Source organism: Micromonospora sp. M71_S20, assembly GCF_003664255.1.
Classification (GTDB): domain Bacteria; phylum Actinomycetota; class Actinomycetes; order Mycobacteriales; family Micromonosporaceae; genus Micromonospora.
The window spans coordinates 396,739-452,320 of the sequence record NZ_RCCV01000001.1; the positions used below are offsets into that span (position 1 = coordinate 396,739).

At 73.6% G+C, this 55,582-nt stretch carries 56 protein-coding genes (2 of these 56 running past the window's edge); 24 read left to right on the plus strand and 32 right to left on the minus strand.

The features are described 5' to 3' along the window. Nucleotides 1-451 carry the 3' portion of an alpha/beta fold hydrolase gene (locus DER29_RS01750; RefSeq protein WP_121395700.1) on the plus strand. Its footprint begins 413 nt before the window's first position, so only the last 451 of its 864 coding nucleotides appear in the window; its start codon lies off the left edge, out of view; the stop codon is at nucleotides 449-451. 127 nt (nucleotides 452-578) lie between these two features. On the opposite strand, the gene DER29_RS34400 is transcribed toward DER29_RS01750, so the two are convergent. Then, entirely contained in the window at nucleotides 579-749 is a 171-nt protein-coding gene (locus DER29_RS34400) for a hypothetical protein (protein ID WP_172896549.1), read from the minus strand. Between the two features lie 202 nt (nucleotides 750-951). On the opposite strand from DER29_RS34400, the gene DER29_RS01755 reads away from it, so the two are divergent. Continuing rightward, complete coding sequence (locus DER29_RS01755; RefSeq protein WP_121395702.1) at nucleotides 952-1,587, plus strand: hypothetical protein; 636 nt, start codon at nucleotides 952-954, stop codon at nucleotides 1,585-1,587. Nucleotides 1,588-1,750: 163 nt separating this feature from the next. Further along, nucleotides 1,751-2,116, plus strand: coding sequence for a hypothetical protein (locus DER29_RS01760; protein ID WP_121398921.1), 366 nt, complete (start codon nucleotides 1,751-1,753; stop codon nucleotides 2,114-2,116). 58 nt (nucleotides 2,117-2,174) lie between these two features. On the opposite strand, the gene DER29_RS01765 is transcribed toward DER29_RS01760, so the two are convergent. The 3 genes from DER29_RS01765 to DER29_RS01775 form a co-directional block, all read right to left on the minus strand. Continuing rightward, nucleotides 2,175-2,702 (minus strand): DinB family protein, encoded by a 528-nt coding sequence (locus tag DER29_RS01765; RefSeq protein ID WP_121395704.1) that lies wholly within the window; start codon nucleotides 2,700-2,702, stop codon nucleotides 2,175-2,177. A gap of 59 nt (nucleotides 2,703-2,761) precedes the next feature. After that, a complete protein-coding gene (locus DER29_RS01770; protein ID WP_233599612.1) occupies nucleotides 2,762-2,953 on the minus strand; it encodes a hypothetical protein in 192 nt (63 codons plus the stop codon). Nucleotides 2,954-3,045: 92 nt separating this feature from the next. Beyond that, nucleotides 3,046-3,957, minus strand: coding sequence for a DUF72 domain-containing protein (locus DER29_RS01775; RefSeq protein WP_121395706.1), 912 nt, complete (start codon nucleotides 3,955-3,957; stop codon nucleotides 3,046-3,048). 234 nt (nucleotides 3,958-4,191) lie between these two features. Here DER29_RS01775 and DER29_RS01780 point away from each other — a divergent pair, with 234 nt between their 5' ends. The 5 genes from DER29_RS01780 to DER29_RS01800 all read left to right on the plus strand — a co-directional run bounded on the left by DER29_RS01780 (nucleotide 4,192) and on the right by DER29_RS01800 (nucleotide 8,609). Then, nucleotides 4,192-5,097, plus strand: a complete 906-nt coding sequence (locus DER29_RS01780) for a hypothetical protein (protein WP_158618950.1) — start codon at nucleotides 4,192-4,194, stop codon at nucleotides 5,095-5,097. 112 nt (nucleotides 5,098-5,209) lie between these two features. Further along, complete coding sequence (locus DER29_RS01785; protein WP_199729078.1) at nucleotides 5,210-5,923, plus strand: Pr6Pr family membrane protein; 714 nt, start codon at nucleotides 5,210-5,212, stop codon at nucleotides 5,921-5,923. 119 nt (nucleotides 5,924-6,042) lie between these two features. Continuing rightward, the gene (locus tag DER29_RS01790) at nucleotides 6,043-7,089 is read left to right on the plus strand and encodes an NAD(P)-dependent alcohol dehydrogenase (protein WP_121395710.1); all 1,047 of its coding nucleotides are present in this window, start codon (nucleotides 6,043-6,045) and stop codon (nucleotides 7,087-7,089) included. Between the two features lie 24 nt (nucleotides 7,090-7,113). Then, entirely contained in the window at nucleotides 7,114-7,629 is a 516-nt protein-coding gene (locus DER29_RS01795) for a 2'-5' RNA ligase family protein (protein ID WP_121395712.1), read from the plus strand. Nucleotides 7,630-7,739: 110 nt separating this feature from the next. Next, nucleotides 7,740-8,609 (plus strand): S1 family peptidase, encoded by an 870-nt coding sequence (locus DER29_RS01800; RefSeq protein WP_121395714.1) that lies wholly within the window; start codon nucleotides 7,740-7,742, stop codon nucleotides 8,607-8,609. 123 nt (nucleotides 8,610-8,732) lie between these two features. On the opposite strand, the gene DER29_RS01805 is transcribed toward DER29_RS01800, so the two are convergent. Next, entirely contained in the window at nucleotides 8,733-9,815 is a 1,083-nt protein-coding gene (locus DER29_RS01805) for a PIN domain-containing protein (RefSeq protein WP_121395716.1), read from the minus strand. 287 nt (nucleotides 9,816-10,102) lie between these two features. On the opposite strand from DER29_RS01805, the gene DER29_RS01810 reads away from it, so the two are divergent. Beyond that, nucleotides 10,103-11,251: an endonuclease gene (locus DER29_RS01810; protein ID WP_233599613.1), complete on the plus strand. Its 1,149-nt coding sequence runs from the start codon at nucleotides 10,103-10,105 to the stop codon at nucleotides 11,249-11,251. Between the two features lie 73 nt (nucleotides 11,252-11,324). Here DER29_RS01810 and DER29_RS01815 read toward each other — a convergent pair whose 3' ends face one another. The 5 genes from DER29_RS01815 to DER29_RS01830 form a co-directional block, all read right to left on the minus strand. Further along, nucleotides 11,325-12,512 (minus strand): LLM class flavin-dependent oxidoreductase, encoded by a 1,188-nt coding sequence (locus DER29_RS01815; protein ID WP_121395719.1) that lies wholly within the window; start codon nucleotides 12,510-12,512, stop codon nucleotides 11,325-11,327. Nucleotides 12,513-12,620: 108 nt separating this feature from the next. After that, nucleotides 12,621-13,886 carry a YeiH family protein gene (locus DER29_RS01820; RefSeq protein WP_199729080.1) on the minus strand — a complete coding sequence of 422 codons (1,266 nt, stop codon included), beginning with the start codon at nucleotides 13,884-13,886 and terminating at the stop codon, nucleotides 12,621-12,623. Further along, nucleotides 13,886-14,032: a hypothetical protein gene (locus tag DER29_RS34405; RefSeq protein ID WP_199729082.1), complete on the minus strand. Its 147-nt coding sequence runs from the start codon at nucleotides 14,030-14,032 to the stop codon at nucleotides 13,886-13,888. The genes DER29_RS01820 and DER29_RS34405 overlap by 1 nt, the downstream gene beginning before the upstream one ends. 518 nt (nucleotides 14,033-14,550) lie before the next feature. Beyond that, nucleotides 14,551-15,186, minus strand: coding sequence for a hypothetical protein (locus DER29_RS01825; RefSeq protein WP_121395721.1), 636 nt, complete (start codon nucleotides 15,184-15,186; stop codon nucleotides 14,551-14,553). Nucleotides 15,187-15,268: 82 nt separating this feature from the next. After that, the gene (locus tag DER29_RS01830; protein ID WP_121395723.1) at nucleotides 15,269-16,300 is read right to left on the minus strand and encodes an MBL fold metallo-hydrolase; all 1,032 of its coding nucleotides are present in this window, start codon (nucleotides 16,298-16,300) and stop codon (nucleotides 15,269-15,271) included. 212 nt (nucleotides 16,301-16,512) lie between these two features. Here DER29_RS01830 and DER29_RS01835 point away from each other — a divergent pair, with 212 nt between their 5' ends. Continuing rightward, nucleotides 16,513-17,313: a crotonase/enoyl-CoA hydratase family protein gene (locus DER29_RS01835; RefSeq protein WP_121395725.1), complete on the plus strand. Its 801-nt coding sequence runs from the start codon at nucleotides 16,513-16,515 to the stop codon at nucleotides 17,311-17,313. Nucleotides 17,314-17,463: 150 nt separating this feature from the next. Here the strand turns inward: DER29_RS01835 and DER29_RS01840 are convergent, their stop codons facing one another. Further along, nucleotides 17,464-18,558: a sugar kinase gene (locus tag DER29_RS01840; protein ID WP_121395726.1), complete on the minus strand. Its 1,095-nt coding sequence runs from the start codon at nucleotides 18,556-18,558 to the stop codon at nucleotides 17,464-17,466. Nucleotides 18,559-18,561: 3 nt separating this feature from the next. After that, nucleotides 18,562-19,227 carry a bifunctional 4-hydroxy-2-oxoglutarate aldolase/2-dehydro-3-deoxy-phosphogluconate aldolase gene (gene eda, locus DER29_RS01845; RefSeq protein ID WP_121395729.1) on the minus strand — a complete coding sequence of 222 codons (666 nt, stop codon included), beginning with the start codon at nucleotides 19,225-19,227 and terminating at the stop codon, nucleotides 18,562-18,564. 54 nt (nucleotides 19,228-19,281) lie between these two features. On the opposite strand from eda, the gene DER29_RS01850 reads away from it, so the two are divergent. From DER29_RS01850 to DER29_RS01860, 3 genes are all read left to right on the plus strand, one after another. Further along, the gene (locus tag DER29_RS01850) at nucleotides 19,282-20,058 is read left to right on the plus strand and encodes an IclR family transcriptional regulator (protein ID WP_233599614.1); all 777 of its coding nucleotides are present in this window, start codon (nucleotides 19,282-19,284) and stop codon (nucleotides 20,056-20,058) included. A 247-nt stretch (nucleotides 20,059-20,305) separates the two neighbouring features. Continuing rightward, entirely contained in the window at nucleotides 20,306-21,859 is a 1,554-nt protein-coding gene (locus tag DER29_RS01855; RefSeq protein ID WP_370040009.1) for a ricin-type beta-trefoil lectin domain protein, read from the plus strand. Nucleotides 21,860-21,948: 89 nt separating this feature from the next. Next, nucleotides 21,949-23,211 carry a glycoside hydrolase family 16 protein gene (locus DER29_RS01860; protein ID WP_199729084.1) on the plus strand — a complete coding sequence of 421 codons (1,263 nt, stop codon included), beginning with the start codon at nucleotides 21,949-21,951 and terminating at the stop codon, nucleotides 23,209-23,211. Here the strand turns inward: DER29_RS01860 and DER29_RS01865 are convergent. The 6 genes from DER29_RS01865 to DER29_RS01890 are packed head-to-tail and all read right to left on the minus strand — an operon-like array spanning nucleotide 23,102 to nucleotide 28,383. Then, a complete protein-coding gene (locus tag DER29_RS01865) occupies nucleotides 23,102-23,935 on the minus strand; it encodes a thioredoxin family protein (protein WP_199729086.1) in 834 nt (277 codons plus the stop codon). The genes DER29_RS01860 and DER29_RS01865 overlap by 110 nt on opposite strands. Before the next feature lie 18 nt (nucleotides 23,936-23,953). Beyond that, entirely contained in the window at nucleotides 23,954-24,298 is a 345-nt protein-coding gene (locus tag DER29_RS01870; RefSeq protein WP_121395734.1) for a ferredoxin family protein, read from the minus strand. Further along, complete coding sequence (locus tag DER29_RS01875) at nucleotides 24,295-25,860, minus strand: FAD-binding protein (protein ID WP_121395735.1); 1,566 nt, start codon at nucleotides 25,858-25,860, stop codon at nucleotides 24,295-24,297. Before DER29_RS01875 ends, DER29_RS01870 begins: the two co-directional genes overlap by 4 nt. Next, on the minus strand, nucleotides 25,857-26,573 hold the full coding sequence (locus tag DER29_RS01880; protein WP_121395736.1) for an ABC transporter ATP-binding protein: 717 nt from the start codon (nucleotides 26,571-26,573) through the stop codon (nucleotides 25,857-25,859). The genes DER29_RS01875 and DER29_RS01880 overlap by 4 nt, the downstream gene beginning before the upstream one ends. Next, entirely contained in the window at nucleotides 26,570-27,424 is an 855-nt protein-coding gene (locus tag DER29_RS01885) for an ABC transporter permease (protein ID WP_121395737.1), read from the minus strand. The genes DER29_RS01880 and DER29_RS01885 overlap by 4 nt, the downstream gene beginning before the upstream one ends. Further along, complete coding sequence (locus DER29_RS01890) at nucleotides 27,421-28,383, minus strand: ABC transporter substrate-binding protein (RefSeq protein ID WP_121395738.1); 963 nt, start codon at nucleotides 28,381-28,383, stop codon at nucleotides 27,421-27,423. The genes DER29_RS01885 and DER29_RS01890 overlap by 4 nt, the downstream gene beginning before the upstream one ends. A gap of 434 nt (nucleotides 28,384-28,817) precedes the next feature. On the opposite strand from DER29_RS01890, the gene DER29_RS01895 reads away from it, so the two are divergent. Further along, nucleotides 28,818-29,717 carry a bile acid:sodium symporter family protein gene (locus DER29_RS01895; protein ID WP_121398927.1) on the plus strand — a complete coding sequence of 300 codons (900 nt, stop codon included), beginning with the start codon at nucleotides 28,818-28,820 and terminating at the stop codon, nucleotides 29,715-29,717. 83 nt (nucleotides 29,718-29,800) lie between these two features. Further along, entirely contained in the window at nucleotides 29,801-31,756 is a 1,956-nt protein-coding gene (locus tag DER29_RS01900; RefSeq protein ID WP_233599615.1) for an ABC transporter ATP-binding protein, read from the plus strand. Between the two features lie 118 nt (nucleotides 31,757-31,874). Here the strand turns inward: DER29_RS01900 and DER29_RS01905 are convergent, their stop codons facing one another. The 4 genes from DER29_RS01905 to DER29_RS01920 form a co-directional block, all read right to left on the minus strand. Next, the gene (locus tag DER29_RS01905) at nucleotides 31,875-33,458 is read right to left on the minus strand and encodes a DHA2 family efflux MFS transporter permease subunit (RefSeq protein ID WP_121395739.1); all 1,584 of its coding nucleotides are present in this window, start codon (nucleotides 33,456-33,458) and stop codon (nucleotides 31,875-31,877) included. A gap of 218 nt (nucleotides 33,459-33,676) precedes the next feature. Further along, nucleotides 33,677-35,305 carry an isovaleryl-CoA dehydrogenase gene (locus DER29_RS01910; protein ID WP_121395740.1) on the minus strand — a complete coding sequence of 543 codons (1,629 nt, stop codon included), beginning with the start codon at nucleotides 35,303-35,305 and terminating at the stop codon, nucleotides 33,677-33,679. Then, complete coding sequence (locus DER29_RS01915; protein WP_121395741.1) at nucleotides 35,302-35,901, minus strand: TetR/AcrR family transcriptional regulator; 600 nt, start codon at nucleotides 35,899-35,901, stop codon at nucleotides 35,302-35,304. The genes DER29_RS01910 and DER29_RS01915 overlap by 4 nt, the downstream gene beginning before the upstream one ends. Before the next feature lie 221 nt (nucleotides 35,902-36,122). After that, nucleotides 36,123-36,563 (minus strand): hypothetical protein, encoded by a 441-nt coding sequence (locus DER29_RS01920; RefSeq protein WP_121398929.1) that lies wholly within the window; start codon nucleotides 36,561-36,563, stop codon nucleotides 36,123-36,125. A 368-nt stretch (nucleotides 36,564-36,931) separates the two neighbouring features. Here DER29_RS01920 and DER29_RS01925 point away from each other — a divergent pair, with 368 nt between their 5' ends. Continuing rightward, entirely contained in the window at nucleotides 36,932-37,894 is a 963-nt protein-coding gene (locus DER29_RS01925; protein WP_158618951.1) for a hypothetical protein, read from the plus strand. Between the two features lie 249 nt (nucleotides 37,895-38,143). Here the strand turns inward: DER29_RS01925 and DER29_RS01930 are convergent, their stop codons facing one another. The 3 genes from DER29_RS01930 to DER29_RS01940 all read right to left on the minus strand — a co-directional run bounded on the left by DER29_RS01930 (nucleotide 38,144) and on the right by DER29_RS01940 (nucleotide 41,468). Continuing rightward, nucleotides 38,144-38,995 (minus strand): phosphotransferase, encoded by an 852-nt coding sequence (locus DER29_RS01930; protein ID WP_158618952.1) that lies wholly within the window; start codon nucleotides 38,993-38,995, stop codon nucleotides 38,144-38,146. Between the two features lie 276 nt (nucleotides 38,996-39,271). Continuing rightward, nucleotides 39,272-39,757 (minus strand): GNAT family N-acetyltransferase, encoded by a 486-nt coding sequence (locus DER29_RS01935; protein WP_121395744.1) that lies wholly within the window; start codon nucleotides 39,755-39,757, stop codon nucleotides 39,272-39,274. 178 nt (nucleotides 39,758-39,935) lie between these two features. Beyond that, on the minus strand, nucleotides 39,936-41,468 hold the full coding sequence (locus DER29_RS01940) for an MFS transporter (protein ID WP_233599616.1): 1,533 nt from the start codon (nucleotides 41,466-41,468) through the stop codon (nucleotides 39,936-39,938). Between the two features lie 117 nt (nucleotides 41,469-41,585). Here DER29_RS01940 and DER29_RS01945 point away from each other — a divergent pair, with 117 nt between their 5' ends. Continuing rightward, nucleotides 41,586-42,167: a TetR/AcrR family transcriptional regulator gene (locus DER29_RS01945; protein WP_121395746.1), complete on the plus strand. Its 582-nt coding sequence runs from the start codon at nucleotides 41,586-41,588 to the stop codon at nucleotides 42,165-42,167. Between the two features lie 29 nt (nucleotides 42,168-42,196). Here the strand turns inward: DER29_RS01945 and DER29_RS01950 are convergent, their stop codons facing one another. Beyond that, the gene (locus DER29_RS01950; RefSeq protein ID WP_121395747.1) at nucleotides 42,197-42,910 is read right to left on the minus strand and encodes a GAF and ANTAR domain-containing protein; all 714 of its coding nucleotides are present in this window, start codon (nucleotides 42,908-42,910) and stop codon (nucleotides 42,197-42,199) included. A 589-nt stretch (nucleotides 42,911-43,499) separates the two neighbouring features. On the opposite strand from DER29_RS01950, the gene DER29_RS01955 reads away from it, so the two are divergent. Continuing rightward, a complete protein-coding gene (locus DER29_RS01955) occupies nucleotides 43,500-43,733 on the plus strand; it encodes a hypothetical protein (protein WP_121395748.1) in 234 nt (77 codons plus the stop codon). A 21-nt stretch (nucleotides 43,734-43,754) separates the two neighbouring features. Here DER29_RS01955 and DER29_RS01960 read toward each other — a convergent pair whose 3' ends face one another. The 3 genes from DER29_RS01960 to DER29_RS01970 form a co-directional block, all read right to left on the minus strand. Then, on the minus strand, nucleotides 43,755-44,465 hold the full coding sequence (locus tag DER29_RS01960; RefSeq protein ID WP_158618953.1) for a GAF and ANTAR domain-containing protein: 711 nt from the start codon (nucleotides 44,463-44,465) through the stop codon (nucleotides 43,755-43,757). A gap of 328 nt (nucleotides 44,466-44,793) precedes the next feature. Continuing rightward, entirely contained in the window at nucleotides 44,794-45,732 is a 939-nt protein-coding gene (locus DER29_RS01965) for a hypothetical protein (RefSeq protein WP_121395750.1), read from the minus strand. Between the two features lies 1 nt (nucleotide 45,733). Further along, the gene (locus tag DER29_RS01970) at nucleotides 45,734-46,078 is read right to left on the minus strand and encodes a hypothetical protein (protein ID WP_121395751.1); all 345 of its coding nucleotides are present in this window, start codon (nucleotides 46,076-46,078) and stop codon (nucleotides 45,734-45,736) included. Nucleotides 46,079-46,153: 75 nt separating this feature from the next. Between DER29_RS01970 and DER29_RS01975 the strand changes: the two genes are divergently transcribed. Next, entirely contained in the window at nucleotides 46,154-49,459 is a 3,306-nt protein-coding gene (locus DER29_RS01975) for a CHAT domain-containing protein (protein ID WP_121395752.1), read from the plus strand. 36 nt (nucleotides 49,460-49,495) lie between these two features. After that, the gene (locus DER29_RS01980; protein ID WP_121395753.1) at nucleotides 49,496-49,678 is read left to right on the plus strand and encodes a hypothetical protein; all 183 of its coding nucleotides are present in this window, start codon (nucleotides 49,496-49,498) and stop codon (nucleotides 49,676-49,678) included. A 129-nt stretch (nucleotides 49,679-49,807) separates the two neighbouring features. Here DER29_RS01980 and DER29_RS01985 read toward each other — a convergent pair whose 3' ends face one another. Further along, nucleotides 49,808-50,470, minus strand: coding sequence for a DUF6882 domain-containing protein (locus DER29_RS01985; RefSeq protein WP_121395754.1), 663 nt, complete (start codon nucleotides 50,468-50,470; stop codon nucleotides 49,808-49,810). Between the two features lie 226 nt (nucleotides 50,471-50,696). Continuing rightward, nucleotides 50,697-51,302 (minus strand): YdeI family protein, encoded by a 606-nt coding sequence (locus DER29_RS01990; protein ID WP_121395755.1) that lies wholly within the window; start codon nucleotides 51,300-51,302, stop codon nucleotides 50,697-50,699. A 135-nt stretch (nucleotides 51,303-51,437) separates the two neighbouring features. Between DER29_RS01990 and DER29_RS01995 the strand changes: the two genes are divergently transcribed. Both DER29_RS01995 and DER29_RS02000 read left to right on the plus strand, forming a co-directional pair. Next, nucleotides 51,438-52,478: a DUF4034 domain-containing protein gene (locus DER29_RS01995; protein ID WP_121395756.1), complete on the plus strand. Its 1,041-nt coding sequence runs from the start codon at nucleotides 51,438-51,440 to the stop codon at nucleotides 52,476-52,478. A gap of 112 nt (nucleotides 52,479-52,590) precedes the next feature. Beyond that, the gene (locus DER29_RS02000; protein ID WP_121395757.1) at nucleotides 52,591-53,706 is read left to right on the plus strand and encodes a MerR family transcriptional regulator; all 1,116 of its coding nucleotides are present in this window, start codon (nucleotides 52,591-52,593) and stop codon (nucleotides 53,704-53,706) included. Between the two features lie 225 nt (nucleotides 53,707-53,931). Here the strand turns inward: DER29_RS02000 and DER29_RS02005 are convergent, their stop codons facing one another. Beyond that, nucleotides 53,932-54,675 carry an SDR family NAD(P)-dependent oxidoreductase gene (locus DER29_RS02005; protein WP_121395758.1) on the minus strand — a complete coding sequence of 248 codons (744 nt, stop codon included), beginning with the start codon at nucleotides 54,673-54,675 and terminating at the stop codon, nucleotides 53,932-53,934. A 160-nt stretch (nucleotides 54,676-54,835) separates the two neighbouring features. On the opposite strand from DER29_RS02005, the gene DER29_RS02010 reads away from it, so the two are divergent. Together DER29_RS02010 and DER29_RS02015 are read left to right on the plus strand one after the other, a co-directional pair. Next, nucleotides 54,836-55,252 carry a metalloregulator ArsR/SmtB family transcription factor gene (locus DER29_RS02010; RefSeq protein WP_121395759.1) on the plus strand — a complete coding sequence of 139 codons (417 nt, stop codon included), beginning with the start codon at nucleotides 54,836-54,838 and terminating at the stop codon, nucleotides 55,250-55,252. Continuing rightward, on the plus strand, nucleotides 55,249-55,582 hold the 5' portion of the coding sequence (locus DER29_RS02015) for an SRPBCC family protein (protein WP_121395760.1). Its footprint extends 146 nt past the window's final position; 334 of the gene's 480 nt are visible here — the first part of the coding sequence; its start codon is at nucleotides 55,249-55,251; the stop codon falls past the right edge of the window. Before DER29_RS02010 ends, DER29_RS02015 begins: the two co-directional genes overlap by 4 nt.

The window sequence follows — 55,582 nt, forward strand, 5'->3', positions numbered from 1 at the left end:
GGTCGCCGTCGGCGTGCCGTGGTGGCGCAGCTACCCGGGCCTGCGCGGGTACGGCGTCCTGCCGTACACCCAGGGGATCGCGGCGACCGCCCGGCTGCTCGGCGTCTGGCCGGGCTGGGGCTTCGGCGGCCGGCAGGCGCGCGGGGTCATCCGCGACTGGGCGCACACCGCGCGGACCGGGCGCTTCCCGCAGCTGGACGGGGTGGACGCCGAGGCGGCCGTGCGGGCGCTGCGGACCCCCGTCCTCGCGGTCAGCGTCGACGACGACCAGTACACCCCGCACGAGACCGTCGACCACCTGTGCGCGAAGCTGGCCGCCGCGCCCGTCGCGCGCGAGCGCTACACCCCGGCGCAGGCCGGCACCCGGATGGACCACTTCACCTGGGTACGCGCGAGCGCCCCGCTGGCGGCCCGGGTGGCCCGCTTCGCCGCCGACCTGCCGGCCCGCTGACCCTCGGCGGGCCGCGACACGAGCGGGGCGACTCGTCGGGCCGGCCCGGCCGCCCGACGCCGGCGACGGTCGGCACGGCCGCGGCGACGCGTCCCGGGCGGCGCCCCACCGCCCGGGACGGAGACGCTCACTCGTCGGTGTCGACGGGCACCATCTCGCCGTCGCGCTCCACGCGGGTCTCGCCGCGCTCGGCGGGCGGCGGCACCTGGGCCGTGGTCTTGCGCGGGTCGTTGTCCGGGTGCATCAGCACCGCGTCGGTCGACGCGGTCTTCTCCCGGCTCTCCTCGGGCTGCGACATCCGCTTCCCCTCTCGCTCGGGTCGTCCGGTCAACTACCCGCAGCGGCCCCGCCGACTCCTCCCGGCCCGTCCCCGTCGTCTCCCCGCGCCGACGCCCCGGTCCGGTATCTGCGCCGTCGCGGCGTATCAGCAGGTGACGGGCGGGATTAGCCGGCCGGGCGGCGGGTATGCCGCACCGCCCGACACGGTGGAAGGGGATCAGATGTCCGAACGGCACACCGCACTGCGCTCGATGCACGACCTGGGCCTGGCGGCCTGGTTCGGGGGCTCCCTGATGGGAGCGTTCGGCGTCAACGGCGCGGCGGCACAGATGAACGACTCGACCCAGCGGTTGCCGATGGCCTCGGCCGGCTGGGCCCGGTGGACCCCGGTGAACGCCGCGGCGATCGGCGCCCACCTGGCGGGGGCCGTCGGGGAACTGGTGACGGAGAGCCCCCGGGTGGCCGCCCAGTCGGGGGTGGCCCGGGCCAGCACGCTGAAGACGGCGCTGACCGTCGGCGCGCTGGCGGTGACCGGCTACAGCCGGCTGCTCGGCATGAAGCTGGAGAAGGCCGGCGGCCCGGCGGTCGAGGGGGTCACCGAGCCGAACTCGCACACGCCGTCGAACGTGGCGTCGTGCCAGCGGCAGATGCGGATGCTCCAGTGGGCGATCCCGGCGATGACCGGGGCGCTCATCGTGATGACCGCCTACATGGGCGAGCAGCAGAAGCCCGGCGAGGTGTTCCGGGGAATGCTCGGGCGCGTCGGCGGCAAGCGGAACGCCCCGAAGGGGATGGGCGCGCTCATGGCGATGGGCGGGGCCCGGCAGAAGCGGATGGCGAAGTCCGGCCGCTGCTGACCGACGTGCCGCCGGACGGCGTCCCGCCGACTCCTCGGCGGCGGGGCGCCGCTGCGCGCGTCCCCACCCGCCGGGACCGCGGCCCCCCGGCGCCGGCGAGGCATGACCGCCCCGGTGACGGGCATTCGGGGCCGGTACCGGCGGACCGAGCAGCGAGGTGGCCATGACGGCAGGAGAGGGACGCGGCGGGGACCGACGCGCACCGGAGGCGACCACGCCCTGGGTGACCAGGGACGGCATGGACGTGGAGCCGCCGTGGGGCGTCGGTGAGCACGACCCCATGGACGAGGGCAGCGAGGAGACCGCCGTACCGGAGGGGCGGCGCGGGGAGCGGCGGGCCGACGAGCCGGCGGGACCGTCCGGCCCCGCCGGGCGGCACGGCTTCGGCTCGGTCGAACCGACACCCACGCGACCGGCGGGCCCCGGCGCGCCGCCCGACCCGGCGCCGGCCCGACGGTCCTTTCCCGACGCCGCCGACATCGAGGAGCGGACGGAGGACGCCCTGCGGACCCGGGGTCGGCGCTCCTGACCGGTACGCCCCGGGGTGGGGGTGCGGACGGGACGGCCCCGCGCCGAACGCCCGACGGTCAGGCGCGCCCCGCCGCCCGCAGCAGCCGGAGCTGACCGATCTCGGCCGCGTTCTTCATCAACTCGGCGTTGACCCAGGCGAGCATGTGCGCCACCGTGTGCCCCGCGTCGTCCTGCCACGGGAACGACGCGGTGGCGTCGAGGTCGGCGTCGGTGAGCCGGTCGAGGTGCCCGAGCCACTCGGCGCGCAGGCCCCGCAGCCAGGCGATGGTCGGCTCGCCCGCGCCCGGCCATCCGACGTCGGTGCGCTGCCGTGGCGGCCCTCCGCCGAGATGGTCCATGGCCACCGTCCACCACCAGCCGATGTGCCAGGACAGCCAGCCGATCGTCGGGACCGGCACGGGGTCGGGTTCGGTGTCGGCCCAGTCGGGTGTCCACCCGCCGGCGGGGTCGCGTCGCACCGTCCAGCAGATCGCGGCCGGCTCCCAGAGGAAGTCCGCCGCGTCGAGGCGCTCGAGGTGGTACTCGAACAGCGACCACGTCAGGTCGAACTGCCAGCGCAGGAGTGCACGGGAGGTTGTCGCCATCCGGCGATCATGCCCGAGGGCACCGACCCGGTCCACGCAATTGGGCCCCCGCCACGAGGTCAGCCGCCGGCGGTGTCCTCGTCGGCGACCTCGGCGGGGTCCGCCGCCACCGGGTGACCGGTGTCGTCCACCAGACCGGGCGCCATGCTGCCGCCGTGTGCCTCCTGCGCCTCCCGGGTCTCGCGCGCCGCCGCGTCCCCCGGTACGCCCGGCGTCGCCTCCCCGGGGCGCTCCTGCCGCTGCTCACCCATCACCGCGTCCCCTTCCGTCGCTCACGCCCCCGCCGGTACCCGGGCGGCCGACGGGAAAACCTCGCCGCCGTGCCGACGATCCCGGCGCGTGCTCAGGACGGCGAACCGGCTCCCGCCCGGTCGCGTCCCGCCGGCCGGACCCCGAGCAGCTCCGCGAGTCGGGCGGCGTCACGCTGGGCCTGGTCGCCGCAGCAGTTGTTGAACAGCGCGTGCAGCTCCCCCGCCTGCCCGGCCAGCTCGGCCAGGAGTTCCGACCAGCGGCGGAGTTCCTCGTCGCCGTACGCGTAGCGGAACTTCTCCTGCTTGTCCCCGGTCTCCCAGGCGGTGCTGTGCCCGTGGAACCGGACGACCGCCAGTTCCGCCGTGGCGAACAGAACGGGCGGCACCGACGAGGGATGCCCCTGCGGCATGTCGACGCAGACGAACGACAGCCCGCGCTCCCTCAGGAAGGCGAGCGTGTCCAGCGCCGCCGTGCCGTCGAACCACGACCCGTGGCGCAGCTCGACGGCGACCCGCCACGGCTGGCACCGCTCCGCCAGCTCGGCGATGCGCCGCTCGGCGGCGGCCCCACGGGCCAGCCACGGCGGGAACTGGAGCAGGACCGCACCGAGCCGGTCGGCCGCCGCGATCGGGTCCAGCGCCGCCCGGAACCGGTCCCACAGCTCGTCGTACGCGGCCGCGGGGAGATCCCGGCGGCGGATCCGGCTCGGGCCACCGGCCGGGCGCAGGTCGCGGGGCAGCGCCGCCACCGGTGTCGGGTGACCGGTGAAGAGGCTGAACGCCTTGACGTCGAAGGTGAAGCCCTCGGGCGTGGCGTCGACCCAGCCCCGCGTCGTCTCGGGCACGGGCACCGCGTAGTAGGAGGTGTCCACCTCGACCAGCGGGAAGCGCCCGGCGTAGAAGTCGAGCCGGCCGGCCGGGGTGTTGGCCGCGCGGGGATACCAGCCCGAGCGCAGCAGCATCTGGTCCGCCCAGGACGACGTGCCCACCTTGATCACACCCATGTGATTCAGTGCACCGCGGACCGGACGAATCGGCAACCGCTGGCGGAAAACCGGCACCCGGGCTGCCCGCCGACATCCGGCTCGGCGACGAACCGGAGCGGCAGCCGCGAGGCGGTCGACGGCGCCAGGGCCGTGGCCGCCCCGGAAACCCGGTCCTCCAGAGCCGGCGTTTGTCGGACGTCACACCCCGGCCCGTGTGACGACCGGGGGGCCCGTGGCGCTGAGGGACACGAGATGAAAGCACACCGGATGGACCAGGAGACCGTCGAGCGGCTGCTCGACGGTCCTGTCCTCGACCCGCAGGACGGCCCGCAGCCCGTCACGTCGCTGTTGACGGCGGTCCGCGCCCCGGGCCGGGCCGGCGAACTGGCCGGCGAGGAGGCGGCCGTACGGGCCTACCGGCTGGCCCGGGCCGGCAGCCCGCTCGGTCCGCCGCAGCCGCGCCGCCGGCCCGCCCTCGCGGGGTTCGGCGTCCGCGCCGCGCTGGCCGGTGCCGCCCTCGCCCTCACGGGCGGGGTCGCCCTCGCCGCCACCGGGGGCGTGCTGCCCCACCCGCTGCGGGGTCCGGCGCCCACCACCGCCGCTCCCGTTCCCGCCCCCACCACGGACTCCTCCACGACGACCCGCCACCCGCCGTCCGCCCCGACGGGCGGGGCGGACGGTCGGCCGGAGCCGGACGCGAGGGTGCGGGAGCTGTGCCGGGCGTACCGGGCGGACGCCGGCGACCGGCCGGGCGGTTCCCCGGACGGCGCCGCCTTCGGTGACCTGATCGACGCCGCCGGTGGCCCCGGAGAGGTGGCCGGCTACTGCGAGCGGGTGCTGGCCGACGAGCCGAAGGGCCCCGGCCCGCACGGCAGCCCGTCCGGCGGGCCGGCGGTCACGCCGACCGGCCGACCCGGAGCGGACCCGACGGGCCGTCCCGGGGTCGATCCGACCGGACGTCCGGCGGTCGCGCCGACCGGCCGGCCCGGGGTCGACCCGACCGGCCGTCCCGGGGCGGAGCCGACCGGCCGGCGGACCGGGCCGCCCACGGCGTCGCCGTCGGCCACGGCCGCACGCCCGGCCCGGCCCGGCCCCGTCCACGTCTCGCCGGCGCAGGGGCGCCACACCGCCGCGCCGAGCGGCGGCGACGCGGGCTGACCGGGCGGCCGGCGGGCGGGCGGGCGCGTCCCTGCCGGCGCGCCGCCACGGCGGCGTGGCCCACGTGTCGTCGGCCGGTGACCTCGGCGGAGGCTGCTGGTAGCTTGCCCCGATGAGTCTGCGGCGTCGACGCGTGGCGGTGGCCGTCCGCCTGGCGATCGTGATCAGCGTGCTGGCCGGGATCGTGCTCACCGCGCTCGGTTCCGCCACGGTCACCGGCCTGCTGCCGTACTTCACGATCCAGAGCAACCTCGCCGTCGGGCTCTTCGCCGGGTACGCCGCCTGGGTGGCCCGGCAGGACCGGCCCGAGCCGCCCTCCGCGCTCAAGGGCGCGGTCACGCTCTACATCACCATCACCGGCGTGGTCTACCACCTGGTGTTGGCCAACCCGGTCAGCCCGTTCGCGATGCCGCAGGCCGACCGCACGCTCGGCGAGGCGCTGGGCAACCAGTTCCTGCACACCGTCGTGCCCCTGCTGGCCGTGGCGGACTGGGCGCTGTTCGACCGCCGGGGCCGGCTCCGCCTGCGCTACGCGGCCTGGTGGCTGGCGTTCCCCCTCGGATACCTCGGCTTCGCGCTGCTCCGCGGGCTGGTGGTGGACCGGTATCCGTACCCGTTCATCGACGCGGGCGAGTTGGGCTACGCCGGGGTGGCCGTCAGCGCGGTCTTCTTCGCCGCCGCGTTCTGGCTGCTGGGCCTGCTCTTCGTCGCCGTCGACCGGGGCCTGGGCCGCCGCGCCGCGGCGCCGGACGCCACCTCGACCAGCCCGGACGCCCCCTCGGCCGCCCCGCAGGTCGCCCGGCCCGACGCGACGGCCCTGCCCTGACGGCCACGCTCCCGGCGACTGACCCGCACGGGTGAACCGGGGCGCCGCGGTGGGCCGTTTGGGCTGCCGCTGAACGGGCAGCCGGCAGGCGGACCGGAAGCGGGAGAACGGGAGGCGTCATGCGCGCGCTGCGATTGCCCAACTGGAAGTCGGAGCCCGAACTGGTCGAGGTCGACGAGCCGACCCCGGGCCCGGGTCAGGTGGTCGTGAAGATCGGCGGTGCCGGTGCCTGCCACTCCGACCTGCACCTGATGCACGACTTCGAGGCCGGCGCGGTGCCCTGGAACCCGCCGTTCACCCTCGGCCACGAGAACGCCGGCTGGGTGCACGCGCTCGGCGACGGGGTGGGCGGGCTGACGGTGGGCCAGCCGGTGGCCGTGTACGGGCCGTGGGGCTGCGGCACCTGCGCCCGCTGCCGGGTGGGCGTCGACCCGTACTGCGAGAACACCGCCGAGGCGCCGGTGCCCGGCGGGGGCGGCGGCCTCGGCCTGGACGGCGGCATGGCCGAGTACATGCTGGTGCCGCAGGCCCGGCAGGTCCTACCGCTGCCCGACGGGCTCGACCCGGTGCTGGCGGCACCGCTGACCGACGCGGGGCTCACCCCCTACCACGCGATCCGCCGTTCCTGGGCGAAACTCGGCCCGACCAGCACCGCCGTGGTGATCGGCGTGGGCGGGCTCGGGCACGTCGGCGTGCAGATCCTCAAGGCCACCACCGCGGCCCGGGTGATCGCGGTGGACACCCGCGATGAGGCGCTGAAGCTCGGTGCGGAGTGCGGCGCCGACCTGACGATGCTCTCCGGCGAGGACACCGCCCAGGAGATCCGCCGGGCCACCGGGGGCCGGGGTGCCGACGTGGTCCTGGACTTCGTCGGCGCCGACCCGACCCTCGCGCTCGGCGCCGCCGCCGCCCGCACCGTCGGCGACCTCACCATCGTCGGCATCGGCGGCGGCACGCTGCCGGTGGGCTTCTTCTCCGTGCCGTACGAGGTGAGCATCCAGACCACGTACTGGGGCAGCCGGCCGGAGCTCGTCGAGGTGCTCGAACTGGGCGCCCGGGGCCTGGTCAAGCCGAAGGCCAGCACCTTCTCGCTGGACGAGGCGGTCGTCGCGTACCGGAAGATGCGCGACGGCACGCTGGAGGGCCGGGCCGTCGTCGTGCCGTGACCGCCGCGACCCTAGAGTGATCATGTGGTCGCGGCGCTGGAGCTCTACCTGGACACCGACGCCACCCGACGGATCCGGGTGCTCTGGGACGCGCTGGAGTCCGAGGGCGTGCAGAGCATGCGGTCGCTGCTGGAGCAGCGCCACCGGCCGCACGTCTCGCTCGCCGTCGCGCCCCGCTTCGATCCGGAGCGGGTCGCGGCGGCGCTGCGCGGCACGGTGGTCGCCGCGCCGCTGCGGCTGAGCTTCGAGCACGCCGGGCAGTTCGTCGGCCGGGTGCTGTGGCTGGGCCCGACCCCCACCGCCGAACTGCTCGCGCACCACGCGCGGGTGCACGGCCGGCTGGCCGAGGCGGGGATCGGGCTGGTCGAGCACTACCAGCCGGGGCGTTGGGTGCCGCACTGCACGCTGTCCATGCGGGTGCCGAACGCCCTGATGGCCGCCGCCGTACGCCGCTGCCTGGAGGTGCTGCCGCTGGAGGCGACCGTGGTCGGCGCGGCCCTCACCGACCATGCCCGGGGCATCTCCCATCCGTTGCCGTAGCCGGACCGCACCGCCGTCGTGACCGAGGCGGTGCGGTCCGGCGCTTGTCCGCGTCGCATCCGGGGGTGGATCCTGTAGGGAATCGACAGAAACGAATCTATGGAGGTTCGATGCGTCGTCTCCCGCCTGCCCTGCTCCTGCTCGCCGCGCTGCTGCTCGGCCTGCCGGCGCCCGCCCACGCCGCCCCCGATAACGGCGGGGCCGCCCCCGACCACGACACCGGCCGCGCCGCGGCCGCGCTCGCGCAGGTCCGCACCGCCGGCACCGCCTGGGGGCTCGACCCCGCCACCGGCCGGATGACCCTGACCGTCGACGACACCGTCTCCGCCCGGGACGTGGCCGCGCTGCGGGCGACCGCCGCCCGGGCCGGTGCGGTGCTCCGCCGCGAGCCGGGTCAGCTGCGCACCCTCATCGCCGGCGGGCAGGCCATCTACGGCGGCGGCGGGCGGTGCTCCCTCGGCGCCAACGTCCGCAGCGGCAGCACCTACTACTTCGTCACCGCCGGCCACTGCACCACCGCCGGCGCGACCTGGTACGCCAACAGCGCGCAGACCACCGTCCTCGGCAGCCGGACGGGCAGCAGCTTCCCCGGCAACGACTACGGGCTGGTCCGCTACACGAGCCTGGTCGCCCACCCCAGCGCCGTCTACACCTACCCCGGCCTGCTCACCATCAACGGCGCCGGCAACGCCTACGTCGGCCAGGCGGTCTGCCGCAGCGGCTCCACGACCGGGGTGCGCTGCGGCACGGTCACCGGGCTCAACGCGACGGTCAACTACGCCCAGGGCAGCGTCACCGGCCTCATCCGGACCAACATCTGCGCCGAGCCGGGCGACAGCGGCGGGCCGCTCTACGCCGCCGGCACCGGCACCATCCTCGGCGTCCTCTCCGGTGGCAGCGGCAACTGCACCAGCGGTGGCACCACCTACTACCAACCGATCATGGAGATCCTGGCCGCGTACGGCGTGACCGTCCCCTGACCGACCACCCGCGTGCCCGGCCCGACCCCCGCGCGACGGGCCGGGCACGGCGGGATCAGCCCTCGCGGCCGGTGGTCGCGACGCCCTCGACGAGGTGGCCCCCTCCGGCACCGACCGGAACGGTCAGGCGGCCCGAGGGGTGAGGAGGTAGTCGTCCGCCTCGGGACTCCACCGCAGGTCGACGACGCCGCTGGTGGCGGCCGCCTTGCAGAACTGGAGGAAGCTGCGGTAGCCCAGCTTCTTCTCGCTGAAGTCGGGCCGCGCCCGGCGCAGCTGGTTCTTCAGCCCGGAGAGGGCCACCGCGCCCTCGTCGCCGGCGAGGTCCGCCACCACCGAGCCGAGCAGCCCGAACGCCACCTCCCGGTCGCCGTGCTCGGGCAGGGAGACCTCGGGGTCGCCCTTGGCGGGCCCCTCCGCCAGCTCGACCACGTTGTGCTGGGCGAGGTGCCGCATGAGCTCCCCGAAGGTGCGGAACCCGTAGTCGGACTCGCTGAACGTCGGGTCCTTGCGCAGCAGGGTGCGCTTCAACGTCGAGGCCGTCACCTCGCCGCTGGAACTGCCCTGGAGGCCGGCGACGGTCTGCGCCACGAGCACGGCGAGCGTGTCGACGTCCCGGCCGGCCTCCTCGACCGCCGGCTGCGGCTCGGGCTCGGTCTCCTGCTCCACCCGCGGCACGTCCGGGCTCGGCAGGCGGGCCGGGCGGCCCCGCCGGACCCGGGCGGGAGGGATGTCGACGCCCTCCAACCGGTCGTAGTAGAGGAACTCGTCGCACGCGGGCGGCAGCAGCGCCGAGGTCGAGTTCTCCACGCCCACGCCGATGACGCGCTTGTTCAGCTCGCGGAGCTTGTGGACCAGCGGGGTGAAGTCACTGTCGCCGGTGCAGATCACGAAGGTCGAGATGTAACCGCGCTCGAAGGCCAACTCCACCGCGTCCACGGCCATCTTGATGTCGGCGGCGTTCTTGCGCGAGGCCCCCATCCGCTGGGGAATCTCGATGAGCTCGACGTGCGACCGGGTGAGCATCCGCCGGTCCTCGTCGAAGTAGGACCAGTCCGCGTACGCCCGGCGCACCACCACCCGGCCGCGCTCGGCGAGGGCGTCGGCGATGGGCCGGAAGTCGAAGGCCACGCCGCCGAGGTGGTCGCGGGCCCCCAGCGCGAGGTTCTCGTAGTCGAGGAAGAGGGCGATGCGGTCTTCGTGATCCACGCAGGTCAGCCTACCCCCGGCGAGACGCCGCACCGTTCCGGTCCGCCGCCGTCCGGCGCCGTGTCCACCGTGGTGGGCCGGCCACCGGGGTAGTGCTGGCCCTACCCGGGAACTACAGCGCGGGCCGGGCGCCCCGGTAGCCGGCCCCGGCGCGCCCACTGCCGGGCAGGTGCGGCCGCCCCGCCGAAAGTTGCGCTCCCGATTTCCCGACGTTCACCCGCGCACCGCTAGCATCGCTGCTCATGAATACGAGGAGCAGTACCCGCTCGGGGCCCAGAAGGCTGGCGATGGCGTTCGCGCTGGCCGTCGTCCTGGTGGCGCCCGTGGCGGTGACGGCCGCGGCGTCGGCCGCCGCCACCCTGACCGTGGCCCAGGCGCTCGCCGCGCAGGACGGCCGGACGGCCGCCGTGACCGGCTACGTCGTCGGCCAGCCGACCAGCAGCACGACGGTGCTCAGGTCCGGCTTCACCTCGGACACCGCGATCGCGATCGCCGACACGGCGGCCGAGACCGGCGCGAGCAGGATGCTCTACGTCCAGGTCACCGCCGCCTACCGGAGCACGTTCGGGCTGCTCACCAACCCGGGCCTGCGGGGCCAGCGGATCACCGCCACCGGTGCGCTCACCGCCTACTTCAGCCACGGCGGCCTGAAGAACCCGACGGCGATGACCCTCGGCGGCACCGCGCCCTCGCCGAGCCAGTCGCCGACTCCGGTCCCGACCACCAGCCCGGTACCCGGCGGCGACTACGACTCCACCTACTACGCCGACGCGATCGGTAAGTCCGGCACGGCGCTGCGCGGTTCGCTGCACTCGATCATCAAGGTGCAGACGAAGCTCTCCTACGACCAGGTGTGGGAGGCGCTGAAGGACACCGACCAGGACCCGGCCAACAGCAACAACGTCATCCTGCTCAACACCGGGCGGTCCCAGAGCAAGACCAGCAACGGCGGCGGCGTGAACGACTGGAACCGCGAGCACGTCTGGGCCAAGTCGCACGGCGACTTCGGCACCGCGACCGGCCCGGGCACCGACGTCCACCACCTGAGGCCGGAAGACGTCTCGGTCAACTCGACGCGTGGCAACAAGGACTTCGACAACGGCGGCAGCCCCGTCGCCGAGGCGCCGGGCTGCTACACCGACGCCGACTCGTGGGAGCCGCGCAACGCGGTCAAGGGCGACGTGGCACGCATGATCATGTACATGGCGATCCGGTACGAGGGCACCGACGGCTGGCCCAACCTTGAGCTGAACCAGTCGGTCAACAACGGCACCGCGCCGTACCACGGCAAGATGTCGGTGCTGCTCCAGTGGAACCAGGCCGACCCGCCGGACGCGTTCGAGAAGCGCCGCAACCAGCGGATCTACGAGCGTTGGCAGGGCAACCGGAACCCGTTCGTCGACCACCCGGAGTGGGCGACCGCCATCTGGGGCTGACCCGCCGCACCCACGTCGCGGCCGGTCCCTCGCCCGGGACCGGCCGCGACGCGACGGATCGCGCCGGTGTGGATCAGCCGGCCGACCCGGCGACCGGCACGGGGCGACCCGGCGGCTCCGGGACGAACGGGAGGCTCTTGGGTTCCACCGGCCGATGCCCGCCGGCCGGGTGCCGCCAGAGCCCGCGCTCGCGCAGGATCGGCAGCACCCCCTCGCCGAACCAGTACGCCTCCTCCAGGTGCGGGTGCCCGGAGAGGATGAACTCGTCCAGGCCGAGCGCGTGGTACTCGGCGATCCGGTCGGCCACCTCCGTGTGGCTGCCCACGAGGGCCGTGCCGGCGCCACCCCGGACCAGACCGAAGCCGGCCCAGAGGTTGGGTGCGACCTCCAGGCCGTCGCGGGAGCCACCGTGCAGGTCAAGCATCCGACGCTGCCCCTCGGACTCGCTGCCGCGCAGCCCTTCCTGGGCCGCCCGCAGGTCGGACTCGGCGATGCCGTCGAGCAGGCGGCGGGCCTGCGCCCAGGCCTCCGCGGCGGTGTCCCGGGTGATGACGTGCAGCCGGATGCCGAAGCGCAGTTCCCGCCCGACCTCGGCGGCCAGCGCGCGCACCCGGTCGAGCTTGCCGGCCACCTGGGCCGGTGGCTCGCCCCAGGTGAGGTAGACGTCGCTGTGCCGCACCGCCACCGGCAGCGCGGCGGCGGAGGAGCCACCGAAGTAGATCGGCGGGACCGGGTCGGGCAGCCGGTTCAGCCGGCCCCGCGAGATGCGCAGGTGCTCGCCGGCGTGGTCCACCGTCTCGCCGCGCCACAGCGCCCGCACGATGTGCAGGAACTCGTCGGCGCGCGCGTACCGGGCGTCCTTGTCCAGGAAGTCGCCGTAGGCACGCTGTTCCTGCGACTCGCCGCCGGTGACCACGTTGACCATCAGCCGGCCGCCGGAGAGCCGCTGGAACGTCGAGGCCATCTGCGCCGCCAGCGCGGGCGTGAGCAGGCCGGGCCGGAAGGCGACCAGGAACTTCAGCCGCTCGGTCACCTCGGTGAGCATCGCCGTGCTCAGCCAGGCGTCCTCGCACCAGGCGCCGGTCGGGGTGAGCGCGCCGACGAAGCCGAGCTGCTCGGCGGTCCGCGCGATCTGGCCCAGGTAGGCGACGGTCGCCGGGCGGGCGCCGCCGGCCGTGCCGATCGGCACGCCGTGGCCACCGCCGACGATGTCCCGGCTGTCGCCGTAGGTGGGCAGGAACCAGTGGAAGGTGAGGGCCATCCGGATCTTTCCTCCAGTGCGCGGCGGGAACGGGTGCGGTGAGGCGTGCGGCCGGCGGCGGAGTCGGCGTCGTGCCGCGCGACGACCATCGGGACCTTCCGGAGAGGGTCAGGCCACGAAGCCGTGGAAGAGCAGCGACGCCAGCCCGAGCGCCAGGGCCAGGTTGAACACGGTGGCTCCGGCGAAGACCGCGACGGGTCGCCACCCGGCCTCCCGCAGCGACGTCACGCGGACCTCGAGACCGATGCTGACGAAGGCCAGGATCAGGAACCAGACCCGCAGGTCGTTGACGACCGCGATGGTGGCCTTGCCGTCCGCGCCCGCCGCGTCGAGGTACCAGGTGGCGATCACGGAGGCGGCGACGAAGCCGAGGACGAACTTGGGGAAGCGGCGCCACAGCTCCCCCACGCCCGGCCGGGCAGCCCCCGGCCGGCGTTCCACCCGCAGCGTGAAGTACGCGGTGAGCGCCACCGCCACCACACCCATCAGGGCGTTCTGGGTGACCTTGACGATGCTGGCGATCTGCAGCGCCTCCTCCCCGGCCAGCGCCCCGGCCGCGGTCACCGCCGCGGTGGTGTCGATGTTGCCGCCGATCCAGGCGCCGGCCACCGCGTCGGACAGCCCGAGCAGGTCGGCCAGCCACGGCAGGATGAAGATCGAGGGCAGCGCGAAGACGATGACCAGGCTGGCCGTGTAGGCGAGCTGCTCGCGGCGGGCCCGTACCGCGCCCGCGGCGGTGATCGCGGCGCTGACCCCGCAGATCGACACCGCCGAGGCGAGCAGCGCGCGCAGTTTGTCGTCGAGCCCGAGCCGGCCGGCCAGCCACCAGGTGAACAGGAACACCCCGCTGATCAGCAGGACCGCCTGGGCGATCGCCGGGCCGGCCGCGCTGGCGATCACCGCCAGGTTGATCGAGGCGCCGAGCAGTACCAGGCCGGTCTTGATGAAGAATTCGGTACGGAACGCGGCGGCGATCCGCTCGCGCAGCCCGAGCCGGGTGACCGCGACGTTGCCGAGCAGACCGAGCAGGATCGCGTACACGGGATATTCGACCGCCGCGGCGACGTCCTCGACGGCGCTGCCCTCGGCCCAGGCGGGGACGTTCTGCTCCAGGATGCGGGTGAGCGCGGCGAGGGCCAGCACCACGAGCAGGCCCAGCCCTGTCCAGGCCCGCAACGCGCCCGGCCGGGCGGTGACCGGGGCGGGGGCGGAATCCCCGGCCGGCACGGCGGTGTCGGAGGCGGCGCCCTGCCCGGCGGCCGTGCCGGCACCGGGGCGGACGGGCTCCACCCCCGCCGTCAGGGCGCCGGAGCGGGTCGGTTCCCCCGCCGCCGTGCGGGCACCGGACGAGGTGGGCTCCTGCCCGGCGGCCATCAGGGCACCAGCCCGGCGGGAACGGCGCCGACCAGCACCAGGGCGATCAGCACGAGGCCGAGGACGGTGGCGGCCCAGTCCTCGTTGAACGCGAGCCGGGACTCGTCGGCGGTGGGCGGGGTCTGGGGTGTTGGATCGCTGCTCATGACGCTCCTTGGGGGGCGACCGCGCGCGGGCAGGGTCGACTTGAGGAGGGGCGCGCGGAGGCGCGGGAGGGGAACGGAGGATCCCGGCGCCGGCGCGGCGGCCGGCGTACGCGGGGCGACGCCACGGGTGCGCCCGGCTGCCACCCGCATCGACGGCGCCGGGTGAGGACACCGGATCGGGTGGCGCGGCGGGAAGGGCCGGTCAGGCCGCGTCGGACCCCCGGCCCGGTGGGACCGACCGGTCAGGCCGTCGGCGCGGCGCGATCGGCGGTCAGGCCGTCGGGCGCGGACCGGGACAGAGCTGCGAGGCGACCCGCATCAGGTCGACGACCCGGCGGGAGGTGAGCAGCGGTACGCGCGGCATGACCCCATTTTCCTACCGGATCAGTAGGATTACAAGACCCCTTCGCCCTCGGATGGGCCGAGGGTCGGCGCGCTGCCCGACGCCGGCGGCACGCGGGACGAGGTCGACCGGGGCCCCGGGGCGAACCACCGCACGGCCGGCGCGGTGCGGTTGGTCAGCGCCGGCGGGCGTACGCCAGCGGCAGCGGGCTCGGCTGGCCGCTCCACGTGCCGGTCAGCACGGCGCCGTCCGACGCGGTGCCGCCGTCGGGGCGGCGGACGACGGCCAGCTCCACCGAATCGGTGACGACGAGGGTGAGGTCGCCCTCGTCGACCACGCGGCGCACGGCGCCGACGGGCGGGACCTCGGCGCCCCGAGTGCCGCTGCCCGCGATGGTCATCGACAGCTCGCGGTACTCCCGCCGGCCGTCGACCTCGAAGAACTCCTCCGCCTGCCCGGCGTCGGCGAGCACGGCCGCGGCGAGCGTCGCGGCGTAGACGGGGTCCGCGCACGCGTCGTAGACCCAGCGGCGGCCGAGCACGGAGTGCTCGGTGGTGCCGACGAGCCAGTCGTCGCCGCCGTCGAGGGGTGCGCCGCGGTAGGTCAGCGGGACCTGGTGGATCGGGCCGTCGCCGGCCCTGAGGAGCAGCGTCTCGACGCCGACGGCGCCGGCCGGATCGTCGAACCGGTAGGCCGCCACGCGCGCGACGTCGGCGTCGGCCGGCCCCTGGTACCACGGTCGGCCGGGCAGCCACGCCGCCAGGAGTGCGAACTTCGAGGGGTGCATTTCCGCCCGGTGCAGCAGCGCCATACGCCGCATCGTAGGGGCACGGCCGCACCCCGCGCTGACCCGACCACCACGCGACGCGCCCGACGGAAGCGGGCCCGGCGGGTCACGCGGTGGCGTAGCGGCGCAGCCCGTCGACGTCGGACCGGGTCAGCCGACCCTGCGCGACCAGGAGTTCCAGGTGCGCCGCCGTCTCGGTGACGGCGAGCATCGCGTTGAACACGTCGAGGTCACCAAGCCGGCGCTCCCGCCGGGTCCAGCGCAGCTGCGCGGCGACCTCGTACGCCGAGATCGCGCCCCGTGCGACGGCGGCCTCCGTCTCGTCGAGCCGCGCGCCGTGGTGCGCGACGAGTTCGTCGACCCGCGCGTGCACGCTGGGGGTCACCGGCCCGTGCGCCGGGAGCAGCCGCGCGTCCGGTCGCCGCCGGACCAACGCGAGCGATGCCAGGAAGTCGCCGAGCGGATCCGCCGACAGCGCGGCCTCGAAGCCGATCGAGGGCGTGATGGTGGGCAGCACGTGGTCACCGGCGAACAGCAGGTGCCCGCCGGTGTCGTGGAAGACGACGTGCCCGCGCGTGTGGCCCGGCGTCTCGACGACGTGCAGGGTGCGCTCGCCGTGCCTGATCTGCTCACCGTCGTGGAACCAGTCGTCCGGCAGCTCCCAGTCCTCGGTGCTCAGCCGCGTCCCGGTCAGCCCCGCCAGGGTGTCGGCCAGCTCGCCGGCGCCCAGCAGCCGCAGGCGGCCGAGCTGCTCGGCGAGCGGATTCCGGTGCGGCGTCATGGACACCGCCAGGCTCTCGCGTTCACCCGCGCCGAGGCTCACCCGCATGCCGTACTCGCGGCGCAGGTGCACGGCCTGCGTGTAGTGGTCCCGGTGGACGTGCGTCACGAGGAACCGGCGCACGTCCCCCAGCGAGCAGTCCAGCTCCTTGAGCGCCGCGTCGAGCGCGGAGCGCGCCTCGGCGACCGCCCAGCCGGAGTCGACGAGCACGAGACCGTCGTCGTCGCGCAGGACGTACACGTTCACGGCGCGCAGGCCGTCGTTCGGCAGCGGCAGCGGCACCCGGTGGACGCCGGGGGCGACCTCGAACGTTCCGGGCGTGGTCCAGTCGTCGTGGTTGCCGGTGTCCGAGGTCATGGCCCGACCATAGTTCCGGCTCGCGCCCGCTCCCCCGGCGGCCCGCCACGTCCGGGACGCGATCATCGCCGCGACCAGGGACGCCGTGCCGCGGCCCGACGGGGTGGCCCGGTCGGCCGCGGCCAGCCGTCGCGTACCCCGCCTTGCCGGCCGGACGGGCGTGTGGTTGGTTTCGGGGCAGACCAGATCAGCGGCACACCGAGGAGACGCGCGTGGACGACCCGGTTCTCGTCGAGCGGGACGGTCCCGTGGAAACGTGGACGATCAACCTGCCGGAGGCCCGCAACCCCATCTCCGGCGACGACGTGATCGACGCGTTGGTCGCCCGGGTCGACGCGGTCAACGCCGACCGGGCGGTGCGGGCGGTCATCCTCACCGGCGCCGGCAGCGCCTTCTCCGCCGGCGGCAACGTCAAGGACATGGCGGACCGGGTCGGCCTCTTCGGCGGCGCCCCGCACGAGCTGCGCGACGGCTACCGCCGCGGCATCCAGCGGATCCCCCGGGCGATGTACGCGTGCGACGTGCCGCTGATCGCGGCGGTGAACGGAGCGGCGGTCGGCGCCGGCTGCGACCTGGCGCTCATGTGCGATCTGCGGATCGCCTCGGAGCGGGCGTTCTTCGCGGAGAGCTTCGTCAAGCTCGGCATCATCCCCGGCGACGGCGGCGCCTGGCTGCTGCCCCGTGCCGTCGGCGCCGCCCGGGCCGCCGAGATGACGCTGACCGGGGACCGGGTCGACGCCGCGACCGCCCTGGAGTGGGGGCTGGTCTCCCGGGTCGTGCCGCACGGGGAGCTGCTCACCGAGGCGCGCCGGCTGGCCGACCGGGTGGCGGCGAACCCTCCGCACGCCGTACGGATGGCCAAGAAGCTGCTGCGCGAGGCCCAGCACCAGAGCCTCGACAGCGTCCTGGAGCTCTCCGCCGCGATGCAGGCGCTGGCGCACCAGACCCGGGACCACGACGAGGCGGTCCGGGCCTTCCTCGACCGGCGCGAACCGCACTTCACCGGGGAGTGAGCGGATCGACGGCCGGCGGGTGCCGCCGGTGACGATCCCGTCGCCGGGGCCGGCCGCCCTCCGGACGCCGACCGTCCCGCGTCGGGTGGCCCGCCGCCGGGGCCCGGGAGGCGCGTCGCTCCCGGGCCGGTCGGCGGGCCACGCCGTCGGTCAGCGCTGCACGCGCGCGCCGGCGCCCCGCACGAGCGCCTCGACCTCCCGGAGGCTGGCCATCGAGGTGTCGCCGGGCGTGGTCATCGCCAGCGCGCCGTGCGCCGCGCCGTACTCGACGGCCGTGCCCAGGTCGCCCTTCTCCAGCAGCCCGTAGATCAGGCCGGAGGCGAAGCTGTCGCCGCCACCGACCCGGTCCATGATCTCCAGACCGGGCCGGTGGGTCGCCTCGACGAACTTCCCGTCGGCCCAGGCGATCGCGCCCCAGTCGTTGACGGTCGCGGTGCGCACGGTACGCAGGGTGGTGGCGACGACCTTGAAGTTGTCGTACTCCCGGGTGGCCGCCTCGATCATCCGCTGGAAGTTGGCCACCTCCAGCTCGGACAGCGAGGCGTCGGTGTCGGGCACCTCGAAGCCCAGCGAGGCGGTGAAGTCCTCCTCGTTGCCGATCATCACGTCGACGTAGCGGGCCAGCCGGCGGTTCACCTCCCGGGCGCGGGCCTGCCCGCCGACGGCCTTCCACAGGCTGGGCCGGTAGTTGAGGTCGTACGACACGACGGTGCCGTGCCGGGCGGCGGCGGCCATCGCCGCCTCCATCGTCTCCGGGGTGGTCTCCGACAGGGCGGCGTAGATGCCGCCGGTGTGCAGCCACCGCACCCCCAGCGTGCCGAACAGGTGGTCCCAGTCCACCTGGTCGGGCCGGAGCTGGCTGGCGGCGCTGTGGCCGCGGTCGGAGGTGCCGACGGCGCCCCGGACGCCGAAGCCGCGCTCGGTGAAGTTGAGCCCGTTGCGCACGGCGCGGCCGACCCCGTCGTAGGGCAGCCAGGTCACCAGCGACGTGTCCACCCCGCCCTGGAGCACGAGGTCCTCCAGCAGCCGGCCCACCTCGTTGTCAGCGAACGCGGTGACCACGGCGGTCCGCAGGCCGAAGCAGCGGCGCAGGCCGCGCGCCACGTTGTACTCGCCGCCGCCCTCCCAGGCCCGGAACGTGCGGGCGGTGCGGACCCGGCCCTCGCCCGGGTCGAGCCGCAGCATGATCTCGCCGAGGGAGACCAGGTCGTACCGGCACTCGCCGGCCGGTCGGATGGACAGCACGGCTCAGCCCTCCACGGCGGGTCGGGCGGCCTCGACGGCCGCGGCGGTGCGGGCGGCGACCTCGTCCCAACGCCCGGCGGCGATCAGGTCGGGGGCGACCATCCAGGTGCCACCGACCGCCAGCACGGCGGGCAGCGCGAGGTAGTCCGCGAGGTTGGCGGTGTTGACCCCGCCGGTCGGGATGAACCGCACCGAGCGGTACGGCGCGGCGAGCGCCTTGATCATCCCGACGCCGCCGAGCTGCTCGGCGGGGAAGAACTTGACCGTGTCGAGCCCGGCGTCGAGGGCCATCTGGATCTCGGTGCCGGTGGCGACGCCGGGGAAGACGGGCACACCCAGCTCCTGGCAGCGGCGGACGACGGCCGGTCCGAATCCGGGGGTGACGACGAACCGGGCGCCCGCCTCGACGGCCCGGTCGACCTGGGCGGGGGTCAGCACGGTGCCGGCGCCGACGAGCAGGTCGGGTCGCTCGGACATGACGCGGATCGCCTCGGCAGCGGCGTCGGTGCGGAAGGTCACCTCGGCGCAGCGCAGGCCGCCCCGCACCAGCGCGTCGGCCAGCGGGGCGCCGTCGCGGGCGTCGTCGAGCACGACCACCGGCAGGATCCGGGCCGCGCCGACGGCCGCGCGGACCGCATGTCTCTGTTCATCATTCTGTACGCCAGTCACATATGTGACCCTAGCCGTGCCGCCCGGCCTGTCAACCCCGCTAGAGTGGCGCCCATGACGCTGCCCGGCGGGTTCCAGCCCGTGAAGTCCTCCACCCGGACGCTGGAGGTGCTCGAGGCGCTGGCCGCCTCGCCGCAGCGGCGCTCGCTGGTCGACCTGGCCCGCGCGCTGGACATCCCGAAGAGCAGCCTGCACGGCATCCTGCGCACCATGGCCCAGCGCGGCTGGGTCGAGAGCGACCCGACCGGCACCAGGTTCGGGCTCGGGGTGCGCGCGCTCCAGGTCGGCGCCGCGTACCTCACCAGCGACGACACCGTGGGCCTGCTCGGCGGGGTGCTCGACGACCTGTCCCGGCAGTTCGGCGAGACCGTCCACCTGGGACGCCTGGACGGCGCGCACATCGTCTACCTCGCCAAGCGCGAGTCGGTGCACCCGCTGCGGCTCTACAGCGCGATCGGGCGGCAACTGCCGGCCCACGCCACCGCCCTGGGCAAGGCGTTGCTCGCCGAGCGTCCGGACGACGCGCTCGCCGGGCTGCTGACCTGGCCGCTGCCCGCGCTCACCCCGCACACCGTCACCGACCCCGACGCGCTGCGCGCCGAGCTCGCCGCCGTCCGGGAGCGGGGGTACGCGGTGGACCGCGAGGAGAACACCGAGGGCATCGTCTGCTTCGCGACCGCCGTACCCCTGGCGGCGCCGGCGTCCGACGCGATCAGCCTGTCGGTGCCGGTGGCCCGGCTGGACGCCGCCGGCGAGGACCGGATCGTGGCCGCCCTCCGCCGGGCGGTCGACCAGGTCCGGGCGGCGCGCGGCCTGCTCTCCACCGCCTGACCGACGCCGCTCCGGCACCCCCGCCGCCCGCCGACGGGCCCCGGGTGCCCACCGCGGGCGGGCGCGGCCCGGGTCCGGGGGCGCACCGGCCACGCGCATGGACCCCGGCGCACCGGTCGTCGCCGAGGGCGACGCGCGGGCGACAACTGGCAACCTTCTTGACAGATGTGTCGAGATATCGACAGACTTCTTTCGGAGAGCGCTCTCTTGTTCCGTCTGCCACCCTCGCCGCACCGGGAGAATCCTCTTGTCTCGAAGACTGCGCATGCTCGTCCCCGCCGCCGCCGGCCTCCTGATCCTCGGCCTGACCCCGGCGGCGGGCCACGCGAGCGACACTCCCCCCGCCGCCCCGGCCCCCACCGCGGCGGCGGGGGCCGACCTCAGCCCCGCCTTGGTCGAGGCGATGCGCCGCGACCTCGGCCTCACCCCCACCCAGGTCGACGAACGCCTACGCACCGAGGCGGCGGCGCCGGTGGTCGAGCGGCGCCTGCGGGCCAAGCTCGGCCCGGCGTTCGCCGGCGCATGGATCCCGTCCGGCGGGCAGCGCCTCACCGTCGCCGTCACGGACGCGGCGCTCGTCAGGACCGTCCGCGCCGAGGGCGCCGACGTCACGGTCGTCGCCCGCAGCGAGCGCACCCTCGACGCGGTCAAGCGCGCCCTCGACCGGCGCACCGCCGCCGCCGACCCCCGCGACGTCCACGGCTGGCACGTCGACGTCGCCCGCAACAGCGTGGTCGTGACGGTCCGGCCGGGCGCCGCCGACGAGGCGATCGCGTACGCCAAGGCCAGCGGCGTGCCCACGGACGCGATCCGGGTGGTCACGGCCACCGACGCGCCCCGGCCGCTCTACGACATCCGCGGCGGCGACCAGTACGTGATCAACGGCAACACCCTCTGCTCGGTCGGCTTCGCCGTCGTCGGCGGCTTCGTCACCGCGGGCCACTGCGGCGGTGTCGGCAGCCCGACCCTCGGCTTCAACAACGTCTCCCAGGGCACGTTCGCGGGGTCGTCGTTCCCCGGCAACGACTACGGATGGGTACGCACCAACGGCTCCTGGACGCCGCAGCCCTGGGTGAACAACTACTCCGGCGGCAACGTGACGGTCGCCGGCTCGCAGGACGCGGCGATCGGCAGCTCGGTCTGCCGCTCCGGTCGGACGACCGGCTGGCGCTGCGGGACGATCCTGGGCCGCAACGAGACCGTCAACTACCCGCAGGGTGCGGTGTCGGGCCTGACCCGCAGCAACGCCTGCGCCGAGGGCGGCGACTCCGGCGGGGCCTGGGTCTCCGGCAACCAGGCCCAGGGCGTCACGTCCGGCGGTTCCGGCAACTGCTCCATGGGCGGCACGACCTGGTTCCAGCCGGTCAACGAGATCCTCGGCGTCTACGGGCTGTCCCTGGTGACCACCGGTGGCGGCGACGGGAGCCGGCTGATCAGCAACTGGAACAACCGCTGCATCGACGTGCCGAACTCCAACTTCTCCGACGGCGTCCCCCTGCAGACCTGGACCTGCAACGGCACCGCCGCGCAGTCGTGGACCTTCACCGGCGGCACGCTGCGTACCCAGAACAACAAGTGCATGGACGTGGCCTGGGGGTCCACCGCCAACGGCGCGACCATCCAGATCGCCAACTGCAGCGGCAACCCGGCCCAGCAGTTCGTCCTCTCGGCGGCCGGCGACCTGGTCAACCCGCAGGCGAACAAGTGCGTCGACATCAAGGAGTGGATCAACTCGGACGGCGCCCGCCTGCACCTGTGGGACTGCGTCGGCGGCGCCAACCAGAAGTGGCGTCGCGGCTGAGCCCATCCGTCCGCCGTCGCGCCCGCACCGAACGGCCGATCGACGCCGCGAGACACGCCGCGGCGGCGCAGATGCCAAGGAGGTCCTACATGTTCAGATTCCGTACCCGTCGCCGGCCGTGGGCGCTCGCCCTCGCCGCGACCGCGATCATCGGCGCCACCACGGCCCTCGCCGTGCCGGTCCACCCCGAACCGGCGCAGGCCGGCATCGGGGGGATCACCTGGCAGGACGAGTTCAACGCGGCCGCCGGCACGCCCGTCGACCAGAGCAAGTGGCGCTTCGACATCGGCGGCGGCGGCTGGGGCAACAACGAGCGGCAGTACTACACCAACAGCACGAGCAACGCCGCGCACGACGGCCAGGGCAACCTGGTGATCACCGCCCGCCGGGAGAACCCCGCCAACTACCAGTGCCACTACGGCCGGTGCGAGTACACCTCGGCCCGGCTGCTCACGGCGGCGACGTTCACCCAGGCGTACGGCCGCTTCGAGGCCCGCATCAAGATCCCGCGCGGTCAGGGCATCTGGCCGGCGTTCTGGATGCTCGGCAACGACATGGGCAGCGTGGGCTGGCCGAACGCGGGCGAGATCGACATCATGGAGAACATCGGCCGGGAGCCGAACACCGTCTACGGCACCATCCACGGCCCGGGCTACTCGGGTGGCGGCGGCGTCACCGGCAGCCGCACCATCGGCCAGCCGCTCGCCGACGGCTTCCACACCTACCGGGTGGACTGGGAACCGAACTCCATCATCTGGTACCTGGACGGCGTCGAGTTCCATCGGGTGGACCCGAGCCGGCTGGGCGGCAACCGCTGGGTGTTCGACCACCCCTTCTTCATGATCCTCAACGTGGCGGTGGGCGGGAACTGGCCGGGCTACCCCGACGGCTCCACGCAGTTCCCGCAGCAGATGCTCGTGGACTACGTCCGGGTCTCGGGCTACACCTCGGGCGGCAACCCACCGACCGGCACCAACGCCATCCGGGGCGCGCTCAGCGGTCGGTGCATCGACATCCCGAGCGCCAACCCGGTCGACGGGGCCAAGCTCCAGATCTGGGACTGCAACGGCACCGCCGCGCAGGCCTGGACGTTCGCCTCCGACGGCACGATCCGGGCGATGGGCAAGTGCATGGACCCGGCCTGGGCCGGCACGGCGAACGGCACCGAGGTCAACCTCGTCACCTGCAACGGCAACCCGGCGCAACGCTTCACGCTCAACGCCGCCGGTGACCTGGTCAACCTCAGCGCGAACCGCTGCGTCGACGTACGGGACCGCAACACCGGCAACGGGGGCAAGCTCCAGTTGTGGGACTGCACCGGTGACGCCAACCAGAAGTGGTCGCGCGTCTGACGGAACCTCGCGCGGGCCGACACCTCGTCGCCCGCCCGCCGGCCGGGCCGGTCGGGGCACACAGCCCCGACCGGCCCGGCCGGCCCTGCCTGCGGATCAGGTGCGCCAGATCGTCGGGTGCGCCGGCGGCGGCCCGGTTCAGTGGACGACGACGTCCGGCTCGTTGCCGGGCGACCACTTGATGCCGCACCCCAGGCTCGGAGTGTGGGGCTCGGGCACGTCGCGGCCGGCCAGCACCCGGTCGACCGCCGCCGCCAGCAGGTCGCCGGTCGCCGGTCACCGGGACGTCGTTGCCCGGCCGCGCCCGGTCGAACGCGCCCCGGTAGGCCAACCTCCGGTCGGCGTCGTACAGGAAGAAGTCGGGGGTGCAGGCGGCGTGGAAGTCCCGGGCCGTCCGCTGGGCGGCGTCGACCAGGTACGGGAACGTGAAGCCGACCCGCTCGACCTGCCCGCGCAGGCCGTCGACGTCGTCGTCGGGCTGAATGCCGGTGTCGTTGCTGGCGATGGCGACGACCGACAGCCCGCGCCCGGCCAGCTCGGTGGTCACCTCGGCGAGCCGCCGCTCGACGTGCCGGACGAACGGGCAGTGGTTGGACAGGAACGCGACCAGCAGGGCGGGCCCGGCGAGGTCCCCCGACGTGACCGGCTTGCCGTCGAGGTCGGGCAGGTCGAAGGCGGGCAGCGGCGTGCCCAACGCGACGAGCTGCGAGTTCACGGGTGGCATGTGGCTCTCCTCGGGTGTTCAGCCGTCCAGCCGGACGGGTTCGACGCGATGCAGGAACGGGGTGGTGTCGATGGCGGCGAGCCGGGTCTCGCCCTTGTGCCAGCCCAGCCGCGACCGCCAGCTGCCCAGCAGTCCCGCCGCGGCGAGCGCGTCCTCGTCGACGCGTTCGACCTCGTCGGCCAGGGGTGAGACGTACATGGCGTCCGCCGGGCAGTACGCCTCGCACATGAAGCAGGTCTGGCAGTCGCTCTGCCGGGCGATGACCGGCACCTCCCCGACCACGCCGTCGAAGACGTTGGTGGGGCAGACCCTGACGCAGATGCCGCAGCCGGTGCAGCGGCTCGCGCTGACGAGCTCGATCACGCCGGCACCTCCTCCGTGCGTACGGTCACCCGGTCCAGCCCGGCGAGCACCAGGCGGTGCCGCTGCCGCGGGTCGGGCGCGGGATGCTCGGCGAGCACGTGCATCCCCCGCGTCTCGGTGCGCGCGAGCGCGGCGACGTGCATCCACCGCGCCGTGGCGACCATCGCGGCGGCCTCGCGGGAGCGCACGCGCCCCCGTACCCCCGGTTCCGGCCGGCCCGATACGGCGGGCCACAGGGCGTCCGTGCCGGCCAGCGCACGCCGCAGCCGGGCGACGGTGCGGAAGTAGCTGACGTCCAGGGGCAGCGTCTCCCGCTGGACGGCCGCGACCACCGCCGCGGTGTCCACGGTGTCGGGCGAGTCCGCGCGTACGCCGGCACCGCCGATCGGTGCCAGGCGGCGGGTGCGCGGGCCGACGGCGGTCCCGTACGCCGCCGCGGCGGCACCGGACCACCGACCGGAGCAGATGGCCCAGGACGCGTTGAAGGCGCCCCCGCCGCTCTGGCCGCCGTGGCTGCGTTCCCGCGAGGCGGCGTCGCCGGCGGCGTAGAGACCCGGCACGGACGTCTCGCAGCCGTCGCCGACGAGCCGGATCCCGCCCGTGCCCCGCACGGTGCCCTCGAACCGCATGGTCAGCGGGAACCGCTGGGTGAACGGGTCGATGCCGCGCCGGTCGTAGGGCAGGAAGAACACCGCGTGCGAGGTGCGCAGCAGAGCCCGCTTCTCCGGCGTGTCCGCCCGGTCGAGCACGGCGTGCACGGGGCCGTCCCGCAGCGCCCGCGCGATGCCGTCGCGCGGCAACGCGCCGTCCCCGGCGTAGACGACCGTGCCGTCGACGGCGGTGATGGTGGCCAGCGACAGCAGCCGGTTGCGGGTGACGGTGCTGTACTCCGCGCTGGTGCCGTAGGAGTTGCTGAACTCCATGCCGGACAGCTCGGCGCCCGCCTCGGCGGCCATCAGCAGCCCGTCGCCGGTGAGCACGTTGCAGCCCAGCCCCTTGCTGAGGAACGCGCAGCCGCCCGTGGCGAGTACGACCGCCGGCGCCCGGACCTCCCACTCCGCGCCGCTGAGCCGGTCGACGCCCCGCGCGCCGCCGACGCCGTGCCGATCGGCGAGCAGTTCCAGGGCCGGTGACTGGTCGAGCACGGTGACGCCGGCCCGGCGCACCACGCGGCGCATCAGCCGCATGTACTCCGGTCCCTGGAGGTGGTTGCGCAGCGGCTGGCCGTGATCGTCGCGTACGAACGGGTAGCCCCACCGCTCGACCAGTTTCAGGCTCTCGTAGACGTCGTCGAGGACGCGGTGGATCCAGCGCGGCTCGCAGAGCGCGCCGCCGCCGACCATCCGCCTGGCCACCGCCTGTTCGCGCAGTTCGGCGTCGGGCGGCAGGTAGAGCAGGTTCGAGCCGCCGGGGGCGGTCGCGCCGCTGGAGCCGAGGTAGCCCTTGTCGGCCAGCACCACCCGGGCGCCGTGGGTGGCGGCACTCCAGGCGGCCCAGGCGCCGGCCGGACCGCCGCCGACGACCAGCACGTCCGCGTCGCGCACTGCGCGGTCGGTCGTCACGACGTCACCTCCACGGGGTGTTCGGACACGCCCAGCTCGCCGAGCAGCGCCGCACGCAGCGCGGCGAACCCGGGGTCGGTGCGCTGCCGCGGGCCGGGCAGGTCCACCGGGCGGTCCAGCGAGATGCGGCCGCCGCCCAGCACCACGACGCGGTCGGCCAGCAGCACCGCCTCGTCGACGTCGTGGGTCACGAAGAGCACGGCCGGCCGGTGCCGGGCGCACAGCTCGCGCAGCAGCGCGTACATCCTGAGCCGGGTCAGCGCGTCGAGCGCGCCGAACGGCTCGTCCAGCAGCAGCACGTCCGGTTCCCGGACCAGGGCGCGGGCCAGGGCCACCCGCTGCGCCTCGCCGCCGGACAGGGTGACGGGCCAGGCGCGGGCGTGCCCGCTCAGGCCGACCTCGGCGAGCGCGGCCAGCCCGCGCTCGCGCGGCTGCGGCCCGCCCAGGTGGAACGTGACGTTGGCCAGGACCCGCTTCCACGGCAGCAGCCTCGGCTGTTGGAAGACGACCGAGCGCCGGGGCCGGATCCGCACGACGCCCTCGATGTCGCGGTCCAGCCCGGCCAGCGCGCGCAGCAGGGTGCTCTTGCCGGAGCCGCTGTGCCCGAGCATGGCCACGAACTCGCCCGTCGCGACGCTCAGGTCGAGCCCGTCCAGGACGGTGCGGGCCCCGAAGCGTCGCCGGGCGCCGCGCATGTCGATCGCCGCGCTCATACGCCCTCGAATCCGTGGCGCCAGCCGAGCAGGCGCCGCTCCAGGAACCGCACGAGCGCGTAGCTCAGCAGGCCGATCACCGCGTACAGCAGCAGCACGAGCACGGACAGGTCGAACTGCAGCAGCGTCTGCGCCCGCGACATCAGGAAGCCGATGCCCTCGGTGGTGTTGATGGTCTCCGCGAAGATCAGGCTGAGCCACGCGCTGGACAGCGCGAGCCGCAGCCCGACCAGGAAGCCGGGCAGCGCCCCGGGCAGGATCACGTGCAGCACCATGGCCGACCGGCCCGCGCCGAGCGTGCTCGCCGCCTCGACCAGGTGCGCGTCGACGCCGCGGATCGCGCTGTAGGTGTTGATGTAGATGGCGATTCCGACGCCGAGGGCGATCAGCAGCACCTTCGGCCCCTCGTCGATGCCCATCCACATGATCAGCAGCGGCGTGAGGGCGAAGTTGGGCACGGCCTTGGCCACCTGCATGGTGGAATCGATGAGGTCCTCGCCGACGCGGCTCAGGCCGGCGAGCACGGCGACGACCGCCCCACCCACCGTCCCGTAGGCGGTGCCCTGCGACACCCGCCACACCGACGCCCAGACGTGGGTCTGCAGCTCACCGTCGGCGACGAGCCGGGCCGCGGTCGCGGCCACCGCGGCCGGCGGCGGGAAGAGCTGGGGATCGAGCAGGCCGGCGGCCGAGGCCAGCCACCAGAGGGCGATCAGCAGGGCCGGGCCGGACAGCGCGCGCAGCCAGCGCGGCACGCGCCGCGGGCGGGCCCGGCGCCGGGGGCCGCCGGCGAGGTCGAGCAGCGCCGGCTCCGCCGTGGGCGCGGTGCTCTTGTCGAGTACGAGCGTCACGACGTCACCAGCCAGGAGTCGACGTCGAACTCGGCGTCGATGAGCTTCTGCTGCCGGAGGAACTCGTACGTGGCCCTGACCTGCGCGACGCCGTCGGCCGGGAACGGTTCGACGTTGAAGTGCCCGGCCGGTTCCGCCTTGGCCGCCAGCGCCACGTCAACGGCGTCCTTCTTCGCCGCGTACTCCCAGTAGGCGGAGATGTTGTCGCGGATGTCCTGGTTGACGGCGGCGATCGCCGTGCCCCACGCCTCGCCGAAGCCCGGGTGCGCGTCCAGGAAGGACTGGAGCGCGGTGCTGTGTTCGGTGCTCAGCAGGTGCGGGTGGCGCGACGCCTTGTCGATCACCACGAAGCCCTTGCGCTCCAACTCGTACGCCTGCGTCCCGCCGACCACCGTCGCGTCGATGGAGCCGCTGGACAGGCCGGCCAGCGACTCGGGTGTGGGGACGTTCTTGATCTGGATCCGGTCGGTGAGTCCGGCCGCGTGGAGGAGCCCGTACGCCACGCGGTGGCGGATGGTGCCCTCGGGGGCCGTCACCGTCCCGCCGACCAGGGCGCCGATGTCCGACGGGCCGCCCTTGCGGCCGATCAGCCAGATGTCGGCGTTGACGGTGGTGAGGGCGAGCAACCGGGTGGGATTGCCCTTGGCCCGGGTACGCAGCGCGGGCATGTCTCCGGTCACGGCCACGTCGATCGCGCCGGACAGCAGCGCCGAGCTGACGTCGGCACCGGACTGGAAGAACGAGAAGCGCACCTCCTTGACGCCGCTCGGTCTGAGGCGGTCGCGCAGCAGCCCGCGCTCCTCCGCCCAGCCGAGGTTGCCCTGCACGGTGCCGGTCACCGACGTCATGCCGACGCGCAGGACGAACTGCTGGCTGCCGCCGGCGCCGGCGGCCTCGCCGCCGCAGCCGGCGAGGACGACGAGGGTCGACAGGATCGCGAATAGTCTGATCTTGGGCATGCGAAGGCTCCCTGGGGATGCGTCGAGGAATCGACGGGGGCATGGGCGTGGCGACCAGCCGCTCGTCGGCGAGCGGCTGGTGCGGGATCGGGCCGGCGGCGGGCCGTCGTGCGGCGACTGCCGTGCGGTGGCCGTGTCTCGTGCGGCGGCCGTGGTGGTGGTGGTGCGCCTCGTCAGCGGCTACAGAGGCTGCTGGCGGTCCGCTCGAGGTCCACGTGGCGCCGGGTGATGAGAACCCTCGTCGCCGTCATGGCACAAACCCTACTTGTCCTATAGGAGAAGGCAACAGCCGTCCCACATAGCGGCTGCGGCGCCCCCGCGCCGCCCGGCAACTCCCGTCGGGCGCGGGCTGCGCACGTCACGAGATGTCCGGCGCACCGTCGCGGTGTGAGGATCCGGTGGTCCTTGGCGTACGCGATCAGGAGGCCGCCGCCGTGAGTTCCGGTTTGTCGATCGTGCTCTTCCCCGTCGCCCTGGGCATCGTCATGCTCGGCCTCGGGCTCACCCTCACCGTGGACGACTTCCGTCGCGTCGTCACCTACCCCCGGGCCGTGCTCGTCTCCCTGTTCTGCCAGATGCTGATCCTGCCGGCCGTCTGCCTGGGCCTCGTGCTCGCCGCCGACCTGCGCCCGGAGCTGGCCGTCGGGATGATGCTGCTCGCCGCCTCCCCCGGCGGCAGCACCGCCAGCCTCTACAGCCACCTGTTCAAGGGCAACGTCGCGCTCAACGTCACCCTGACGGCCATCAACTCGGTGCTCGCCCTGTTCACCCTGCCCCTGATCGTCAACCTGTCCGTCGCCGCGTTCATGGGCTCGGACAGCTCGCTCGGGCTCCAGTTCGACAAGGTGCTCCAGGTGTTCGCCCTGGTGCTCATCCCGATCGCGGTCGGCATGACAGTGCGCCGGCGTCGTCCCGGGTTCGCCGCCCGCATGCAGCAACCGGTGAAGGTCCTCTCCATCGTGGTCCTCGTCGTGGTGCTCACCGGCGCGGTGATCGGCATCAGGGACGAACTCGCCGCCACCGTGGGCGCGGTCGGCCTCATCGCCCTGCTGTTCAACCTGATCAGCCTGGCCATCGGGTACGCGGCGCCCCGGCTGCTGCGCGTCGGGCACCGGGAGTCGGTCGCGTCCTCGTTCGAGATCGGCATCCACAACGCCACCCTGGCCATCACGATCGCGCTCAGCCCGGCCCTGCTCGACAACAGCGACATCGCCATGCCGTCGGCCATCTACGGCACCCTGATGTTCTTCACCGCCGCCGTCTTCGGCTTCGTCGCCGCACGGCGCGGCAGGGCCGCCGCCGATCCCACGCGACAGCCGACCGCGGCGGCGTGAGCGGCCCGGCGCCGGGGGTGGAGGACGCCCCCGGCGCCGGGGCGGCACCGGCCGCGATCCGCGCGCAGCGAGGAGACACGCCCGTGACCGGAGCCGCCACCCGAACCGAACGGGACACCACGTCGGCACAGTCGGCACCGGCGGAATCGGTCCTGCCGGAGCTGCGGACGATGTACTGGGAGACCGGAATGCAGGCGCGGTCGGAAGCCGGCCTGTTCACCGTGTTCGCCGAGCTGCCCCGGCTGGTCTGGACGGCGGTCCGGACCAGCTGGCGGGCCGACCGACTCCGGACCTCGGTGGTGGCCGCCGCGACGCTCGGCGGCGGGGCGATGGCCGCCTTCGGGCTGCTGGCCACCCAGCGAGTGCTCGTCGAGCTGTTCGCCGGGGGCCCGACCGCGGAGAAGGTGGTCGCCGCGACGCCCGCGCTCGCCGTGCTCGCGGGGGCGACCGCGCTGCGCGCCGGCATGGGCATCGCCACCGGGTACGCGCAGAACGGGCTCACCCCACGGGTGAGCCGGGAGGTGGAACGCGGCCTGTTCGAGACGTCCACGGCGGTACGGCTGGAGGCGTTCGACGCCGACGCGTTCGCCGACGACATGGAGCGGGCCTCCCGGGGCACCGAGTCGACGGTCGACCTGGTGGAGTCGTCGATGAACCTGCTCGCCGGGCTGGTCGGCCTGCTCGCCGTGGCGGTCGCCGTCGTCGTCATCCACCCGCTGCTGCTGCTGGCGCTGCTGGTCGCGACGCTGCCCAAGGCCTGGGCAGCGCTGCGGGCCGGGCACCTGCGCTACCGGACGTACACGGCCGGCTCGGTGCGGCGACGGCGACTGTGGCTGCTGCACCGGCTGATGGCCGAGCGGGACTCGGCGCCGGAGCTGCGCTCCTACGGGCTGCGCCGCTTCCTGCTGGACCAGTACGACCGGGTGATGGAGGTCGAGACCGACATCGAGCTGGCCCTCGCCCGCCGGGTCACCACGACCACCACGGTCGGGGCGGTGATCGGCGGAATCGCCACCGCCGCTGTCTACCTCCTGCTCGGGCTGCTGCTCCTCGACGGTCAGATCCCCCTCGCGGCGGCGGCGACCTGCGTGGTCGCGGTGCAGGCCGCGCAGCGCTCGCTGGCCGTCACCACCTTCCAGGTCGACCGCGTCTACACCGAGGGTCAGCACTTCGGCGACTACACCGGGTTCATGACCCGCGCCGCCGCCTACCTGCCCGACCCGGCCGTGGGCAGCGCGGGCACCGCCCCCGGTCCGCTGCGCGAGCTGGCCGTGCGGGAGGCCAGCCTGCGCTACCCCGACCGGGAGACGCCCGCCGTCGACGGCGTGACGCTGACGATCACGGCGGGGCAGACGGTGGCGTTCGTGGGCGAGAACGGCTCGGGCAAGACCACCCTCGCCGCGATGATCGCCACCCTGCGGGCTCCCACCGACGGCGTCATCTGCTGGAACGGGCGGCCCCTGCCCGAGTGGGACCTCGACGGGCTGCGGGCCCGCATCGCGGTGGTCACGCAGGAGTACCACAAGTGGCCCTTCACGGCCGCGACGAACATCGCCGTCGGCGACGTCGAGAGCGAGGTCCGGCAGGACCGGATCGAGGCCGCCGCCGCCCGTGCCGTCGCGCACGAGATGATCCAGGACCTCCCCGACGGGTACGAGACGCTGCTCGACCGGACGTTCGCCAGGGGCCAGGACCTCTCCGGCGGCCAGTGGCAGCGCATCACCGCCGCCCGCGGCTTCCTCCGCGACGCCGAACTGCTGATCATGGACGAACCGTCCTCCGCCCTCGACCCGCGCGCCGAGGACGCCCTGTTCCAGGCCATCCGGGACCGGCAGGGCCGGGCGACCACCATCCTCATCACCCACCGGCTGGCCAACGTCCGGCACGCCGACCGGATCTTCGTCCTGCACGACGGCGCGCTGGTCGAGGCCGGCAGTCACGCCGAACTCGTCGCCGCCGGCGGCCGGTACGCCGAACTGTTCGCCCTCCAGGCCGCCGGTTACCACGACGACCACGCCCCCGCGCCACGGCAGCGCTGACCGCTGCGACCGGAGGACGACACGCCCCACCGGCAGCCCCTTCTCGCCGGTGCCGCCGTTCGGAGCCCACCCCGCTGCCCCCGGCCCCCGGACGATGTCCGGGGGCCGGGGCGTCGCGTCAGTGGATGATGACGGGCGTTTTCGCCTGCCCCTCCTGCTGGCCGTCGAGCAGGTGCGACGGCTCCCGCCGGCGAGGCAGGAACGCCACCGGGACGAACGTGACCAGCACCAGTGCGAACGCGACCCAGAACGTGGTGGCGAAGGAGCTGGCGGCGAAGTCGAGGCCGCGCTCGATGAGCGACGGTTGGACCGGGAACTGCCCGGCAAGCTCCGGCTGCTGCTGGACGGCGATGGCGAGGCCGGCCTCCGTCACCGGCTCCCCGCTCGGGTCGGTCGCCCCGGGGATCGGCCGGGAGCCGTTCAGCTCGTTGGTGAGGATCACCGACATCATGGCGGCGCCGACGGACCCGCCGATCTGCTGGAGGATGTTGACCAGGGTGGAGCCGCGGGCCACCTCGTGGGCCTTCAGGGTCTTCAGCGCCGAGGTCATGATCGGCATCATGGTGCCGCCCATGCCAAGGCCCATGATGAACAGCGACCCGCAGAGCAGGACGTACGAGGTCTCCGGGTCGACCTGGGTGAAGGTGAAGAACCCGACGGCGATGAGTGCCAGCGCGAACGGCACGGTACGGCCGACGGGGACCCGGTCGGCCAGCATCCCGGCCACCGGCATGGTCACCATCGCGCCGATGCCCTGCGGCGCCATCAGCAGGCCGGCGGCCAGGGTCGTCTCGCCGCGGATCTGCAGGAAGTAGCTCGGGAACAGCAGGCCGGCACCCATGAACGCGATGATGAACACGAACATGGTCACCGCCGCGACGGTGAGGTTGCGGTTGGCGAACAGCCGCAGGTCGAGCAGGGGGTGCCGGGTCCGGAAGGAGTAGAGGACGAAGGCCACGAGGAGCACGCCGCCGACCAGCATGGGCACCCACACCTCGGTGTCGGCGAACGTGCCGGTCTCGGGCAGCGTGGAGACGCCGTAGAGGAAGAGGGCGAGACCCGGCGAGAGCATCAGCATGCCGAGGAAGTCGAACGACTCGGAGGGCTCGGGGGCGTCCTTCGGCAGCGCCAGGGCGGCGTAGACGAGCGCCACGGCGCCGATCGGCAGGTTGATCAGGAAGATCCAGTGCCAGCTCGCGATGTCGATCAGCCAGCCACCGAGGATCGGCCCTCCGATGGGACCGAGCAGCATCGGGATGCCCAGGACGGCCATCAGCCGGCCGATCCGGTGCGGCCCGGCCGCCCGGGTCATGATCGTCATGCCCAGCGGGAGGAGCATGCCGCCGCCGAGGCCCTGGAGCACGCGGTAGCCGATCAGCTGCCCGATCGTGTCGGCGTTGGCGCACAGCCCCGACCCGATCGTGAACAGCGCGATGGCGATCATGTAGAGCCGCTTGGTGCCGAACCGGTCGGCGGCCCAGCCGCTGAGCGGGATCACCGTGGCCAGTGCCAGCGTGTAGGCGGTCATCGTCCAGGCGACCTCGGCGTACGACGCGTCGAACTCGCGCTGGAAGGTCGGCAGGGCGACGGTGACGACCGTCACGTCGAGGATCGACATGATCGCGCCGAGGACGACGACCCCGGCCACCTTGAGCACTGAGGCGTCGAGTTTGTCCGAGGTCGCGATGGATTGCTGTGTCACTGATTCTCCTGGGTCCCCGTGGTGGCCGGCCCGAGTCGTGCCTCGGCCTGTCGCGTACCGGCAGTGTCCGTCGGCAGACTAACGAGCGGCACCGACGATCGGCGTACGATTTCCGACCGCCGGAGTGTGGGCGACGCCACGGTGGCGAGCGGGTCGACCGCCGGTGTGGGCGCTCTCCCGCGTGCAGGCCCGGGCCCGGTGGGCCCCGCCGCCTCCGGTCAACCCACCTTGGGCACGGCGCGGGCGATGATCGCGGCGAAGTCGACGCCGCGGGGCAGCGTGCCGTACGCCTGGCCGTGGTCGCCGCCAAGCCGGGAGGCGCAGAAGGCGTCGGCGACGGCGGGGTGACCGTGCCGCACCAGCAGCGAGCCCTGCAGGACCAGGGCGAGCCGTTCGACGACGCGGCGGGCCCGCAGCTCGACGTCGTCGTGGTCGGACAGGTCGGCCTGCACGCGGCGTATGGCGGCGTCGAGTCGGGCGTCGGCGCCGGCGGCGGCGGTCACCTCAGCCCGGAACGCCTCCATGACCTGGGGTTCCCTGGTGAGGGCGCGCAGCACGTCCAGCGCGGCGACGTTGCCGGAGCCCTCCCAGATCGAGTTCAGCGGGGACTCGCGGAACAGCCTCGGCATGCCCGACTCCTCGACGTAGCCGTTGCCGCCCAGGCATTCGAGGGCCTCCGCGGCGTGCCCCGGCCAGCGCTTGCAGACCCAGTACTTGCCGACGGCGAGGGCGAGCCGCTTGAACGCGGTCTCGCCGGCGTCGCCGCGCGCGGATCGGTCGGTGGCCCCGGCGAGGCGCATCATCAGGACGGTGGCGGCCTCGGACTCGACCGCGAGGTCGGCGAGCACGTTGCGCATCAGGGGCGCCTCGACGAGGTACCGGCCGAAGGCCTGCCGGTGGGTGGCGTGGTGGGCGGCGGTGATCACGCCCTGGCGCATCCCGGCCGCCGCGCCGATGACGCAGTCGAGGCGGGTCAGGTTGACCATGTCGATGATGGTGCGCACGCCACGGCCCTCGTCGCCGACCCGCCAGGCGACCGCGTGCTCGTACTCGACCTCGGCCGAGGCGTTGGAGCGGTTGCCGAGCTTGTCCTTGAGTCGCATCAGCCGCATCGGGTTGCGTGTGCCGTCCGGCAGGACGCGCGGGACGAGGAAGCAGGTGAGCCCGCCCGGCGCCTGGGCGAGGGTGAGGAAGACGTCGCACATCGGCGCCGAGGTGAACCACTTGTGCCCGAGCAGCCGGTAGGTGCCGTCCGGCTCGGGGCGGGCGGTGGTGGTGTTGGCGCGTACGTCCGAGCCGCCCTGCTTCTCCGTCATCGACATGCCGGCCAGCAGTCCCCGCTTGGCCAGCGGCGGGCGCAGCCCGAAGTCGTACGACGTGGCGGTGAGCAGCGGCTCGTACCGCGCGGCCAGCTCCGGGGCGTGCCGCAGCGCCGGCACGGCGGCGTAGGTCATCGAGATCGGGCAGCCGTGGCCGGCGTCGGGACGCCAGGTGTAGAACTTGGCCGCGCGGGCCACGTGCGCGCCGGGCCGGTCGTCCGCCCACGGCGCGGCGTGCAGGCCGTGCGTGACGGCGGTCCGCATCAGCTCGTGCCAGGCCGGGTGGAACTCCACCTCGTCGACGCGGTTGCCGTGCCGGTCGTGGGTGCGCAGCACCGGCGGGTGCTCGTTGGCCAGCCGCCCGTGCTCGATCGCCTGCTCGTCGCCGCCGAGCCGGCCCAGCTCGTGCAGCTCGGCGGCGGCCCAGCCGGCGCCCTCGCGGTCGAGCGCGTCGAGCAGCGCCGGGTCGTCGGCCGCGTCGTGACCGACCAGCGGCGGAACCTGGTTGAGGACCTCGTGCGTCGTCACGGCGACACTCCCAGCGCGCGGTGGAGGAACGTGATCAGGTGCTCGATGGTGCGCGGCCCGGCGACCCCGGCCGCCAGGGGGCCGACCATCGCCTCGGCCAGGGCGCCGACAAGCGCGGTGGCGGTCAGCTCGGGATCCTGCGGGGGAAGCTCGCCGTTCGCCACCCCCTGCGCGACGTGACCGGCAATCAGCTCGGCGTACGCGCGGCGGAAGACGAGCCGCTCGGCGTCGACCGCCGGGTCGGCCGGCTCGGCGAGCAGGGCGTACGCCAACCGTGGGGACCGCAGCGCCCGGCCGGAGAACGTCTCGATGACGGCGGTGACCCGCTCGGCGACGGTGCCCTCCAGCGCCGCCGCGCGTGCCACCGCGTCCACCTCGCGCTGCGAGGCCGTGCGGAACACCTCGGCGACCAGGTCGGCCTTGGTGGGGAAGTGCCGGTAGACGCTGCCGGTCGCCATCCCTGCCCGCTCGGCGACGGCGGCGACCGAGCAGCCGGCGTACCCGTGCTCGGCCATGATCTCCAGCGCGGCGGCGATGATCCGCTCCCGGGACGCGCTCAGCCGAGCCTGCACGCGCTCGGTGCTCCGGTAGACCACGCAAGGATTGAACCACCATTCAATCCTTGCCGGCAAGGGCGCCGCCGCAGGCGCTCCCACCGTCGCACCGCCCCCTGCGGCGACCGGCGGAGACGAACCCCGCCGGGGACCCGGTCACCCACGAAGCCGCCGGCAACGGGGGAAGGGCCACCCCCGTCTCCGGGAAGTGGCCCTTCCGTGCAGCCGGTACGCGACCCGCCGGCGGACCGGGGCAGATGCGCTCAGCAGCCCTGCCGCCGGCTGTAGATCTGGTGGCGCTGGCCCGCCCACCCGATGTAGCCGACCGCCTCGACGCAGTAGGACGCCGTGCCGGTGACGCCGACCGGGCCGGCGTGGTAGCTGAAGTCACCGGAGTCGGTGTCCGCGCTACCCGAGCGGGTGCAGTGTGCGCCCTCGCCGGAGCGCTCGGCGCAGCGGTAGATCTGCACGAAGGTCGGTGCCGACTTCCCGTAGGCCGCGCCGCGGTGGTAGAAGCACGCGCTGTTGGTGCCCCCGCTGCTGCTGTTGTAGTAGATCACCAGTTCGCCGAGGCCCGACGACTGCACCTGGCTGTAGATGATCGTGCCCGAGCAGGAGCCGGCAGCCTGAGCGGCGGGTGCGCCGATCGTCATGACCGACGCGACGGTCACCAGCGCCATCAGGGTCGAGAACACTCTCTTCATGGTCACCAATCCACAGTCGACTGTCTTCCGATGTGGATCATGATCGCACGACGCGCGCCCCCGGCACCGCCCCCGTCGCCGGGCGTCAGAGCTGCCGCAGGATGGCCACCTTAGGCGGGACACCTGGCCGCGTCGCCGCCATGCCGACGCCGACCAGTCTGTCCATTGTCCCCCCGATCGCATCCCGGCCATCAATCGACGGCCGCGCATGCGCCACTGCCCCGACCACCGCCGCCGCAAACCTCTCGCGACGCCACCCGAGGGACGCCCGCCGATGCGAGCAGCCCACGCATTGTCCAATTTATCCAACTATGCCGGTATTCGTCTATACAGTCGATCGTGCCTTCTCGAGGGACGGGAGGGCCTGATTGAGCAGAGGCGAAAACGTGAGACTAATCCGGCGAATTTCCGCCACCGGTGCGATGGCTGTCGCCGTCGGCGCCGTGGCGCTGTCCAGCGCGACCCCGGCGCTCGCCGCGCCCGGCGATGCCAGTGCCCGCGGCGTCGTGGTCGACCTATCCGCGGCGGTGGCCGGCGTTCCGGTGATCACGGCCGACGTGGTCATCGGCAGCGCGACCGCACCGGCCGGCGGCGGTACGGACACCGACACCGCTCTGGCGATCACCATCCCGGGCGCCCTGGGCGTGACGGCCACGGGCACGGTGGTCGAGGTGAGCGCCACCCGAGGCGAGACGGCCTCATCGGCGAACGCCGAGATCGCCGACGTGTCCCTGGCCGTCCTCGGGACTCCCGTCATCGACGCCGAGGTCATCACTGCGGCGGTCAACTGCCCGCAGACCGGCGCGCAGACGGCGGACACCACCTTCACAGGGCTGGAACTGTTCGGCGAGCCGGTGGTACTGGTGCCGAACACCCCCGGCGTCACGGCCAACGCCGCGGTCACGATCCCGGGGGTCATCGGTGCCGCGTTGAACGCGACGCTGACCAACGTCGAGACCGTCACCGACGACGGCGCCGTCGCCGTCGCGGTGCAGGCGACCCTCCGGTTGACCGGCACCATCGTCGGCGGGCCGCTGCTGGACATCCCCGTCGGCACCGTCATCCTCGCCGAGGCGCGCTGCGAGCGTCCGCTCGGCCCCACACCGACCCCGACGCCGACGCAGCCCACACCTTCACCGACACAGCCGACCGCGCCGCCCACGGACGACCCGACCCAACCGCCGACCGCCAGCCCCAGCCCCATCCTCCCCGTGACCGGCGACGACTCGACCCAGCTGTGGTGGCTGCTCGCCATCGGCGCCGCGATGGTGACCCTCGGCGGCACCGCCTCGCTGCTCCTGCGTCGGAGCAGGGCGTCGCTCGACGCATGACGTCAGCACGCTGAAGTAGATCATGGCGAGGGGCTTCCGGCCGGCAGGTCGGAAGCCCCTCGTCGCACACCTCGACGTCGTGGGTCGACCGGTCCGAGAAAGATCACGGATTGCCGGCCGGAAGGCATCCGCGCGGCGGCCTGCGCTGCCTTCCGCCCCCGTTCCTGCCGCCCCGGCGCAGAAGCCAGGCGGGAGGTGGACCCACCGCCAGCCGCAGGAGCCGCGCCTGCTCGCTCGCCGCGCCCTGCGTTACGGGGCGTGGCGCCACCAGGGACTTGCGACGACGAGTTCCTCGAGGTCACGGACGTCCACGGCAACCGTCTGCGCGGGGGTGCCGGGGCGTTGGAGCGCGACGCGGAGGTCCGAGGCGAGGTAGCTCGCCTCGCGCACCTCGCACTCCCGGCGGAGGGTGGTCGGGGACGTCTCCGTCGCGTCCGCGACGACGTCGAGGACGGCCTCCATGTGCGGGCCGCTGAACCGGACCAGGAAGAACCAGTCGTCCATCGGTTCGCCGAAGCGCGCCCACTCGAAGTCCAGCAGCGCCGTCACACCGCGATCGCGAGCGAGCCAGTTCCCCCAGTGGCAGTCCGCGTGAACCGGGACATCCGTGCGTGACTGCGACGGCGCGCCCTCCGCTATCGCCCTCAGGCCGTCGAGCACCGGGCGGGGGACGATGCCGTCCCGGTCCAGGGCGGCGATCTGTCCCACCTCGGCGAGGAGCGCGGCCTGGCTGACGAACCCGCCGTGGTCGAGCGTCTCCCCCAGCGTCTGCCGGGCGGGGGCCGCAGGCGTCCAGCTGTGCATTACGTGCAGCCGCTGGACCGCCTCCTCCGCCAACTGGCACGCGGTCGCCTCGTCGACGCCGGGCATGTCCATGCCCGGGGTCGTCCCCGGCGCGCGGGCGTAGCAGGCGTAGCGGACCTCGCGGGTCTCCAGCTCGTAGCGCCCGCTGTCGAGCAGCGGCGCCGTGATGCCGGCGGGCAGGTGGGGCGCGAGGGCGATCTCCCGGTCCAGTCGCGAGTGGCGGCCGGCGTCGATGACCTTCACGACGACGTCCGCGCCCAGGTAGACGTGGTGCGAAAGGCTGTCGGCGACCGTCATGGGGCCGGCGTCTCGGCCCAGGACCGCCGAGGCGATCGCGTGAGCCACGGCAGAGGCCTGTCGCGGGTCGATCATCGGCGGTCGCCAAGCGGGGCGGCCGTCGTCCTGGCGGGATTCATCCGAGTGTCCGATCGTGAGGGCCGGTCGCGAGCACCCTATCCCCGTACGGCGATCGGCGGTGTCCACCTTCGACGCGCCCGGCGGCGGCACGGTCTCGACGACCGGCGGCCGGCCCGGTCCCGCTCTCGGAGGAGGCCACCAGGGGCGGCGGTGGGCTCACCAGTCGAGCCGGTACCGCTGTTCCGGACGACCGCTGCCCGGGTGCGGTGCGGCCTCGCCGCGCGGCAGCCAGCCGGCGCTCTCGTACAGTCGCACCGCTCGCGGGTTGTCCAGGTAGACGCCCAGCTCGGCGCCGACGAAACCCGCGCCCGCCAGGTGGGTGGGCGCGGCCCTCAGCAAGTGCCGGCCTACGCCCCGGCCCCAGCTGTCGGGCGCGACCCCGAGGTACCGGATCTCGGCGGTCGACTCGTCCGTCGGCACCGGCTCGACGGCGGCGAACCCGACGACCCGATCCGCGTCGAGAGCGACGAGCAGGAAGGACCGGGGTGTGCTGCCGACCACCGCCTCGATCAGGGGCCGAGCGAGGCGCAGCGGCGCGATCTCGGTGTCGCCGTCGCGGGCCGCGGTCGCCGCCGCCCAGATCCTGGCGGCCTCGTCGATGTGCCGTTCGTCGGAGGTCGGGCGTACCCGCACGTCGCTCATCGGCACAGTCTGGCGACGCCACGTCCCGGTGGCGACCAGGTTTGTCGCCGGCCGGCGTGCGCGCGGAGGCCACCCCGCCGCGCGGGCAGGGGCGGGGCGTGGCACGGCCGGCCGGGGCTCAGTCGCCGCGGGCGCCCGCCGGTCGAGTGGCCGAGCCGACGCCGGCCGCGGTGCCGCGTCACCGGTCGCGGGGTGACGGTACGAGCTTCCAGGCGACCACGCCGGCGGCGATCAGCAGGACCGCCGCGATCAGCGAGGTCGTCTGCATGGCGTGGACGAAGGCGTCCCGGGCGGCGGCCAGGATCTCGGCGCCCTGCTGCCCGTTGCCGGTCAGGGCCCGGTCGGCGGTGGCCAGTGACTCGTGCACCGCGTCGCCGGTCGGGTCGGGCAGGGTCGACAGGTCGGGCAGGGCCGACCGGTAGAGGACGGTGTGCAGGGTGCCGAGCAGCGCGATGCCCAGGGCGACGCCGAACTCGTACGCCATCTCGGAGATGGCCGAGGCGGAGCCGGCCCGGTCCTTCGGCACCGCCGAGAGCACCGCGTCGGTGGCGGCGGTGAAGGCGAGGCCGACGCCCAGGCCGATGACGACCAGGCCCAGCGCCAGGGGCGCGTAGCCCGCGTGGCCCTCGCCGATCGCGAGGACGACCATGCCGGCGCCCGCGGTCAGCAGCGCAGCGCCGAGGGCACGTCCGACGCCGAGGCGGTTGAGCGCGGCGGCGGCGATGGCGACGACCGCGATGGACGCCAGGGTCAGCGGCAGTTCCCGGAGGCCCGCCTGGAGCGGCGAGTAACCGCGGACGAGTTGCAGGTACTGGGAGAAGAAGAACAGCAGGCCGCTGAAGGCGAAGATGGCGATCAGGCTGGCGACGACGGTGCCGGTGAAGACCGGGCGGGCGAACAGCGTGATGTCCACGAGCGGGGCGGGCAGACGGCGCTGGCGGCGCACGAACAGCACCCCGCCGACGAGGCCGGCCGCGGCCGCGCTGACGCCGGCCAGGTCGACGCCGGCCTTGGCGGCGTGCTTGACGGCCCAGACCAGTGCCACGATCGCCGCCACCGACAGCAGAGCGCTGAGCAGGTCGAACCGCCCGGGACGCGGGTCGCGCGACTCGGGCACCAGGGCGGCGACGCTGACGAGCACCAGCAGCATGATCGGGACGTTGATCACGAAGACGGAGCCCCACCAGTAGTGCTCCAGCAGGGCCCCACCGACCAGGGGACCCAGTGCCGCGCCGCCGGAGGCGCCGGCCGACCAGACGGCGACGGCGCGGGTGCGCTGGCGCGCGTCGGTGAAGATGTTCCGGACGATCGACAGCGTCGAGGGCATGAGCGTCGCGCCCGCCACGCCGAGCAGGACCCGGGCGGCGATCAGCCAGCCGGCGCTGGGAGCGAAGGCCGCCAGCAGCGACGCGGCGCCGAAGCCGGTGACGCCGGTCAGCAGCAGCCGCCTGCGCCCGATGCGGTCGGCCAGGGTGCCCATGCTGATCAGCAGGCCGGCCAGGGCGAAGGAGTAGGCGTCACCGATCCACAGCAGCTGCACCGCGGTGGGCTGCAACTCCGCGACCAGCGCGGGTACGGCCAGCGCCAGCACGGTGCCGTCGACGGCCAGCAGCGTGACGGCCAGGGTCAACGCGGACAGGGCGGCCCACTGCCGCAGTCCGGCGGGGCCGGCGGCAGTGGCGGGGTCGGGTGCCAGATCCGCGTTGCTCACGCCGCCCACGCTACGGACCAAATGGTCGGCTGTGCAAGCCGATTGGTCGGTTAAGGTGGTGATGCGCCCGACACCCCGCCGGCACGGCCGGCGACTCAGGAACGGAAGGAGACGGGCATGCCGCCTCGCGAGCGTGACACCGCCAGGACCCGCCGGGCGGTGCTGGATGCTGCCGCCCGTGCCGTCGTCGTACACGGCGCGGGGGTCAGCCTGGACCTCATCGCCCGCACCGCCGGGGTTTCCAAGGGCGGGCTGCTGCACCACTTCCGCAGCCGGGAACAGCTGCTGCTGGAGCTGGCCCGCGACCTGGCGGAGCAGTTCACCGCCGCCGTGCACGCCGCCGTCGATCCGCGCGACCACGCCCGGGGCCGGCTGGTGCGCGGTTACGTCAGGGCGACTCTCGACGGGCTGGGCGACGGGTCGACCGTTCCGGAGCACGTCATCCTGGCCGCCTCGCTGGCCGGCGTACCGGGCGTGGCCGATTTCCTGCAGGAGGACGACCGGAGCTGGACCAAGGCCCTGGAAGCCGACGGGCTGGACCCGGACCGCGCGCGACTGATCACACTCGCCGCGGATGGAGCCGCCGTGGCCAGCCTCTACGGGGGCGGCAGGGACCCGCAGGACACGCGGCGCCTACGGGACCTGCTCATCCGGCTGTCGCGCGGCGAGGGCCGACTCGTCGACCCGGCTGAGCAGTGACCGGGGCCGTGCCCGGCACGTACGGCACGTCAGGACCTGGATGTCCCGGTCGCGCGGTCGACCAGGGCCTGGGCCACGTCGCGGACCTTGCGGTTGGAGTCCTGCGACGTCTTCGACAGGATCGCGAACGCCTCGGTCGGGGTGCAGCGGTGCTCGCCCATGATGATGCCCTTGGCCTGCTCGATGACCGCGCGGCTCGCCATCGCCTCCTGCATCTGCCGGGCCAGCGTGGCGGTGCTGTCGTAGAGCTGCGCGTTGGCCAGGGCGACCGCGGCGTACGCGGCGAACGTCTCCAGGACCGCCACCGCGTCGTCATCGAAGGCGTGCGGGGTGTGCGCGTAGACGTTGAGCGCTCCGACGACGGCCTCCTGGATGGGCAGACCCACCGAGACCGAACTGCCGACTCCGGCCTTGCGGCCCTGCTCGGCCCAGTCCGGCCAGCGGTCCTCCGCGCCGAGGTCGGGCACGGACAGGACGCTGCCGCTGGCGGCGGCGTCCAGGCACGGGCCACCCCCCTGGGCGTACTGCCGCTCGTCCATGTCGCGGGCCACGTCGTCGGTGAACGCGGCCGTGTGCCCGGTTCCGCCGCGGACCAGCGTGACCGACACCCCCACCGGTACGGGCAGGACGCGCTTGGCGAGTTCGGCCACGCGTTGCAGGACGTCGTCGAGGCCGACCTCACCGAGCTTGATGCGACCGAGTTCGGCGAAGGCGTCAGCGGCGTCCGTCGACGGATGCGTCATGGCAGGGCCCTCACGACCGGCGCGCTCCACCCACGAGATCGGAGAAGAGGTGGGTACGCGCGGATGGCAGCCCGCGATGGCGGACCGCTGCACGGACCCACCATGGCGGAGCCGGGACCCGCGCCTGTTCCTTGACGCCGGTTCGCCACACCCGGTAGGCGGGCGTGGGCTACAGGGCCGCCACTGTACCCGCCCGCGAGGGCGAGCGCACCGCCCGTCGAGCCGCTCGACCTGGAACCGGGCATCAGCAGGTGTAGGACCACCGCGGGAGGGTAGGGACCATCCCGGGTCAAGACATGTGCCCTCCGAAGCCCTCCCCCTGCCGCGCCCCGCGCCGCAGCGGACGGGCCAGCCCGACGCAGCGGAGGCGCCATGTTCACGGACGGAATACCTCGCCCGCGCGGAGGCTGCCGGGCCCGTCACGACGCGGACCGCGCCGGCCTCGGTGAGCCGATCATGTCGTTGACCCTGACCTGCGAGGGCGCGACGAAGCTGATCACCGTCTCGGGTGAGATCGACATGAGCAACGCCCACCTGCTCGCGGAACTGGTGGAGTCCGTCTGCCGCCCCCCCGCTGCCGGCGATCGCGGTGGACCTCTCCGCGGTGCGGTTCTTCAGCGCGCACGGCGTGAGCGCGCTGCTCCAGGCCCAGCAGACCGCGGCCGACGTGGGAGCCGCGTTCCTCCTGTGCGATCTCGCGCCCTGTGTCACCTACATCCTCGCCACGACCGCCGTTCTTCCGAACTTCGCGCTCGCCGGTGGCCCCGCGGCCCACCGCGGCGACGGCCGGCGACGTGGCCGCGCGCCGCCCCCGGACCCGTGACCGCTGACCGGTCACCGTCCGTCAGCTCGCGAACTGGCGCAGGATGGCGCCGGCCGTGCCGGTCAGCGCCTGGCCCGGCCCGGTCGCCGCCACCAGCTGCCGGTAGGCCGACCCGGCCGGAATGCCGTCCCGGTCCATCAGCAGCCCGAGTGCCCGTTGGATGAGGTCACGGCTCCGCAACGCATCAGCCAGACCGGCGAGCAGTTGCTCGCTGCCGGCGTCCATCCGGGGAAGCACCTCGCTCCGCCCGGCGTGGTAGCAGGACTCGACCCGCCGGCTCAGCAGCCGCATGCCGGCCGCGTCGCGGGCGTAGAGGTTGAGGGCGGCGACCGGATCGCCGCTGCCGGCGAAGAGCGGCACGGACAGCGACGCCCGGATGCCGTACCGCCAGGCCACGTCCCGGAAGCCGGGCCACACCACCGCACCGGCGACATCCGGTACGCCGACCGTCTCGCCGGAGTGCAGGGCGGTGAGGCAGGGGCCGGCGTCGTCGGCGTACTGGGCCAGGTCGAGCGCCAGGGCCGCCTCGTCGCTGGCGGCCTGGGTGCGGTGCCCGTCCGGGGCGAGGACGGTGGCGGAGGCGAAGTCCACCGGACCCACCACCTGCGCGCTCAGCCGGACGATCGCGCTCAGGTGCCCCGGCAGCACCGGAGCGTCGTCGGGCAGGCCGGCGAGGACGCGCAGCGCCTCCGCCAGGTCGTGCGGCGACTCGTCCGGCCGGGGCGAAGGCACGCTCATCTCCTGCCGTTCGGGCCGCTCACACCCGGACGGCGTCCGTCACGAGCGCCGCGGTCACGGATCCGGCCCGACTCGACGAAGGCGTCGGCGGGACTCACGGTTGCGCCATGGCAGAGCAGTCCTTCTCGCCGGCGTACGTCGGCAGGTAGGAGACGAAGGGGCGGTCACCCGTCCGGTCCCCCGGGCGTCGCCGCCCGGGACCGACGGCCGTGACGCCTTTCCTACCCGCACGTCACCGGCCCGCAAACCCACTGGATCGGCGCCGCTCACACCAGCGCCGGGTCACCTCGACCGGTCGGGCCCTCGATACCGGTCGCGGCCCTCATCGGGGGGCGACCACAGACTGGCCCGGCCCGCCTGCGCGCAGAATCTGCATGGTCTGGCCCGCGACCTCGGCGGTGACGGGGCCGCCGGGGTCGAGGCCCAAGCTCCGGGCGAGGTCGCCCAGGTGCAGGCGGGTGGCAGCCTCGAGGAGGAGCGCGTACGTGTCGGTCGCCGAGCGCAGGCGTACGCCGGCGACGATTGCCAGCACGACGGCCGCGAGCGCGGCCGGCCACCACCACACCGTCAGGAACAGGTAGAGCACGGACCAGGCGCCGAGCACCGTGGCGCGGGTGAGGTTCTGCCGAGCGGTCGTGATTTCCGTGCGGGTCGTTTCCGGCAGGGTCAGCCAGAGGTACGGCCACACCAGCGCCAGGTCGACGCTCAGATCGCGGTCGAGCCGTGTGGCGACGGCGTGGATGCGGTCACCCAGAGCCGTGGGACGGCCCGGTCGTTCCGCCGAGATGCGCGTCATCCGGCGCCATGCGTCGGTTCGCGGTGCCGGATCCGGGTGCTCGCCCTGACCACGTTGCCGGGCGGCCTCGTCCCGCCGTTCCAGGTAGGCGCGGGCCGCCGTGTCCCACCGCTGTTGCCGCCGCCGCACCGCCCACTGCGCGAGGCGCCGAACGGGAGCCGGCCAGTCGTGCCAGTCGGCCGCGAGCACGACCCGCTCGATGCCGGAACCCAGGGCCTGCGCGATGGCGCCCACGACGGCCGCACCGGCCAGCGCCGCCAGCAGCAGCGCGATCTGGGCGCCCGCGCCGTCCACGGAAGCCAAGGCCGTGATGTGCTCGACGAGCCGGCCCATGGCGAACGGGTGCGCGTGCCCCAGCGTGTGCGCCGCCCCCGCCACCGCGAGATAGAGGGCACCGGGCAGCACCAGCAGAGACAGCCACCGCTCCGCCAGCTGCTTGGCCAACTCGCTGAAGAGGCCACCCATGTCAGAGACGGTTCCTGCGCAGGGCGCTGCCGTGCAGTCCGCAGCGGGGCGGGTCGGAGTCGCCCTGCGGCAGCCAGTAACGGGAGCAGACGTCGGCCGGGCACAGGTAGACGACGTCGTCCGCGGCGGGAATCGAGCGGCGTGGCACGCCGGCCGGGTGGAGACCGCGTTCGGTCGCGCCGTGGACGCCGAGTGCGTCACCGGCGCGCTGTAGCGTGGTGTGCAGGCGGTCCAGCTTGTGCGCCACGTCGGCGCCGGTCCGGACCTCGTCGAGCAGGGCGGCCGCACCCGGCACCGTACGGATCTCGTCCGCGTGGGCGCAGACGTACGCGAGTGTGTCCCGCATCGATGGCACCTTTTCGTCACGCTGACTCATGATGTCCACGTTCTTCAGTATCGTGGGGGTGTCCACCGTGGGGAGATGGTCATGTTCGGTTGGCGCCGGCAGGGCCGAAAGCAGCAGGAACGCAAAGAGCAGGAACGCGAACAGCAGACGTCGGACCCGGTGCTGGACCTGATCCGGAACGAACTGGTTCCGCTGCTCCCCCCGCCGGGTGACCCGGGCCGCGCGAACGCGCTGATGAACCTCGGCGCCAACCTGCTGATGGCGGGATACGAGCGGACCCGCAGTCCGGCGATCCTGGACGAGGCGATCGGGTACTGCCAGCAGGGCGTCGCCGCCACCCCGGTCGGCGACCGGCGCCGGGCCTCGCACCTCGAACACCTGGCGAGCCTGCTGGGCCGGCGATACGAGGCGACCAGGAACACTGCCGACCTCGACGAGGCGATCGAGACCTGCCGGGCGGCGCTGGAGGCCGCACGAACGTCTCCCGGCTTCAATGTGGCCGACTGCCAGGCCGCCCTCGGCGACCTGCTGGGATGGCGCTACGCCGCCAGCGGAGATCCCGCCGACCTCGAGCACGTCATCGCCGCCTACCGGCGCGCCGTGCAGCTCACGGACGCCAAGCTTCCCTCCCGTCCGGCCATGGTGCGCCGCCTCGACGCGGCCCTGGCCGTTCAGCGCGGGAGGCCGGTGGACCCCGCGGCGAGGGCCGGGGACGCGGCCGGAGCACGGTTCACCGAGACCGGCAGCATCGCCGACCTCGACCGGGCCGTCGCCGCCTACCGCCGAGTCCTCGATGCCACCTCGCCGGGCGATCCGCAGCGGGCCACCCGCCTCCAGACGCTGGCCCGGACGCTCGCCATCCGCGCCAGCGTCAACGGCAGCACCCAGGACCTCGATGAGGCGGTCAAGCACTTTCGTAAGGCCGTCGGCATCGCGTCCGCCCGCCGCAGGGCAGAGCTGAGGGGCGACCTCGGACGCGTCCTCACCGACCGGTACGTTCGCAGTGACCGCCGCGCCGACCTGGACGAGGCCGTCACGTTGCTGACCGGCGCGGCCGACGCCAGGACGCCGGAGCGCACGACGCACCTGATCGACCTGGCCCGTACGCTGAGAATGCGGTTTCTCGCCGCCGGTGACCGCGCCGACCTCAACCGCAGCGTCGCCACCGGCCGTAGGGCCGTGGCCTTGGACCCGGACGACCCGATGGCGCAGGCCGCCCTCGGCAACGCCCTGATGCTCCGCTTCGGCTATGTCGGCGCGATCGCCGACCTCGACGCCGCGATCGACGCCCTCCGCGTCGCGGTCGACACCGGGCCGCCCGACCATCCGAGCCGGGGCAGCTTCTTCAGCGATCTGGGCACGGCGCTTCAGCTCCGATACCAACGCACGAGTGACCCGGCCGACCTCGACGCGTCGATTGCGGCCTTCCGCACCGGGATCGACGTGTGGCACCCGGGCCAGCCCGCTCGCAACGAGGCACTGGCCTTCTACGGCAACAGCCTCCGCCTCCGATGCGAGTTGACCGGAAACCTGGCTGACGTCGATCAGGGCATCGAGGCCTGCCGGACGGCCCTGGCGATCCCGGACGACGACCCCAACCGGCACGTCATCGGCATGCTGCTGGGGTTGCTGCTGAAGGCCCGCTACGCCCGTACCGGAAAGCTGTCTGATCTGGACGAGGCGGTCGCGGCCTCCCGCGTCGATCTCGGCGGCGGCCCCGACCTGGGGCCGCGCCTCACCGCTCTCGGCAACCTCCTGGGCTCCCGGTACGTGCGCACCCGGGACGACGCCGACCTCACCGAAGCGATGGTCCACTTCCTCAGGGCGACGACGCTGGCGAGCGCCGCACCCACCTGGCGCATCCAGGCCGCCCGCACCGCCGCCACGATCGTTGCTCCCAGCGCCCCGGGCCAGGCCGCCCGGCTGCTCGAGATCGCGGTGCGCCTACTGCCCGAACTCGCCGCGGCGCGATTCACCCGCGACGACCACTACCACGCGCTGGGTGCCTTCAGCGGCCTCGCCTCGGACGCGGCTGCCCTCACGCTGGACGATCCCGAGCGCGACCCGGCCACCAGAGCGCGGGACGCGCTGCGACTGCTGGAGGAAGGCCGGGCCGTGCTGCTCAGCCAGGCGCTGAACACCCGGGACGACCTCACCGACCTGCGCGTGGCCCAGCCCGCCCTCGCCGCGCGCTTCGAGAAACTGCGCGACCGGCTGGACGAACCGGTCGTGTCGCCGGAACTGCTGACCCTGCTCGGCGGCACGCGGCAGGCCGACGACCGGCACGACCTGGCCGACGAGTTCGCCGCTGTCCTCACCCAGATCCGCACCAAGGACGGATTCGCCCGCTTCGGCCTGCCACCCGCGATCGAGGATCTGCTCGATCGGGGACCGGTCGCCGTCTGCAACGTCACCTCCTACCGCAGTGACGCCCTACTGGTCGGTTCCGCAGGCGTCACCTGCGTGCCACTGACCCGGATGACCCGTGACGACGTGACCGATCGCGTCGCCGTCTTCCACGCCTCACTCGCCGAGGCACGGGCGGGCCGCACCATCGCCGATCGCCAGCAGGCGCAGCGCCGGCTGACCTCGACCCTGGAATGGCTGTGGGACAGCGTCGCCGAGCCGATCCTCCTGGCGCTGGGACATCACCGCAGCCTGGACGACGGATGGCCGCGCCTGTGGTGGGCGCCGGGCGGCCTGCTCGGTCTGCTCCCGCTGCACGCGGCCGGCTACCACCACGACGGTTCAGGGCGGACCGTGCTGGATCGCGTGGTCTCCTCGTACACACCGACCCTGCGCGCGCTGCGCCGCCCGCTACGGGCCGGTCCACAACGCGCACTGGTCGTCGCGGACCCGGACCTGCCTCACGCGGAGGCCGAGGTGTCCACTCTGCGCGAGCACCTGCCCGACGTGGTGACCGTCCCCGCCGTCAGGAAGGACGTCCTCGCAAAGCTCGCGTCGTACCGGATCGCCCACTTCGCCTGCCACGGCCACAGCGATCCCGTCGACCCGTCCCGCAGCCACCTGCGGCTCGACGTTCCGCTCAGCGTGGCCGATCTACATGCCGTCCGCCTGGACGACGCCGACCTGGCCTACCTGTCGGCCTGCCGTACCGCTGCCATCGACGTCGCCGACCTCGCCGACGAGTCGATCCACCTGACCTCGGCCTTCCAACTGGCCGGCTTCACCCAGGTCATCGGCACGCTGTGGGAGATCCAGGACGAGATCGCGGCGAAGGTCTCCGCCGACTTCTACCGGGCCGTCGGCCAGGTGGGCGCGGCCCGTGCCCTGCACGTGACCGTACGCGGACTCCGCGACCAGTTCCCGCACACACCTTCGCTGTGGGCGGCTCATCTCCACACCGGTGCCGGGCGTTGACGCCTCGCAGCTACGCGGGCGCGCCTGTCATGCGGGGTGCTCCCTGGTCCGTGGCCGTTCACGTTGGTAGCGGGGCGCGGCCTCGACGAGGGAACCGCCGCGTTCCTCGCCGCGCTCGACGGCAACCTGGGCGCCGGGATCATGGCGTACGCCGGCGACGGCCTCACCCGCCTCATCGGACACCCCACCACGTCCCTGGTCGAGGGACTGAGCCAGTAGACGTCACCGCCGCCGGCGCCACCGGCCGGCTCGGCGCACTCGGCTCGACGAACACGGGGAACGCCGCATCTACCGCAGGCGTTGGGGTAGCTCTCTCTTTGGCGTGCGCCCGTCGGTCACGGCGGCAGGCTACGGGTTGACCGTGGTGGACATGTTGCTCACGCGGCCCAGGGAGTCGAAGTCGACGCGCAGAGTGGAGCCGTCGGATCGGTGCGCGGTCAACGACGTTGGCGCCGGGGCCAGGTGCCATGACTGCTGGCGCAGGAACGACTCCACGGCAACACGGTGGTCCACCGGGAAGCCCTGGATGACCTGGCCCAGGACGGTCACCGTGCGCTCCGGCCGAAGCGGCGCGGTGATCTGCGGCGGGGCGTCGTCGAGGTGGAAGAACGCCGCACCACCTGGGTACGGGCCGCGGTAGTAGCACCGGCCGGTCAGGCCGGAGGCCAGCAGGGCGAGCCGGTGACCGTCGGCGCGCTGAAGCGGGAACGTGGGCTCAGTGAACTCGGCAATTCCGTGGTGGTGACCGTACTCGCGCAGCCAGCCACACAGTCGTAGCAGCGCGGGCGGGAGGCCGCTCGCCTCGTTGGCCCATGCCCACAGCCAACTGCCGTCGCGGTGGCTCTCAGTGCCGAGAAGCTGGATCTGGTACCGCAGGTCGTCGCCGAAGGTTACGGTGCCGCTGCCCAGGTCGAGCTGCCAGTCCCGCTCGCCGATCAGGTCGCCCAGCGCCATCTGACGGGCGAGCCCGGTCGCGACATGCTCGGCGAAGAGTCGATCGAACGTGAGCATCGGTGCAGTGTGCCAGACCGCGAAAGGCGTGCCCGTATGCGCGGTGCATCACCACTCAGTGGCCGGGCACGTTGCCGCCCCTCGGTGGGCGTTCGCCGTGGATGCTGCTGCCGGATCGTCGGTTGACCGCGTAGTTCAACGCTGTTCGGCGCACCCGACGTGACGGGTGTGCTGAGACAGCGCGCGCGGTCGGCGGCAGATGGGCACACGATCATGAGGACGCCGGTCACGGCGAGTGCGGAGGCCTGGCCTTCTGCGGGTAGATCGTCTCGTGACGGGCCAGCATGGCGACGAACTCGCCGATCTTCCGCTCGCGGGTCTGCGCCCGTTTGACGGCGTTGACGCGGTGGATGAGGGCGAACCGGTTGGTCTTGGTGAGTACGTCGAACATGGCCTGGGCGGCAGGGTCGGCAGCGATGGCGGCGAGGAGGTCGGCCGGCACCTCGGCTTCCGACGGCGGGGCGTAGGCGGCCGCCCACCGCCCGTCCGCCTTCGCGGCTTCCACCGCGGCGCGGCCCGAGGGTTGCATCCGCCCCTGCGCCTCCAGCCGGGCCACGTGGGAGACGTTGCGTTGCGACCAGGAACTGCGCGGCCGGCGAGGGGTGAACCGGATCCAGGAGGTTTCCTGATCCCGTTTACGGGCCTGCCCGTCGATCCAGCCGAAACACAGGGCCTCGTCGACCGCCTGCTGCCAGGTCAGCGTCGTGACCGTGCCGCCCTTCCTGGTCAGGGCGAGCCAGACGCCGGGCGACGTGGCGTGGTTGGCCGACAACCACGCGCGCAGGGCGTCGGCGTCCGCGACGATCAACTCTTCCAGTTCAGCGCTCGCCATGACGGCAAGCTATCGCTGCGCCGTGGCCGCAGCCGCCGCGCGTGGGACGGTCCGGCTCGTCGGGCTGCCGGCGCACATGTCGTACGCCGGTCCGGGCCTGAGGCGGACGCCAGCCGACGCCTACCATCGCTGATTATGATCTCGACCGTGTGGCGGCTGCTCACCCGCCAGATCGACACCAACCTGGCGCAGGACGACGCCGTGCTGCGCGAGGCGTGCACGCAGGCGCGGTACGGCTCCGACATCGAGCCGGCCCGGAAGGCTCTGGCTGCCACCCGAGGTGACTACGACCGTCGGGCACGCTACGTCCGGGTGCTGGCCGAATCGACCGCTGGTGGGCTGGGATCCCGGGTCGACCCAACGACCGGCCGGGTCGACACGGCAGCCGCCTGGACCGACCGCTGGGCGGCGCGCTCGCCCACCAATCCGGATGCCCAGCTCGTACGGGCTCATTCCCTGATGGCACGAGCCTGGGAGGTGCGCGGCGGGGACTGGGCCGCCAACGTCCGTCCAGAGCAGTGGACCGAGTTCAACCGCCTGCTGCAGCTGGCCCGGCAGGTGAACGACCTGGCGATGCGGCTCGCGCCCGAGGATCCCACGCCGTGGGTGAGCCGGCTGGACCTCATGATCGACCAGAGTGCGCCACCGGAGGAGGTCGAGGAGACGTGGCGTGAGCTGACCCGGCGGGACCCCCGGCACCACCAGGGGCACATCCTCAAGCTGACCTACCACTGCAGGAAGTGGAGCGGCTCACACGAGGCGATGTTCGGCTTCGCCCGGTCGGTCGCCGAAGCGGCGCCCGCGGGCTCGCCGCTGCACGTGCTGCCGGTGCGCGCCGCCGCCGAGTGGGCGCTGTGGGAGCAGGAGCGCGCATCCCAGGGCAGCGCTGCCGACGAGATCGGCCAGCGGTGGCGGCAGGATCCGGTCATGCAGTCCGACCTCGACAACGCGCTGTCCCGGTGGTTCCACCAGCCGGCCACCCGGCACGCCGACTGGCTCAACGACGCGAACTTCCTGGCGTACGGGCTGGCGCGCACCGGCCGCGACGCCGACGCCGCGCCGGTCTTCGCGTCGATCGGCCGGTACATGACAAGCGTTCCGTGGTCCTGGTGGCACCGCGTACGCGGCGACACCGCCTTCCTCCGAGCCCGCCGCCGCGCCCGCCGCGCTGCCTGACCGCTGGCGGCACCGCCCTGGCTACCGTCAGTTCACCCCGAGTCGCCGCCCGCCAGCCGCCGGCAGCGAAGCGCTTGCTCCTCACGCGACGTCATGCCACATAGTCGGGGGCGTGGAGGAGCACCTGACCGTGGGGCGTGTGGCGGAATTGGCCGGTGTCAGCGTCCGCACCCTGCATCACTACGACGAGATCGGCCTCCTGGAGCCGTCCACGCGGACCGCAGCCGGGCACCGGGCCTACTCCCCGGGCGACGTGGAGCGGCTGCGGGAGGTGCTCGCCTACCGGCGGCTCGGCTTCGGATTGCGGGAGATCGCGGATCTGGTCGACGACCCGGCCACCGACGCGGTCGCGCACCTGTGCCGGCTGCGCGGCCTGCTGATGGACCAGCGCGACCGCGCTGCCGCCATGGTGACGGCCATAGACAGGGAACTGGAGGCACGGGCGATGGGGATCAGGACGACGCCGGAGGAGCAACTGAAGGTGTTCGGCGCGCAGTTGTACGACGCCATCGGATCTGCCTACCCAGCGACGCGGCGCACCGAGCCGCGGATCGCCGCGCGCATCTGGGATGCGCTGGGGGACGCACGAACGGTGCTGAACGTCGGGGCTGGCACCGGCTCGTACGAACCACCCGACCGGGACGTGACGGCGGTGGAGCCGTCGGCGGTCATGCGGGCGCAGCGTCCCGTGGGAGCGGCGCCATGCGTGGCCGCCCATGCGGAGAATCTGCCGTTCGAGGACCAGTCCTTCGACGCCGCGATGGCCGTCAGCACCGTCCACCACTGGCCGGACCCCGTCGCCGGGCTGCGTGAGATGCGGCGGGTGGCCCGCCGCGTGGTGGTGTTCACGTACGACGCCGATGACACCGGCTGGCGTGAACGGTTCTGGCTCACCCGCGACTACCTGCCCGAATTCGCGGACCTTCTCGTCGGCTGGCCCTCATTGGCCGACCTGACCGGCGCGATCGGAGGACGCGCGGAGCCGTTGCTCGTCCCGTGGGACTGCGCTGACGGCTTCTTCGAGGCGCACTGGCGCCGGCCCGAGGCGTACCTGGACGAACGTGTCCGCCGCGCGGTTTCGGTATGGACCAGAGTCGGACCGCAGGCTGAGCAACGGGCCGTCAGCACTCTCCGCGAAGACCTCTCCTCAGGGCGGTGGGCCGAGCGCAACCGCGACCTCGTCGCCCTCGACACTGCAGAGCTCGGCCTCCGCCTGCTCGTAGCCTGAACCGCCGTGCGGCATGGGGCGCGAGGCGCAGAGCCGGCGCACGCTCATGCCACGAAGCGCTCGGCGCAAGCTGATCGGCTCACCGGTGTACGACATCCGCACGTGCCGAATCGAGGTGGTCTGGCTCGGATGCTCAGTTCCTGGCAATGCCACGGTCCGTTCCCGACGAAGGAACGGACCGTAGCTGTGTGCAGGGGGGTGGCCAGAACGGCGGTTGGCCGGTGATCAGATGGTGAAGCCGCCGTCCACGTTGATCGTGGCCCCGGTGATGTAGCGCCCGTCGGCGCTGGCGAGGAACGCCACCGCAGCGGCCACGTCGGCCGGGTCCGCGTAGTGACCGAGAGCGGTGAACCCGTTGATCGTGTCCGCGTTGGGGCCGTCGGCCGGGTTCAGCTCCGTGTCCGTGGCCCCTGGATTCACCAGATTCACGGTGATCGCCCTGCCGCCGAGTTCGCGTCCGAGTGCCTTGGTCAGGCCGATCAGGGCGGTCTTGCTCATCGCGTACAGCGCGAACCCCGGGAAGACAGCCCGCTCTGCCATGTTGCTGCCGATATTGATGATCCGTCCACCGGCCGACATGTGTCGCACCGCAGCCTGGGAGGCGACGAACGGTGCCCGGACGTTGACCGCGACAGTGAGTTCGAACTCCTCCAGCTTCAGTTGCTCCAACGGTCCGAGCAGGAACGCGCCGGCGTTGTTGACCAGGATGTCCAACCGACCCAGCTCGCCGGCGACCCGGTCGACCGCGTCGACCACGGCCGCCGGGTCGGCGCTGTCCGCCTGCACGGCGATGGCCCGCCGTCCCGCAGCCTTGATCTGGTCCACCACGTCGTCGGCGCGTTGCTGGTTCTGCTGGAACGTCAACGCCACATCGGCACCCTCCTCCGCCAGGCGCAACGCCACCGCAGCGCCGATGCCACGACCACCACCAGTAACCAGAGCCACCTTGCCCTCAAGTGCGTTGTTCATGACAGAAGCCTGGCCGACCGGGGACCAGCCGTCTGGCGGTGATCGGACGGCGCGTTCTCCGCAGCTGTACCAACGCCCCACGTGCCCGGTGCCGCTCGGTCTGCGGTAGATCACGGGGTACGTCGTTGCTAAAGCGTAACTGATTGGTTACGCTTCTGGCGTGGATGAGGTAGCGGCCGCGATCGCCGATCCGGTTCGGCGGGAGATCCTGCTGATGTTGCGCGACGAACCGCTCTCGGCCGGCCAGATCGCCGACCGGTTCGCCATCAGCCGGCCGGCCGTCAGCCGTCACCTGCGCGTGTTACGCGAGGCCGGCCTGGTGCACGACACGGCCGACGGACGCAGACGCGTCTACACGCTGGTCACCGCGCCGCTCGACGAGCTGTCCGGGTGGCTGGGACGACTGACGCGCCCGTCCGGCTGGCAGCACCGCCTCGACGCGCTGGAGACCGAGGTCCACCGCACCCGCCGCGAGCGGCAGACGGCCGCCGGGCGGCAGACGGCCGCCGGGCGGCAGACGGCCGCCGGGCGGCAGACGGCCGCCGGGCGGCACCCATCGCAGAAGGAGACCGCATGAGCCCGACACCCACCGGCCGACTGATCGGCGACGATCTCGTGCTGACCCGCACCTTCCGCGCTCCCATGGCTGACGTCTGGGCCAGCCTCACCGATCCGGCGCGCACGGCACGCTGGTTCGGCCCGTGGCAGGGCGACGCCGCGCCCGGACGCACGATCAAGGTCCAGATGGCGTACGAGGAGGGCAAGCCCTGGATGGACATGACCATCGACACGTGCGAACCGCCGCGCCGGCTGGCGGTCTCCGCAGTCGACGAGCACGGCAGCTGGCATCTGGACATGACGCTGACCGAAAGCGCGGGCGTGACCGAGCTCCGGTTCACGCAGCACC

What these genes read in the sequence shown, in the direction of transcription:
- DER29_RS01815 (WP_121395719.1), bottom strand. Translation starts at nt 12,512, where the DNA reads ATGGCCCTCACCTTCCACTGGTTCCTGCCCACCTACGGCGACAGCCGG.
- DER29_RS01890 (WP_121395738.1), bottom strand. Translation starts at nt 28,383, where the DNA reads ATGCCCAAGATCAGACTATTCGCGATCCTGTCGACCCTCGTCGTCCTC.
- DER29_RS01880 (WP_121395736.1), bottom strand. Translation starts at nt 26,573, where the DNA reads ATGAGCGCGGCGATCGACATGCGCGGCGCCCGGCGACGCTTCGGGGCC.
- DER29_RS01995 (WP_121395756.1), top strand. Translation starts at nt 51,438, where the DNA reads ATGATCTCGACCGTGTGGCGGCTGCTCACCCGCCAGATCGACACCAAC.
- DER29_RS01785 (WP_199729078.1), top strand. Translation starts at nt 5,210, where the DNA reads ATGAGTCTGCGGCGTCGACGCGTGGCGGTGGCCGTCCGCCTGGCGATC.
- DER29_RS01930 (WP_158618952.1), bottom strand. Translation starts at nt 38,995, where the DNA reads ATGACGGTCGCCGACAGCCTTTCGCACCACGTCTACCTGGGCGCGGAC.
- DER29_RS01970 (WP_121395751.1), bottom strand. Translation starts at nt 46,078, where the DNA reads ATGCGGGACACACTCGCGTACGTCTGCGCCCACGCGGACGAGATCCGT.
- DER29_RS01920 (WP_121398929.1), bottom strand. Translation starts at nt 36,563, where the DNA reads ATGAAGAGAGTGTTCTCGACCCTGATGGCGCTGGTGACCGTCGCGTCG.
- DER29_RS01965 (WP_121395750.1), bottom strand. Translation starts at nt 45,732, where the DNA reads ATGGGTGGCCTCTTCAGCGAGTTGGCCAAGCAGCTGGCGGAGCGGTGG.
- DER29_RS34400 (WP_172896549.1), bottom strand. Translation starts at nt 749, where the DNA reads ATGTCGCAGCCCGAGGAGAGCCGGGAGAAGACCGCGTCGACCGACGCG.
- DER29_RS01765 (WP_121395704.1), bottom strand. Translation starts at nt 2,702, where the DNA reads ATGGCGACAACCTCCCGTGCACTCCTGCGCTGGCAGTTCGACCTGACG.
- DER29_RS01985 (WP_121395754.1), bottom strand. Translation starts at nt 50,470, where the DNA reads ATGCTCACGTTCGATCGACTCTTCGCCGAGCATGTCGCGACCGGGCTC.
- DER29_RS01950 (WP_121395747.1), bottom strand. Translation starts at nt 42,910, where the DNA reads ATGACGCATCCGTCGACGGACGCCGCTGACGCCTTCGCCGAACTCGGT.
- DER29_RS01825 (WP_121395721.1), bottom strand. Translation starts at nt 15,186, where the DNA reads ATGGCGCTGCTGCACCGGGCGGAAATGCACCCCTCGAAGTTCGCACTC.
- DER29_RS01775 (WP_121395706.1), bottom strand. Translation starts at nt 3,957, where the DNA reads ATGGGTGTGATCAAGGTGGGCACGTCGTCCTGGGCGGACCAGATGCTG.
- DER29_RS01935 (WP_121395744.1), bottom strand. Translation starts at nt 39,757, where the DNA reads ATGAGCGACGTGCGGGTACGCCCGACCTCCGACGAACGGCACATCGAC.
- DER29_RS01945 (WP_121395746.1), top strand. Translation starts at nt 41,586, where the DNA reads ATGCCGCCTCGCGAGCGTGACACCGCCAGGACCCGCCGGGCGGTGCTG.
- DER29_RS01975 (WP_121395752.1), top strand. Translation starts at nt 46,154, where the DNA reads ATGGTCATGTTCGGTTGGCGCCGGCAGGGCCGAAAGCAGCAGGAACGC.
- DER29_RS01780 (WP_158618950.1), top strand. Translation starts at nt 4,192, where the DNA reads ATGAAAGCACACCGGATGGACCAGGAGACCGTCGAGCGGCTGCTCGAC.
- DER29_RS01800 (WP_121395714.1), top strand. Translation starts at nt 7,740, where the DNA reads ATGCGTCGTCTCCCGCCTGCCCTGCTCCTGCTCGCCGCGCTGCTGCTC.
- DER29_RS01755 (WP_121395702.1), top strand. Translation starts at nt 952, where the DNA reads ATGTCCGAACGGCACACCGCACTGCGCTCGATGCACGACCTGGGCCTG.
- DER29_RS01790 (WP_121395710.1), top strand. Translation starts at nt 6,043, where the DNA reads ATGCGCGCGCTGCGATTGCCCAACTGGAAGTCGGAGCCCGAACTGGTC.
- DER29_RS02005 (WP_121395758.1), bottom strand. Translation starts at nt 54,675, where the DNA reads ATGAACAACGCACTTGAGGGCAAGGTGGCTCTGGTTACTGGTGGTGGT.
- DER29_RS01810 (WP_233599613.1), top strand. Translation starts at nt 10,103, where the DNA reads ATGGCGTTCGCGCTGGCCGTCGTCCTGGTGGCGCCCGTGGCGGTGACG.
- DER29_RS01860 (WP_199729084.1), top strand. Translation starts at nt 21,949, where the DNA reads ATGTTCAGATTCCGTACCCGTCGCCGGCCGTGGGCGCTCGCCCTCGCC.
- DER29_RS01865 (WP_199729086.1), bottom strand. Translation starts at nt 23,935, where the DNA reads ATGCCACCCGTGAACTCGCAGCTCGTCGCGTTGGGCACGCCGCTGCCC.
- DER29_RS01770 (WP_233599612.1), bottom strand. Translation starts at nt 2,953, where the DNA reads ATGGGTGAGCAGCGGCAGGAGCGCCCCGGGGAGGCGACGCCGGGCGTA.
- DER29_RS34405 (WP_199729082.1), bottom strand. Translation starts at nt 14,032, where the DNA reads ATGAGCAGCGATCCAACACCCCAGACCCCGCCCACCGCCGACGAGTCC.
- DER29_RS01760 (WP_121398921.1), top strand. Translation starts at nt 1,751, where the DNA reads ATGACGGCAGGAGAGGGACGCGGCGGGGACCGACGCGCACCGGAGGCG.
- DER29_RS01850 (WP_233599614.1), top strand. Translation starts at nt 19,282, where the DNA reads ATGACGCTGCCCGGCGGGTTCCAGCCCGTGAAGTCCTCCACCCGGACG.
- DER29_RS01830 (WP_121395723.1), bottom strand. Translation starts at nt 16,300, where the DNA reads ATGACCTCGGACACCGGCAACCACGACGACTGGACCACGCCCGGAACG.
- DER29_RS01990 (WP_121395755.1), bottom strand. Translation starts at nt 51,302, where the DNA reads ATGGCGAGCGCTGAACTGGAAGAGTTGATCGTCGCGGACGCCGACGCC.
- DER29_RS01820 (WP_199729080.1), bottom strand. Translation starts at nt 13,886, where the DNA reads ATGGCCGCCGGGCAGGAGCCCACCTCGTCCGGTGCCCGCACGGCGGCG.